This window comes from Mesorhizobium sp. AA23 (genome assembly GCF_001672435.1).
In the GTDB taxonomy this organism is placed as follows: Bacteria; Pseudomonadota; Alphaproteobacteria; order Rhizobiales; family Rhizobiaceae; genus Mesorhizobium.
Genome location: NZ_LYTP01000001.1, coordinates 1 through 57,671, shown reverse-complemented (window position 1 = coordinate 57,671; position 57,671 = coordinate 1). Strand labels below are relative to the sequence as shown.

The following is a 57,671-nucleotide window of genomic DNA, read 5'->3' as shown; positions in this document are numbered from 1 at the left end:
GGATCACCCGTCGGACGCGCTCATATAGGGACGCGGCCGTAGGTAACGCCCCAGTCATCAGCGCCTCCGATTATATTCGATCTGACAATAAGGGGAATATTTCTACCTTGACTATAAGGTATGTCAAGCCCGAGACATTGGCAATTTTGTCCCGGCGAAAGCCCTTTCATCGAGCACGGCACGGCGGAAGCGATAGAGCTTTGCAGGCCGCCCACCCGTATCGACTGAAGTGTCGCCAGTCTCCTCGACCAACTCTTGCTGCTCAACAAGCCTGCGGAAGTTCGGCTTGTCGATCAGTCTGCCAGCCAATGCTTCCACGGTTCGCTGCAGCTGGAGCAGCGTGAAAGTCGGTCTCATGAGTTCGAAAACGACTGGCCGGTATTTGATCTTGGAGCGCAGCCGCGTAACGCCTGTCGCCAGGATGCGGCGATGGTCAGCAACCATCGCCTTGCCTGAGACGGCCGCAGGCGGAGGCGCAGCATTCCCGCCGCTGGCCTCTTCGACCAATCCTGCTTCATAGAGCAACTCATAGCGTTGGAGCGTGAGCTCCTCGTTCCAATGGCGGTCGTCAAAGCCGAAGGCGATCGCCACCCTTTGCCGGCGTTCGCGCTGCCTGGCCGGATCGCCGGCGCCGTCTGCCCATTCAATCAAGCGCGCTCGCAGAATATCCAGGCCCACCGGCGGCGTGCCGGAGCGGTGGTCCTCCCATGGAAAATATTCGTACCAGCTTTGCCAGCCGCACGTGGATGAGGCCGTTGCCTGTTCCTTCCGGGTGAGTGCGAGATAGCTGATCGAGATGACGCGCTGCTGGCGCTCGGGGCCGACACGGTCCCGATCGGCGAACGTGTAGAGTTGCTCGATGTACCCAAGGGAATGGCCGGTTTGCTGTTCGACCCACCCCCGCAAACCGGATTGCGGCGATCGGTGCTCGAGCGCAAATGGTCCGGAGGGCAAGGTGTCCGCCTGACCGATTGTGAGAAGACAGGGCTCGCCGTGATTTACGGCAACGACCACCGCGATCAGGTCCACTTTGGCTTCGTCGGCCCTATCGTCGGCTCTGTCTTTCCCGGTTCGTGTTCGTTGATCTTCCATATTCGCGAACGTGGTCGGCCCCCAGCTCGGCGAGCTCTAATCGATTTAGTTTAAGCGTGACTGCCCGCACGTCAACACCGCACAGCTGGAAGGCATTTTTTATCTCTTCGCACTTGCACAAAAGTATGCCAAACGCGACTCCGGCGGTTGGTGACGCTACGGAAGGAGGCATGGATTGAGCGCAACAGGTGATGCGAAGGCAATTACGCCACCGGATATCCGCTCGCGGAAAGCCCAGGCCCCACTCGTCTGCCTCACTGCCTATACACCCCCGGTCGCCAGGATGGTCGATCGACACTGCGACATTGTTCTCGTCGGGGACAGCGTCGGCATGATAATGCACGGGCTGTCCTCGACGCTGGGGGTCAGCCTCGAGATGATGATCATGCACGGCCAAGCCGTGCGCCGCGGCCTGCAACAGGCGCTGATGGTCGTCGACCTGCCGTTTGGTTCCTACGAAGAGGGGCCGCAGCAGGCCTTGCGCAACGCGGCCCGCTTTATCGCAGAGACCGGATGTGCAGCGGTGAAGCTCGAGGGCGGCCAGACCATGGCCGATACGATTCGCTTTCTCGCCGCCCGCGGCGTGCCTGTAATGGCACCCATGTCGGCTTGTTCGGCGGCTACTGTGTCCAGGGGCGGGGAGACGATGCCGAGCAGATCAGGCGCGACGCTGCTGCGGTCACGGAGGCCGGCGCTTTCTCAGTGGTGTTGGAGAAAGTCCCCGAGCCGCTCGCACGCCACATTAGCGCAGAAATCGCCATCCCCACCATCGGCATCGGCGCCTCGCCAGCCTGCGACGGCCAGATTCTGGTGAGCGACGACATGCTCGGCCTCTTTACCTCTTTCCGGCCGAAATTCGTCAAGCGCTACGCCGAGCTAGGCGACCAGGCCGATGCGGCGATTGCGCCTTATGCCGCCGACGTGAGGGACCGGCGCTTTCCGGCGGCCGAACATCTCTACGCCAACGAGACGAAGGCCGGAGACGTCACATGAGCGTGCCGATCGTTCGAACCGTTGCCGAGCTCCGCGCTGTTGCCGCGGGATGGCGTCGCTCAGGCGCCCGTGTCGCCGTTGTGCCGACCATGGGGGCCTTGCATGAAGGTCATCTGAGCCTCGTGCGTGCCGCGCTTCAGAAGGCTGAGCGGGTGGTCGTGACGCTGTTCGTCAATCCTAAGCAGTTCAACAGTGCCGCCGACCTTGCCGCCTATCCCCGGACGGAAAACGAAGATGCTGCCAAGCTCGCGCCGACAGGCGCACATTTGCTCTATGTGCCGGATGCAGACGAGATGTATCCAGCGGGCTTTGCAACGACCGTTTCGGTGTCCACTCTCAGCGAGGACCTGTGCGGCGCCTTCCGGCCCGGCCATTTCGATGGCGTGGCGACGGTCGTGGCCAAGCTCTTCCTGCAGACCGGCGCTGACTTCGCCTGTTTTGGCGAAAAGGACTTCCAGCAGCTTCAACTTGTCAGGCGCATGGTCCGGGACCTCGATATTCCAATCGCCGTGATCGCATGTCCAACTTTCCGCGAACCCGATGGTCTTGCGCTATCCTCGCGCAACGGCCGGCTCTCGCCAGCAGAACGCGCCATCGCCCCAAAGCTGGCTTCGGTCTTGCTCGATACGGCTGAGCGGCTTGCGCGCGGCGCTCCTGTCCTGCCCATGCTTGATGAAGGGCGTGCAGCAATTCTGGCGGCGGGCTATCGCGAGGTCGAGTACCTGGAACTCCGCGGAGAAACGGACCTACAGCCATTAGCAAGGCTTGACCGACCGGCACGTTTGCTTGTCGCGGCTTGGCTCGGCGACACACGGCTCATCGACAACGTCTCAACATCCCCGGTTGGCAAGTGGCCAGGTTCTCGGTGTTCGCTTCAACCGGAAACAGCAAAGTAATGCCGGCGATGATAGCGAAGTCGTCCCCGTCGCGTCGGTGCGGGGTCGTTTAGAGCCAGGTCTCCGCCTGTCATCGAGCAACATTTGAGGAGGTTGCGCAAAGGGCAGATGTATCGCGTGTTTGAAAACTTCGTCGAGCAACTCTCTGCAAGTGTCGATGCTGTCGATCTCCATGAGGCAATGGCGTCCGCCGCAGCCGGATTCGATTTTCCGCTCTTCGCCTATTTCAGCTACCCGTCCGCCTCCGGCCAGACGCCGCAATTGATTTCAAATTATCCTTCATCCTGGACATCACACTATCTCCAACTGCGCTACCACAGCCACGATCCGGTGATCCTTCGCGGGCTGCAAGGCTGGGATACTTTTGATTGGGGCGTGGATCGACCCCGCCGGTGTCTGCCGGCCTCGCAGCAAGAAATTCTGGAAAAAGCAGCTCACTTTGGCATCCGCGGCGGATTGACGATGTCGCTGCATGACCATCGCGGCCGGTTTGCGGCGCTGACCTTCGCTTCCGACCAGTCCCGTCCGCCTCTTTTGAGGTCACTCACACGTTACGAAAAGGCATTGCAGCTGGTCGCAATCAGCTTTCATATACATGCCCGGCGCAGGCTAGCCGAAGATCGCGTGGTGGATGGCATAACGCTGACGCCGCGGGAGTTTGAATCGCTGAAATGGGCGGCGCGCGGTAAGTCGGCCTGGGATATCAGCCAGATCCTCGGCGTCTCTAAACGCACCGTGACGTTCCATCTGGAAAACGCCAAGGCAAAGCTTGGCGTGCGAACCATCAACCAGGGCGTGGCGCGGCTGACTGCTTCCCGTCAGTGGAGACCCTGACTGCTTCGGATAGCTGTAAAGGTCTACAGGCTGCATCAATGTCGGCTTTGCTCTTCGATGGCGGGAACACATCCTGCGCGGAGGCGACAAATGATGCAGCTGATAACACCTGAACTCTACGGCGAGTTTCCAAACGAGCTCAAAGAAATGCACGGGCTGAGGCATCGGGTCTTCAAGGAAAGGCTGGATTGGGAAGTTGAGACCGAAAGCGAGATGGAAACAGACGCATTTGACAGCCTGAACCCCGTCTATCTGCTTCTCAAGGGATCCGACTGGCGAGTTTGCGGTTGCGTCCGTCTTCTGCCGACTACCGGACCGACAATGTTGCGCGACAGCTTTCCGATGCTGCTGGGTGAGAGTGCCGCGCCCGCGAGTGCCGGCATTTGGGAGAGCAGTCGTTTCGCACTCGATCTCCCTCCATCGGCGCCTAAGGCTGGTGGACTGGCGCAAGCGACCTACGAGCTCTTCGCCGGCATGGTCGAATTTGGCTTGGCGAACAATCTCACTCGGATTGTGACAGTTACCGATACGCGCATGGAACGGATTCTGCGTCTCGCAACGTGGCCGTTGTCGCGCATCGGACAGCCGAAGCCGGTCGGCAACACAGAGGCCGTCGCCGGATTTCTCGAGATTTCCCACGCCAGCCTCTTGCGCATCCGCTGGAAGGGACGTCTGAACGGACCGGTGTTATGGCAACCGGTTCTCGGCCTGTCGGCATAGCACCTAACGATGCTCAGCCTGACCAATGCTCCAGCCCGCGCCTCCCTCAAACCTAGGTCGCGGCCTGCGAACTAACACGGCGGCCGCATCAAATGGATCTTCTCAACTGATCAGGCCCGCCGCAAATTGGCCAAAGCATTTTGACCGGGCCGGAGCGTCGTCGTCGTTGGAGTGAAGCGGATCAGCTTGCTTCTAATGCCCGCCGTTTTGCTTTTCGGGCGTCGCGCCTGATTTCCTTCTAGAAGAGATGCAAGGTGGTTCGATCCGGCACTGACCCTTAAGCGGCGGGCTGGTTTGAGCCGATGGGGATCGGCGCGAACTCGTCGGCAGCCACCGCTTCCAAGGGTACGAGCACCGCGAAATCGGCTTTCGCTCCTATTCCGTGACGACGCGCCGAGTTTCCAGGTGCTCGATACGCTCGTGAACCTCGGGAAGCGGCAGATCACATAGGAAACCACGCTGGATCTCATGCACGGCAACCTGATCTCGCGGGCTTCTATATGGTCGGCGGGGCAGGGGGGCCATCAGGCGCTCCGCGAGGAGGGCAAAGGTCAAGACCTCGTCGCGATTGTGAATGAAATCACTGCGGAGTCGCGGTCCGCCCTCGCAGATGACATCGTCGCGATGGCGGTCGCCACGCCACTGCGCCAGCTTTGCCAGGAGCTGATTACGCTGATGTCCTGGGCCATCAGCACCGGAACGCGGAGACGCCGGGGCAGACATTCTGCCGTTCGATATCATCTACCGGAGATATATGAAACTGATGGAATTCTATCATGAGCGCCGAATTTCCTTTCGCGAATGAAAGAAAGCTCGATTGACTCTCCCGCCCCATTCCGGTCTCGTGAATCAACGTCCGGTTGCGGCGTGCAAAAGTCAGTCGATGGTCGCGATTCATGAAAGGAAGCCCATGCGCCAGACATCGCCCCGCGGTGCACTCGACGACATCACGGCGCCCCGACTTACGGCCATGGCGTTTTTCGCGCTTGCCTGTGACCGGGTGACGACCTCAAAATCCGCAACCAAGCGGTGGATCCGGCCTTCAACGCCGCCGACAAGGACGTGCTCGGGGCGTCCGACAACATGAAAGTGTCGTTCATCGGCGTACCCATTCGCGTCGAGGCGAACGTCGTGGGCACGCTGACCATCGACCGCATCCTGGACAACAAATCAGCTTCCCTCCTCGACTACGACCTCCGCCTCCCTACCACAATCGCCAATCTGGTTGGGCAGATAGTGAAGCTGCATCGCCTGTTCCAGGCAGCGGGAGCGTCAATCGGCAGAAACGACTTTGACTGCTGCCACGAACAGTGTTTCTTCCGCGGCGCCGTGAAAGAGCGGACCGGGCAAAATGGTGCTGCAACTGGGGCCGATGATGCCAGCCAGGCCGGCCACGCCGCCGAATGAGGCTGCTCCCGCCGCTACGGTCCCGTCCGTCGTCAGCGATCAGGCACCGCTGGCGCCTGCCAGCACAGCCTCTTTAAAGGTGCGAGTATGCCAGATCGCGAGCGTGTCATCGCGGCCGTGGAGAGTTGTGGCTCGGGTGCAGGCAAAGGCGGCGCCTGCTTGGACTGACGCCGCGCCAGATTGGATACACGCTGAGGAAATACGGCATCAAATCAAGCGTCCGTGAAAGGACGACCGAGGCAAATATCAGGGACAAATCAAGCTTTGGTGGTTTGGCGGAGCCTTGGCGCGATGACGAGTGGATGCGGAGCGTCGGGCCAATTCGACCCGGGAGGACAGCCCGCCCGACCTCACGGGATCAATGTGCTGACAAAGGCGGTGTGAACGCACCGTCGGTCGGCCATGTGCTCTAGACCATCAGCTCATCCCGAATTCCCTCTACGACTGAAACGGAGAAAAACATGGCCGATGCAAAACTTCAGAGTGTGCTTTCGTCTCTTTCGCAAGTGGCGATACAGTTAGATGCTCTGCCATCCGATAGACCAGCGCCAGATTCAAGTTGGGTAAAACTAAACAAGAATGAGAACCCATTCCCGCTTCCGGCAATCATAATGAAAAGTGCGATTGCAGCTCTCGAAAGTCAGTATTTATATCCAGAAGACGATAACATTAGCTTGAGGCAAGCAGCCGCCAATGCCTACAGTGTCTCCATGGATCAGGTAATCGCCGGCAACGGATCGTCTGAACTGCTTGGACTTGTCTACAGAGCTTTCCTTGCCCCGGGGGATAGCGTGGCGATGATGTCGCCAGGTTTTTCGTTCAACCGCAAACTTGCCACGTTGCAGGGTGCTCAATTTGTCGAAATCGAATTTAGTGAAGACCATTCCTTGCCGATTGAGCAATTGCTCGTCGGTCCTGCAAAGGACGCCAAGTTCATTCTGTTAACCAATCCGAACAATCCGACCGGAACGTTCGTTCCGGTGGCCGATATCGAATGCCTGGTAGCGAAATCGGACCGCTTGATCGTGCTGGATGAGGCCTACGTCGACTTTGCACCCGAGAATGCTCTACGCCTCATCAATCGCTATTCGAACCTTCTGGTCTTAAGAACATTTTCCAAAAGCTATGCTGCCGCCGGCATTCGCGTCGGTTTCGGTTTCGGTCACCCTGAAGTTATTGGCAGGCTACGCAACATCCAGAACGTCTTCAACATGAATGTGGTCGGGCATGCGGTTGGTATCAGCGTCCTTGCGCACCGCGCCGCCTATCTAGACAACCACAGACACATCAAGCAAGAACGACAGCGAGTGACGCGCGCACTGTCGCAACTTGGGTTTTCCGTAATTCCTTCTCACGCAAACTTCTTGCTAGCCCGCGTGCCAACGGGACAGGACGGCTCATGGTGGCAATCAGCCTTTGCAAGGCAAAAAATACTTGTTGCCGTCTTTCCCGATAAAGGTTTGGAAAATGACATCCGCGTCAGCATCGGTACAAAAGAGCAAATGGATGCATTTCTTTGTGCCGCTAGTCGTATTAGTAGAACATTTAATATGTCAAGATCCGCGCGTTAGATAGCATAAGGCTCTGCTTTTAGCATTTCGCAGGCAACAATACGCGCGATTACACAACCGAGAGATTTTTGAATTGCTTGAATACGCAAGCAATTGGACTTTTTGCGTCAAAAATTGGAGACAATATCATGAATAAGGCCTTTCCTTCAGACCTAGCTGTCGGCATCTTCGATCATCTGGACGAGGACGGCCTCGATATCGCCCGACAGTACGAAGATCGCCTGATGTTAGCGGAAGCGTGCGATCACCTTGGGTTCTATGCATATCATCTCGCAGAGCACCACTGTACCCCACATGGGAGAGGTCCATCACCGAATCTGTTCTTGTCGAGCGTAGCCCAGCGAACCCGGCGCCTTCGTGTCGGCCCGTTGGTAATGCTGCTTGCCCTCTATCATCCGCTACGCGCGTTCGAAGAGATCTGTATGCTGGACCAATTGAGCGGTGGCAGGCTCGAACTTGGGATAGGGCGCGGCTCGCTCCCGATCGAATTGGGCTACTTTGGGATTGGCTCGGACGCGGCGCCAGACCACTATGCGGAAGCCAGCGAAATTCTTATCAATGCGCTGAAAGGCGGCACGCTATCCTATCAAGGCCGCCATTTTGAGTTGAACAGCGTTCCGTTGACGCTAAGAACTCATCAGCGTCCACATCCGCCGACTTGGATCGCCACGAATCGACCGGAGTCGGCAGCCTGGGCCGCTGCGAATGGCGTGAACATCGCGTGCGTGGGACCTTCCTCTTCTGTTCGCACAATCACTGATGCCTTCCGCGCCGGTCGAGAGCACACCGGTGAGGCGGACGACCAAGCGCCATTTCTTGGATTGCTCCGAATGGTCGTGATTGGGCGTTCTGAAACAGATGCACGTTTACTCGCCGCACCAGCTTACGAACGGTGGCTCAAGAGCTTTAAATTCCTTTATGATCTCAATGGCATGCCGACTCCACCAAACCTGCCGCTGACCTTCGATGCAGCAATCGAGAAGGAACTGTGCGTAGTAGGAACGGCAGCTTCTGCGGGACAAGCTCTTCTTGATCAGCTGGAAGCGGCAGGTGCAAACTACCTCCTTTGTCAACCGGCGTTTGGGAATCTGTCGTTAGATGCTTCCCTATATACCGCAACTGCGATTCAATCCGCAATTATGGCTCGAGTTGGCTAACCCCGGTGCGGCAGCGCTCTTAACATGCGTCCATCACAGACAGCACCCTAGATAGCCGGCCACACGTCAGGTCTGCGAGCCAGCTTGGACAGGCACCCAGTTCCTCGTCGCGAATGTCCTCGAACGAGGCGTAGTTGAGATCGTAGAGCTCGCAGTGATGTCCACCCGCGGCCAATAGCTGGTCGTGGTTGCTTCAGCGGTCACGTTCGCGTGTCCGCCGAGCAGCCCCGTGTTCAGCGGAGCGGCGAACATGCCGGAGCGTCTCAGGCAGGGCTGCCCAGAGAAAGTTAGTCATATATGAAGGCAATCTGATCGGGAGAGCCTTGGTCGACTTGGACTGACCGGTGGCGGCTTGTGGATGAGGAGAGGGAGCCAATGAGACGTGTGTATCAGTTGAAGCAGCGCCTCGGCAGGAAATTCGAAGAAGAGGTTCAATTCTTCAGAGGCTGGCAAAAGGATAAAAGAAGAGTGGGCGCGCTCATGCCAACCTCTGCTCATGCCAACGTCTGCTCATGCCGCGCGCCGTATGGCAAAGTGTCATTAACGTGGCGTCCGGGATGCCAGTTCTTGAGCTCGATGCAGGAACCGGCGTCATCACCCAGGCGATCCTGGAAAGAGGCATCAAGCCGCAGCAGCTGGTTTCGGTCGAATATTCCAAGGATTTCTATCAGCGCCTACAACCCAAATGATCCAACAACTGGAGAGATGACTCCAACAGGCCACACAGGGTTACGTATCTACCGCTCGCGCAAGTCGGCGAAATTGCTGAGCTGCTCAGCCGCATCGATCTCCTCATATTGTCGCAGTCAAATCCCAAGCTGCGTGACGTCACCAAGGAATCCCAGGCGCTTGGAGAAAGGTATCAACGGGTTATCCGAGTTCCGGCCATCTGGAATAGGTTGATTCGACACCATGATGACGAGAAACCCTTTATCGCACTGACATATCCGACGTGAGTCAATCACTCGCGGTGAATTTCAATTGCATCACCCGAGCCAGCAGGCATAACTCGTCGCGGTGGCCGAGGGCTGAGAGTTCCTGCTCAAGAAGTTCGGCGATGAGCAACCGCCGGGACCGCGCAGCGACTGGTACGGTACAGCGGATTAGGCCATCTTAGGCAGGCAGGTTCTTCGGACTTGATCAGAACCAGTTGAACCGCCATATACCGGTCCGGCCGCCAGTTAGGTTGCCCATGGACGAGACCGAACCGGTCGATGTCATTTATTCGACTTGCTACGAGCGCCAACTCGGGGGGAACTCTCCCGAGCTGTCAGGCGCCTTTGCTCTCCTTCGAGGTGGTATATGAAAGATTCGCGCATTCCCGAGCCAGTCTTGAAGGCTATGTTGGAGGGAACCCACATCATCCGTGCTTATCGTGAGCACCTTGGATATTCCGTCGACGACCTGGCGGTGGCGTGCGGGTTAGCCGCTGAGGAAATCCTGAACATTGAGTCCGGTCTGAGATACAACAAGGGTTATCGAGATCGGATCGCGAAATCGCTGTCCCTACCCGTGGGAATTCTTGAGGCGGACATATTGGACGCGGCCTGATCAGGGAAGACTCGTTGCCGTTGGGTCTGTCGGGGAGCAAGTCGCGTACGAATCAACTCACCGACAAGCGCATGATCCAAGTTATCATTGCTGATCCGTCGATTTTAGACGACGGGGCAGCGACGGCAATGGCGCTTTCGCCGAAGCGCCCGCCTTGCCCCGAGGAGTTGCGCGAGCACTCGATCTCCAGGCTCGATAGTCAACGCGCCGCTCTAAAGCGGCGGCACGCGCGTTGAGGCGTGTCTCTGTGCAGAGTTCCGGGCGGGCGCCGATAGCGCTTTCCGGCTCGCGCGCAACCTAACCGCCAAGCAGTCGCATCGGCGAACAATTTCGCGCCAATCCCTGTAACATGAAGTAGCTCACTGGGCAGCGGCCGTGCGCCGGAACGTGATCGTCGCGCTCTCCCTGGCCGTGACACATCCGCGCACTACAGAGCATGCTGGTCCAGTTCTCCAACGGCGAAATGAAATGTGAGAAAGTGCCATTGACCATGCAAGAGCGGGTGACAAGGCCTTGTCTGTCTAACGCGACTACGCCCGTCTGGTAGCCTCGATATCGGATGCGATCCGCTGGACCTCCGAGTCACCATCGACCCGCACGTCGAAAAGCAGGACACCCCGGCTCCTCGTGGCTATCTCTGCGGTTTTTTGGTTGAAGCTTAGGGGAGTGAGCGGACGCTTTCGACCGCCGTCTGGAAAATCGCCAAATCCAGTTCATCCAACGCCATGTAGGCTATTGCGCGCAATATAGGGTGATTGCAACGACGCACACGGCTTGTTCACAGGTGTCGGCTCACGACCAATCCTTTAGCTGGTTTGGCCGCTCGGCCACCGACGGATTCTTTTCCAGTTCGAACTAATGCTGAAGCGGGCGCGCGCACTGTCCTTGAGCTTGGGCTTTTGCACTACCGCCGTTGACGAACTCCCTTTCCTCCCTTGTTGCTTCGCCAATTCGCGGGTGGCCTATGCAAGCGTCCGCTCTCGAAACCCAGATTTCGAAGGTCAGCTTCTTTCCCAGCCATGCCGCGAGGTCGCTTCCCATCTGTCCTTCTGAGCATGTGCTTGGGCTTGGACATCCACGAACGAGGCTCAGCCCCGCGTCGGGACCCTGCTGCACCACCTTCTGCACCACGACACGTCAGCGCATCAGACTCCCACCGGGTTCACAACGCTGACTCGCTGAGATAGGAGGGGCGCAGAGAAATCTCCGGTCGCAGCCTTACCCGGTCAAAACAAGGATACCACAATGAAGACTCTCGTCATCTGCTCCGGCGGATTGGACTCCGTTGCCCTTGCTCACAGCGTGGCAGCGGAGCACGCACTCGCCGGCCTCCTGTCCTTCGATTACGGCCAACGGCACAGGAAAGAATTGGGCTTCGCCGCTCTGTGCGCGGAGCGACTGAACACTATGCACCAGATCATCAACATCCCCGAAATCGGCCGCGGCCTTTCCGGTTCAGCGCTGACCGATTATGTCGACGTGCCGGACGGACACTACGCCGAAGACACGATGAAGATCACGGTGGTGCCGAACCGGAACGCCATCATGTTGGCAATCGCCTTCGGTCTCGCCGCCGCGCACAAGGCCGAAGCGGTGGCGATGGCCGTACATGGTGGGGACCATTTCATCTATCCAGATTGCCGTCCGGCCTTCATCGAAGCTTTCCAGGTGATGCAAGACCGCGCGCTCGACGGCTACGCGGCGATTCGCCTTTATACCCCGTACGTCAACCTCACGAAGGGCGACATCGTCGGGGATGGAGCAAGACACGGAACCCCATTTGCGGAGACCTGGTCGTGTTACAAGGGCGGCGAGCTTCACTGCGGACGGTGCGGGACCTGCGTGGAGCGGCGCGAGGCGTTTCATCTCGCGAGGCACGCTGATCCAACCGACTACGAAGACGGCGACTTCTGGCTCGAGGCGCTGCGGAGGAGGAGCGCCTGATGTTCCGCATCACCAAGGAATTCCACTTCTCGGCCTCGCATCAACTAACCTCGTTGCCACCCGATCATCAGTGTGCGCGCCTGCACGGGCATAACTACATCGTCGAAGTGGAGCTATCGGCGAAGGACCTGGACGCGCACGGCTTCGTGCGCGACTATCACGATCTGGCGCCGCTCAAACGCTATATAGACGACAGCCTGGACCATCGGCACCTCAACGAAGTGCTGGGACATGAGCAAGTCACGGCGGAATACTTGGCCAGACATTTCTATGAATGGTGCAAGGCACGTCTGCCGGAAACCGCGGCCGTGCGGGTGAGCGAAACCCCGAAAACCTGGGCGGAATACCGGCCGTGACGGAGACGCGTCCTGCAATTCGTGTGAGCGAGATATTTGGGCCCACGGTCCAGGGCGAGGGAGTGCTCATTGGTTTGCCTACAGTCTTCATCAGAACCGGCGGGTGTGACTACCGGTGTTCCTGGTGCGACAGCCTCCATGCGGTGGACAACCAATTCCGCCGCGAATGGGAGATGATGCCGATCGATATGGTGTGGCAAAGCGTCGTTGGGCTTTCCGGTGGCCGGCCAGTGATGGTGTCGCTGTCGGGCGGCAATCCGGCGATTCAGCCGTTCGGTACGCTGATCAAGCTTGGCCATGGTGAAGGCTACCGTTTTGCGCTGGAAACCCAAGGTTCGGTGGCCAGGGACTGGTTTGCGGATCTTGACGTGCTGGTTCTCAGCCCAAAGCCGCCGTCAAGCGAGATGAGGACGGATTGGGCTGCATTCGAAGCGTGCATAGAAGCGGCGCAGGAGAAGCCACAAATCGTGCTCAAGCTCGTTGTTTTCGACGAGAATGACTACGCCTACGCCAAAGACGTCGCCTCGCGATTTCCGTGCCTTCCGGTCTATCTGCAACCCGGCAATCACACGCCACCGCGCCCTGGCAATGAAGACGCATCTGTCGACCTGGACGGAATAATCAAACGCATGGAGTGGCTTGTGGAAAAGGTGACACGCGACAGGTGGTTCGAAGCGCGCGTGTTGCCGCAGCTGCACGTTATGCTCTGGGGAAACAAGAGAGGCGTCTAGTGTCGCCTGTGCGGGAAATGCACCTGCGGATCTTCGGTTCGGCGGGTTGGCCCCATCTGGCGGCGCTGCCGGGTACTTGAGGCCGAGATGGTGTCGGACGCTTCGAAAGTGAGGGCACACCGGAGCGGCTAGGCTGCCGCTCCGGTGTATGGTGGCCGCCATGGGGTGGATACGCTGCATCGAAACAAACGATTTTATCAACTGCCCGGTATCTCGCATTGATCCTGCACCGGACCGCATCGACCATCCGCTGCCTCTGTCGCGTAAAAAAGGGGCCCGGAAGGGGAAAATCTTCCGCATGAGCTCAGACGCGCGCTGGAAACTGTCCTAGGGAGGAGTTGCAGCAGGCCGAGAATGTCAGACTCAACGCCGCTTCGGGAAGGGTGTTCGCTACCACGAACGGAACAATGCTTTGGGCCGAACGATCCGCGATGCGCGCGAGCCTGATGACGCCATGGTTTTCGACCGTCTCGACCGCTCCACCGATCCATATCTTGTTGGCTGTGCTGCTGTCGGGCCACCGCTCTCCAGCGCGTCCGCCTTGCGCCGATACGGGATGGCTGACTTGTCCACGTAGCTTCGCCCAATCCGCCCCCCGGCCAAGAAGGATGCAGTGGCGAAAGTAGTTCATGGCGCTGAACATCTTCCTTGGGCGATCACGATGTCCTGGCGATGCAGGCCTGAAAACGTTCGAGCGGATCGATGGTGTTCGCAAGCCCGACCCACAGGATGAACCGCCCTGCGGATCGGTGACCTTTGTGCCTTGTGCTATCCGCCCGCGCTTCGTCGAAACCCGAGAGCGAGTGGGAGGCGGTGAGCATGTAGCAGCGCCCGAGACGTGCCGAGCTTTTGCGTGGAGTGCCCATGCGGATGCATCTGTAGCATTATCTCCCGCAACCAGAGGGCTTACCGGATCCTTGAAATGTATCCACGGCGTAGATGCGTCTCATCGAAACAAACGATTTTATCAATCCTCCGAAATCTCGCATCTGACGACAGCACCTCACACACCACTATCGTGAGACGACTGCGAAAAAAGGGCCGGAAAGGACAATCTATCCATGAGCTCAGACGTGCGACGAAAGTTGTGCTGGGAAAATGAGTTGTAGCTGGCCGCCGTTTCGAACTCTCCGACTTCTTGCGGAGAACCTATGGACTGACTGGGGTATTCACCCAGACCCATTCGAAGGCGGCCGAGCCGTTTGAAGACGGTCCACTTTGCACATCCGAGATGCTCGGCGTGCCGGCGCTAAATCGGGTGGCGGCAACGCTCTTCGTCATCGACCCCTACCCCGCAGACCATCTCTATAATCAATTGGTACTCGTGAGTGGCACAAGCCTAGTCAGGGACGATTTTCGCGACGCGGCTGGCAGAGGCATGGCGCCGCGCCCCACGTCAAAATAGCTGAAATGGAAAGGAACGGAAATGACTGATCAACTCACAACGGAAATCATTGCCATAATAAAGAAACGCGTCGAGTCAGAGAATGGTGAGGGGACCAAGCTATCCGTCGGCGAAATAACGACTACGACGGAACTGACTGGCCTCGGCATCGATTCACTGGGGTTAGCGGACGTGCTCTGGGACCTGGAGCAGGCGTATGGCATCAAGATCGAAATGAACTCGGCCGAGGCTTGGTCGGGTGTCCAGAATGTCGGCGGCATCGTGGAAGCTATCCGCAGCTTGCTTGCCAAGGCCGCTTGAATGGACAGACGCGTTGTCATCACCGGTATAGGCGGGCTGTGCGGGCTAGGCACCGATGCCGCCTCGATTTGGACAGGCATGCGCGAAGGCCGCTCGGCCATCGGCCCGATTGTCAATTCAGAACTTCATGGTCTGGAGGGCATAATCGGCGCCGAGATCAAAGCATTGCCTGAGCACGACATTGACCCCAGGCAACTCGTCTCCATGGCCCGCTGCAGCCTGCTTGCCGTACTTGCGGCGCACGAAGCCATGCGCCAGGCCGGACTTTCCTGCGATGAAGGAAATGCCCATCGCTTCGGCGCTACAGTGGGCGTCGGCTTCGGTGACTGGGAGGCGACCGAAAAGGCCTACCGCGCCCTCCTTCTGGACGGCGCGGCGCGCGTGGGTCTCTTGACTGGAGTAAAGGGGATGCCGAGCGCAGCTGCCTGCCATGTCAGCATGAGCCTCGGCTTGCGTGGGCCGGTCTTCGCCACCACCTCCGCCTGCGCCTCGGCCAACCATGCGATCGCATCGGCCGTCGACCAGATCAGGTACGGGCGAGCCGACGTGATGCTTGCCGGAGGCAGCGACGCGCCCTTCGTATTTATTGTGGTGAAGGCATGGGACGCCATGCGCGTACTCGCTCCGGATACTTGCCGGCCCTTCTCCGCCGACAGAAGGGGCGTAGTGCTGGGCGAGGGTGCGGGCATGGCCGTGCTGGAAAGCTATGAGCATGCCACGGCGCGCGGCGCCACGATCCTTGCCGAGATCGCAGGCATCGGCCTTTCCGCCGATGCCTTCCACATCGCCGCGCCGGCTGTCCATGGACCGGAAGCGGCGATGCGCGCCTGTCTTGCCGATGCCGGGCTGAATGCCGAGGATGTGGAGTACCTAAACGCGCATGGCACCGGCACCAAGGCCAACGACGAAATCGAAACGGCGGCGATCAGGCGCGTCTTCGGTGACCATGCTAACTCGCTGTCCGTCTCCTCCACTAAGTCCACACACGGCCACTGCCTCGGGGGAGCGAGCGCGCTCGAAATGATCGCCTGTGTGATGGCGATCCAAGAGGGTGTTGTTCCGCCGAGCGCGAATTATCGCGAGCGGGATCCCAAATGCGATCTCGATGTCACCCCCAATGTTGCCCGCGAGCGCAAGGTGCACGTGGCCATGAGCAACGCTTTCTCCATGGGTGGCTTGAACGCAGTGCTGGCATTCAAGCAGGTGTAGAACCCATGCGAAATGTCTCCCGTAACTCTATCTCTCGTATCCAAATGCTTGCCGGATCACAGTTGTGAAGGTCTGCCTTTGGACCGTTTCGGTGAATGCGCCAAGTGGCAGCGGAAGCTCGACGAGCCTGGGCCCCGTTTTTGCAGATTTCTCAACTGAAGCGATTTGGACGTACCGCGGAAGGTTAAGCGACGCCTTCGGTTCGGCTCGAGGGCTTGTCCAAAGCTTTACCCGACAATGTCTGGAGGCACGCAGGGCCGCCAGTGACCGCTTCCGTGCGAAGCCGGTCCTTAGAAAGGGAATCGATAAATGTTCGATCTGACCGGCCGCAAGGCGCTCGTCACCGGAGCAAGCGGTGGAATCGGCGAGGCCGTGGCGCGGGCGCTGCACGCGCACGGCGCAACCGTCGGCCTGCACGGCACGCGTGTCGAAAAGCTCGAGGCGTTGGCTGCCGAACTTGGCGGGCGGACAAAACTGTTTCCGGCGAACCTTTCGAACCGCGACGAGGTCAAGGCCCTGGGCGCAAACGCGGAAGCCCAACTCGAAGGCGTCGACATACTGGTCAACAATGCCGGCATCACCAAGGACGGGCTTTTTGTCCGCATGTCGGACGCGGACTGGGACGCGGTACTCGAGGTCAACCTGACCGCCGTGTTCCGGCTCACACGCGAACTGACCCATCCGATGATGCGCCGCCGCAACGGCCGCATCATCAACATCACCTCCGTGTCCGGCGTAGCCGGCAATCCCGGCCAGGCGAACTATTGCGCCTCAAAGGCTGGCATGATCGGCATGTCGAAATCGCTGGCGCAGGAGATCGCGACACGCGGCGTGACGGTGAACTGCGTAGCGCCGGGCTTCATCGAATCGGCCATGACCGACAAGCTGAACGACAGGCAGAAAGAAGCGATCATGGCCGCCATTCCGGCCAGGCGCATGGGCACCGGCTTGGAAGTCGCCTCGGCTGTGGTCTACCTAGCCTCGAACGAGGCCGCCTACATCACCGGCCAAACCATTAATGTCAACGGCGGCATGGCAATGATTTAGCCTAAAAAGTTCAGTGCGCCCCGATGACGCGTATCAACAGTGCAGGAAGGTTCCCACCCAGATAGCGGTCGGTTGGTCTGGCAACTGACGAGCCGGTCGGTCGGGCAACTGGCGAGGTCGAGGGTCGTGATCAAGGCCGCCTTCGGCGGAGGCTTAGATCAAGTTCTTTGAAGCGCATGCTTTCCTATCCATAGCGTGGATGCATTCATTCGAAACAAACGATTTTGCCAATTCTGCAGAACGTCGCATAGCAAGATTTCAAAGAATGCAAGCCAAAGGGCAATTATCCATGTTGTATTGGCTCCGAGCAGTTTTTTCCGGCGTACGCCTGACGGTGTGCTCGCAACACAACGGAGTCCCTTGGTCATTGCGGCTAGTTTCTTCGGTGACCTGCGCAAGCTGCATCGAGCCGGCTCGATGCGACAAGCATCCCCCTGCTAGGCGCTTCCCCAACAAAACAGCAACAAAGATGAGGTGTTTCCATGTGCTCTGACGTGCGGTGGAGGTTGTGCTGGGAAAATGACTTGCAACAGACCGACCACGTCGAACTCTCCGAGTTCTTCCAAAAAACCTACGGACCGACTGGGGCCTTCAACTCAAAGCCATTCGAAGGCGGCCGTAGCTGGGCCGGTGCGAGGCCGGAGCTCCGCGCAATCAGCTACGACGCCCACGGCGTAGCGGCTCATATCGGCATACTCCGCCGTTTCATCAAAGTTGACGAGGTCGAGCTCCTGGTGGCCGACCTGGGGCTGTACGGGGTGCGTCCGGATCTTGAGGGACAAGGGATCGGTCATTCAATGCGCGTTCTATATCCGGTATTGCGGCAGCTTGGGGTTCCATTCGCTTTCGGCACCGTTCGGCGCGCGATGCGGAACCATATGGAGAGGTTCTGCAGAGACGGCATGGCGGCGATTGTGTCGGGCGTTCGCGTGCGGTCCACTCTCCCAGATGTGTATCTGGACCTGCCGCCCACGCGCGTCGAGGACGTGCTCGTCCTGGTTGTGCCGATTGGACGCTCGATGAGCGAGTGGCCATCCGGCACCCTGATTGTTCGGAACGGTCCGGAGCTATGAAACATCTTGAAGTGCCGGGTGATCGCACTGAAGGCACCGCAGCGGCGGGTTTTTGCAGAGCTGCTCGGACTGAATACGCGATCCCATTCACGTTAGCTGTGGGTAATCAAGGCTGAATTAACATGCAAAATCTGCGCATCTAAATCGTCCGGACGCGGGGTTCCGCGCGCACAGACGTTCCGGACCCTCTTCGCCGTCACCAGATGCGAGACATAGCGCCATCCCACGAAGGCCTGCCGTGCCGAAAGCGCTGTGGGTCGGCCTTTCGAAGCTGAGCGTCAGCCACTTCGTCGAAGACGCTCTTCGGCGCCGAGCAAGTTGCAACGAGGCGAAGAAGCTCGCACATCTGCGGAGCGCGGCTCACGCCCCGGAGACGAGGGGCAGGAATGATCAAAGGCTCATTCGCCTCGTCAAGAATGGAGAAACTGTACCGGCCATCTGTGTCAAGATCGACGGAGTAGCTCAGGCGGTCGAGTATGTAGTTATCCTGGTCGAACGTGACGATCCGCGGCTTCAGCGAGGTGATATGCGCTTCGTCCAGGTAGATGGAGTTGCAGACAATAATCGGGTCGTCGGGCTGACAGGTACGAGCCGCCGCTCCGTTGAGGATGCAACAGCGTGAACCGCGCTCGCCGAGGATGACATAGGTCGAAATCCGCGCACCGGAATTTCTATTCCATATCTCCACGAATTCCATCGGCAGGATGCCGGCTGCCTCGCAGTGGTCGGGGTCGAGCGTTATCGAACCGTGGTAGTTGAGGTTCGCTTCGGTGACGTGGATGCCGTGCAGCTTGCCGGCCACTATTTTTCGCATTGTTGTCCTCATCAGCATACAAGGTGAATCTTGGCAACGCCCGGCTAAATCACAACGGCCAGCGCACCGCCGCTACCCGCACCCGCCGCCCCCAAAGAATTTTATCGCCCGGCCAAAATGGCTGCGCCCGATTGGCGAGCGAGAGCAAGATCGGATCGTCGCGGCGGAAGAGTTGCCATAGTGACGATTGCGCGATCGGCTATGCCGAGGTTCCTCCCGACCACGACGAAAAATTGAACATTGGCCTGATGCTGCACGAACCAATCGAGGTAAGCGGTGCAGGTGAAGTCATATCAACAGCGCCGTTCGGATGTTTGCCAACTGATCGTGACGGCATTCTCAAAGGCTGTGCAGAGCGTCAGTCGTGAGGGGAGGGCGGCAGCATCGCGCCCAGGGAAATCGGATCGGTAATGTGAACCGCGGCTCTCCTCGCGTCGAAGGGCTGCGATAGCCATCAACAGTGTCACCAGGGCCGGATCGGCCGCGTCCGTCTCGCCGACAGAGATCGGCAGCAGTGTCGCGACCGTGTCGCGCATTGATTTGCCATTCCGAACAATGCCAAGCGCTTTCGACACGAGCGGGCGTATGGGTGAAGGGTCGGGCCGGACTGGAATGGTTGCGGGAAGCCTGGGCCACTGCCAACCCGCGCAAGATCCAGCCACGCTTTCCGCGACCCAGACTGCTGTCGCAACAGCTTCCGCGAGAGAGTTGCTGGCAAGCCGGTTGGCGCCATGCAGTCCCGTGCATGCGACTTCGCCGCAGGCCCACAGGCCGCTAACGGAACTGCGCCCTTCGGCATCAACGGCCACTCCGCCCATGTGATAGTGAGCAGCGGGACGCACGGGAATAGGCCCCACAGCCGGATCGATGCCGGCCTGCTTGCAAATAGCGTCGATCGCCGGAAAGCGTCTTGCGAATTTCTGCCCGAGGCAATGTCGGGCATCGAGATAGACCCGATGCCCGACAGCGAGCTGATCCGAGATCGCCCTCGCAACCACGTCGCGCGATGCGAGTTCTGCTCCGGGTGTGTCGGCCAGGAAGCGATGGCCGTCTTCATCGATCAGCACCGCGCCTTCGCCTCGTACCGCTTCGCTGACAAGCGGCATTGGCCGGCGCGGACCATCGAGCGCGGTAGGGTGGAACTGCACAAATTCGAGATCGGCGAGCTCCGCTCCAGCACAGGCGGCAAGCGCAAGACCATGCCCGAATGAGGAGAGCGGGTTCGTTGTGTCGCAAAACAGCCCGCCTATCCCACCGGTCGCCAGCACTACGCGGCGTGTGGGCAATGCGAACACGCCGCCGTGCAAGACTGCCACCAAGCCCACAATACAGCCCTCCGACACAACCAAGCGAAGCGCTGTCATGCCTTCCATGATCGTGATCGAATGGGTTCGCCGCGCCACGCCGAGCAGCGCCCGAAACAACTCGCGGCCGGTTGCGTCGCCGGCGGCGTGGACGATGCGGCGACGCGAATGCGCCGCTTCCAGGCCGAGCCGCAGCCTCCCGTCGAGTGAGCGGTCGAAGGGAACGCCGAGACGGATGAGATTCTCGATGGCTTTAGGTGCGGCCTCAATCACCCGCCTGGCCATCTGTTCGTCGCAGTGTCCGTCGCCGGCAGCAAGCGTATCGGTGAGGTGGAGTTCCGGGGTATCGTCCTCGCCGAGGCTGGCTGCGAGCCCACCCTGTGCAAGCGTGCTCGAGGCTTCGGTTCCGAGCGGGGTTCTGGAGAGCAGAACGACCGGTTGGGGCGCCAGATGAAGCGCCGTCAGCAGGCCGGCGAGGCCAGCGCCGATGATGACCGGCGCCCCGCCAATGTCATGGATGTCGGGCGTCATACGAAGAGCATGCGTTCCACAGCCCAGCGGGCCCGTTCAGTGACGTGCGGATCGATGGTGATGACGTGACGGTTCTCCTCGAGCGCGGTGCGGATGTTGGCGAGCGTGATGCGTTTCATGTGCGGGCACAGATTGCATGGACGCACGAAATCCACGTCCGGATGCTCGACCGCGACATTGTCGCTCATCGAACATTCCGTCATCAGCACCACACGCGCCGGCCTATGCCGCGCGACATAGTCGGACATCGCCGCCGTCGAGCCGGCGAAGTCGGCTTCGGCCACGACCGCGGGCGGACATTCGGGATGGGCAAGTACGCTGATGCCGGGATGCGCCTCACGCAGCTCGCGGATGTCGGCCGCTTCAAAGCGTTCATGCACCTCGCAGTGCCCCTTCCAGGCGATAATCTCAACCTTCGTCTGTCGCGCGATGTTCTTCGCCAGATATTCGTCGGGCAGCATGATCACGCGCGGCACCCGGAGCGACTTCACCACTGCCAGCGCGTTGCCTGAGGTGCAGCAGATGTCTGACTCAGCTTTCACCGCGGCGGAGGTGTTGACGTAGGTGACGACCGGAACACCGGGATAACGCTGCCGCATCAGGCGCACCTCTTCGGCCGTGATCGAGTCGGCCAGCGAGCAGCCGGCGGCGAGATCCGGGATGAGCACGGTCTTGTCGGGATTGAGGAGCTTGGCTGTTTCAGCCATAAAATGCACGCCGGCTAGTACGATCACATCGGCGTCGACTGTCATCGCCTTGCGGGCCAGCTCCAGGCTGTCGCCGACGATGTCAGCCACGCAGTGAAAAATCTCCGGCGTCTGGTAGTTATGCGCCAGGATGACCGCGTTGCGCTGCCGTTTCAGTTTCAGTATGGCGTCGATGTCGTCAACGAAGACCGGCCACTCGATCGGTGGGATAACGCGCCGAACGCGTTCGTATAGTGAGGCGCTCGAAGGCAGGACGGCGCTCATCGAGCCTCCAGTTATAGTCAATGCGATTATAAGGCCTATAATCGTTGTGACTATAAGTGGTGTCAAGCCCGTGCGAGCGGCAATTTTGTGCCGGCCACAGGCCTCTCGTCTAGAATAGCATGGTGGAAGCGGTAGAGCTGCGCCGGCCGGCCGCCGGTCTCGGCGGTCGTCGCTCCGGTCTTCTCAACCAGCTCCTGCTGCCCTATAAGCCGGCGAAAGTTCGGCTTGTTGATGAGCCTGCCGGAGAGCGCCTCCACGGTTCGCTGTAGCCGTAAAAGCGTGAAGAGCGGCGGCATCAGTTCGAACACAACAGGCCGGTATTTGATCTTGGAGCGCAGCCGCGCAATAGCCGTTGCCAGAATGCGGCGATGATCGGCCCTCATCGATCTCCCCGGCACCGGCGCGAGGATGGCAGAATCTCCGCCGCGCTTTGCTTCCTCCACCAGGGTGGCTTCGTAGAGCAGCTCGTAGCGCTGCAGCGCGAGCTCTTCGTTCCATGCCCGGTCGTCCATGGCAAAGGCGACCGCCGCTCGCCGCCGGCGATCGAACCGCGTCGCGCCGTCGTCCGCGCCTTGCGCCCATTCGATAAGGCGGGGCCACAATTGTTCCAGCATCGGGGGCCTGCCGTAGCGATGGTCCTCCCAGGGGAAATAGTCGTACCAGCTCGCCCAGCTGGCGCCCGCATCTTCTTGGCGGGTGAGTGCGAGATAGCTGATCGAGATCACGCGCTCGTCGCCGCCGGTCCGATCGCGATCGGCGAAGGTGTAGAGCTGCTCGATGTAACCGAGAGGCTGGCCGGTCTGCAGTTCCACCCATGCCCTGAGGCTCGACTGGAGCGAACGATGAGCGAGCTCAAACGGGCCCGAGGGGAGTGCGGCCCCTTGTTCGATGGTCAGAACACATGGTCCAGCGTCGTTCACGGCGACGACGACTGCGATCAGGTCCGCGTTGACGTCGTTGGTCTTGCCTATAGCTCTGCCTTTCCTCGGTCCCTTTGCCTGGTCCATGGTTCCTGGCCTACTTGGCAGAGCTCCGCCCGTCTAAACCGATTTAGCTATCATACCACTCGTCGCGTCAACACCACGCGCTCTGGCGATTTTATCTCTTCGCACCCGGACAAAAATATGCCAAACGCGACAGTCGCCGTGGGTAACGCTGGGTGAGGAGAGACGTGGATTGAGCGATCTCAGCCTGTCGGCCGAGCGGCGCGTGGGGGCACCAAAGCTCGCCGAAAGCGGGCCGTTCTTGATAGCAGCCGGCGCCGACAGGAAGGCTGCACCGCCTCACCGAGTCGGAGCTGAACCAACCAATCCTTGATTTGTCCCAGCTATTCGCCTCGCTCGGTATGTTGCGGCCCCGACATGTCGGAAGTCCGACGGCCGGCTCAGAGACACTTGATCTCGATACCGTATTTCCTCAGCGCGTAACCAATCTGGCGCGGCGTCAGTCCAAGCAGGCGCGCTGCCTTTGCCTGTACCCAGCCGGATCTTTCCATGGCCGCGATGAGACGCTCGCGATCGGTCATCTTCGCGTCGCTTACGAGGGCCACCCGAACAGGCGCTGGCAGTGCCTGATCACTGTAAACAGGCGGGGCCCCGAAGGCGGCCGAAGCAACAGCACTAGGCGATTGCATGGCCGGGTTCAGTGGCGATGGTGCGATCGGCTCCGATTTCGTCGCAGTCTCCGTCAATGCGTGCTTCCAGAGCATCGCGGAAAGGCATTGGCCGTGGCAGCAATCAAAGTCGCTTCTGACGATTGACGCTCCCGCTGACAGGGTCGCTGTCCGCTGCACGCAATTTTCAAGCTCGCGGACATTTCCGGGAAAAGCACAGTTCATCAGCACTTCAGTCCCACTCGCATCGAAGACCAGGCTACGGCCGTTCTCGCTATTGAACTTCTTGAGAAACTCAGCGGCAAGGAGCGGAATATCACTGCGCCGTTCGCGCAATGGCGGCACCAGCAAGGGAACAACGCTGATGCGATAATAAAGGTCGGCGCGAAACTCGTTCCTTGCAACAGCGTCTTCCAGGTTCCTGTTCGTGGCAGCAATCACGCGAACGTCGACCTTAATCGTCTGGTTGCTGCCGACGCGTTCGAACTCCTGCTCCTGCAGCACGCGCAGCAGCTTTGCCTGGAACGAGGCCGAAATCTCGCCGATCTCATCCAGAAACAACGTTCCCTTGTCGGCGAGCTCAAAGCGCCCCTTGCGCGAGTTGAATGCACTGGTAAAGGCACCCTTTTCGTGACCGAACAGTTCGGATTCCAGGACGGTCTCAGGGAGTGCTGCGCAATTGAGCTTGATGAACGGCCGCTTGGCGCGCCCCGACAACTCGTGAACGGCCTTGGCGACCAGCTCCTTGCCGGTCCCGGATTCCCCGCGCAGCAAAACGGTACTGTTGGACCTGGCTACTAACGCGACCTTCTCAAGTAGCCCGCGCAGCGCCGGGCTGTCGCCAATGATCCCCTTGACATGAGCCCTTTTGCCCTCGTGCCCAGGCTGCTTGAGCTCGCCGAATTGCTTTTGCATCCGGATTTTCTCGGCCATCGGTCGCTCGCGGTCGGACGCGAACAGGCGATGCAGCTTCACTGTCTGCCCAACCAGATTGGCGATCGTGGTGAGGAGGCGGAGGTCGTAATCGAGGAGGGAGGCTGATTTGTTGTCTAGGATGCGATCGATGGTCAGCGTGCCCACGACGTTCGCATCGACGCGAATGGGGACGCCGATGAACGACACTTTCACGTGGTCGGACGCCCCGAGCACGTCCCTGTCGGCGGCGTTGAAGGCCGGATCCACCGCTATGTTCTCGGCGACGAGCGCCATGCCCGTCGTTATGATCTGGTCGATCGCCGCCCGTGGCAGATGCTTTCGGTGGCGATCATCGCTGCCTTCGCTCGAGCCGGCGCCGATGATCATGTCCGGTATGCCGGCACCGTTGAAGAGCGAGATGATGCCGTGCCGCACCTGCACCAACGATGGCAGGAGATCGACGACGTTGGCCAACGTGGCTTCGAGCGCAGCGGGCGCGGTGAGTGCTTTCGATGTTTCGAAGATATCTGGCGCCCTCTCGCGCAGCGGCACAAGAGACGCCACGTGATTCGTCTCGGACTTTGAATTAGGCGTTTTCATTTCTGGAAGCGATATGCAGCGTGACGAGATCTGCCTGGCACTTTGCTCGCAGCTGCGAGCATCGTGCTGCATGTGATCATCCATCTCGCGCCGTGAAATCGATGCTCGAGGCAAGTGCGCCTATTGTCCGGCGCGCGGATATTCTTGGCCAATCGCATTCGCGGGCGTCTTCGCTCTGCAGGCCACTGCACAATCGACGAGTTTGCTCGCCTCGGCCTGGTACGCGGGAATTCATTTAAGCAGGAAAAGGCGTTGATGAAGACAGTCTTGACGATTGATCGGCCAGGGAGTCGGACGTCTACAGCCGGCTTTTCGTGACCAACTAGGTGGCCGCCGAGATGATAGTCAATGTCGATGCCAGTCAGGCCCGGGCCGCGGGCAAGTGCGGCCCTGGCAAATTGGGGCGGGGTCATGCGGTCGATCGCAAAGCGGAGCGACGCTTGACGCATGGCTTTCCTTTCTCTTCCATGAAGTGCGGGTCGTCGTTCTCGGATGACTTGCTTGCGCCGCGCAGCAATCATTCGTTGTTAAACGAGACCGGAATGACGGAGGTGAGTCAACCAAACTCCCGCCGCTTTTCTTTCATCGATGAAAGGAAATCAGGTTCTCATGATAGTATTTTATCAGCCTTTCAGACGTTTTCCGGCAGATAGATCTCAAATGGTAGAAAAGTCTGCCCAAGGGTCTCCGAAGTGCCGACCTTGATGGCCTGGGCCATCAGCGTCATCAATTCCTGGCAAAGCAGGCGCTGGGGCGTGCCGACCGACATCGTGATCGTGCCATCTGCGAGTGCTGCCCGCGACTCCGGCGTGATCTCGTTGACGATCGCGACGAGGCCCCGGCTTTCGCCTTCTTCACGGAGCGCGGAGATCGCTCCCTCCATACCTCCGCCGGCCACATAGAAGCCGGTGAGTTCGGGTTCCCGTTGCATGAGATCCAGCGTTGCCTCGTAGGTGATCTGCCGTGCCTCAAGGTTGACGAGCGGATCGAGCAGCTCGAATGTCGGTGCATTCTCACGGAAATAGGAGCGAAAGCCGACCTCCCGCAGCTCCTGCCCCTGAAAACGCTGGCTGCCGACAAAAATCGCCACCTTGCCCGGCCGTCTTGCAACCTTTGAAAGCATCCACGCTGTCGTCCGCCCGACCTTGCGGTTGTCGAGGCCGATATAGCCCTCACGAACACCTTCGGCGAAATCGGAAAGCAGCGAGAAAACCGGTATGCCTTTTGCCTTGAGCTCTTGGACGGCTGCCGTGATCGCGGGATGGTCCGGCGCCACCATGGCGATCGCGTGGCAGCGCGCGCCGAATTCCTTGAGCAGTGGAACAAGGTCGCACGGCATGTGCGACGGCGCGAATTCGATGAGCGAAGTGCCGTGGAAGCACTTCGCCGCGTTGACCGCCGCTTCAACCTCACGCGCGAGGCGCTGGTAGAAGTGGTGAGTCGGTTTTCTCAGGATGAAGCCAAGCCGATATTGCGGCAGGTGCCGCTGCAGGCGCTGCTTGATAAGACCTGCGGCGTGATATCCGATGGCCTGTGACGCCGCTAAGACCCGCTGCGCAGTCTCCTCCCGCACCGGATGACGGGCATTCAGAACTCGATCAACGGTGGCAACACTGAGCCCGGCTTCCCGGGCGATATCAGCAATTGTGGGTCGCTTCGCCATGGTCCTAGTCTGATTAAAACGACATCAGGAAGAAACCCGGTAAAGGTGAGATTCACCAAAATCTGTCATTCCTGCATTGATCCTGTTCGCTACCGGGAATTCTTGTCGTGGCGTGGTGGGAGGCAGAAGCCGAAACGTGACCCACGCCGCCTCGACCGTCTTCGACATCATCGATGCCCATAGATGATTGATCCCTCCATGCCAAGGTCGCTTTGGTTGCCTAGAGCGTGGGCGAATTGTTCAGCCGTGCCTCGACGAGAGCTGACCGCGGGGCTCCGATCGAGCTCCGCGCCCGGTTCCACGAACCGTCGCAATCTTCGCAAGCATTAAGCGCATCGTCGATGGCTTGTGTCGTGACCAGTGCGGGACCTTGGCAAGGCGCACATGATTTTGCATTCACTGCATTTCGGGATTCTTGATTTCATTGGCCCGCGCGAGGCTGTTTGGAACCCGCGGCTCGATTGTCGGGCGTTTGCGACCAGCCAGGCGATTCAACCGGTGGCGATGCTGCCGCCTTGCACGGTGCAGGCGCCGTCAGTGGCTGGCCGGTTGATGTCTCGGTGGGCTGGTGGCCGCAGAAGGCAGCTTGCAGTTGCGCCTGATCCAATTCGCCTTCCCAGCGGGCGACGACAAGCGATGCCACCGCGTTACCGATCAAATTGGTGAGTGCCCTGCATTCCGACATGAAGCGGTCGACGCCAAGGATCAGCGCCATTCCAGCAACGGGAACAGACGGCACTACGGACAGCGTAGCGGCCAACGTGACGAAGCCGGCACCTGTGACACCTGCTGCACCCTTAGAGGAAAGCATCGCGACGAGCAGCAGGAGGACCTGATCGCTAACTGACAAATCCGTATTCGTCGCCTGCGCGATGAAAAGGGCCGCCAGGGTCATATAGATATTGGTGCCATCCAGATTGAAGGAATATCCAGTCGGGATAACCAGGCCCACGACCGAGCGCTTGGCCCCGGCCTTTTCCATTTTCTCCATGAGAGAGGGCAGCGCGGCTTCGGAGGAGGACGTTCCGAGAACCAGCAGCAACTCTTCCTTGATGTAGCGGAGAAGAGAAAAGATCGAGAAGCCGTTGTAACGGCAGACTGCACCGACAACCCCGAACACGAAGAGAAAGGCCGTGAGATAGAAGGTCCCGACCAGCATCGCAAGGTTGGCCACCGAACCGATGCCGTATTTGCCAATCGTGAAGGCCATTGCTCCGAAAGCGCCGAACGGTGCGGCTTTCATGAGGATGCTGACCAATTTGAAAACGGGTGCAGTAAGGTCCTGAAGGAAGGAAAGAACCGATTTGGCCGATTCTCCGACCATCGCCAGCGCGATGCCGAAGAGGACAGAGAAGAACAACACCTGGAGAATGTCGCCTTCCACGAAGGCGCCGACAATCGTGGTCGGGATCATGTTCATCAGGAAACCGGTCACGGACTGCTCATGGGCCTTTGCGGCATAGCCAGTGACGGCCTGGACGTCGAGCGAGGCCGGATCGATGTTGAGGCCGGCGCCAGGCTGAATGACATTGCCGACGATGAGGCCGACGAGAAGAGCGAGCGTCGAGAAGGTGACGAAATAGACCATCGCCTTGCCGGCAACACGACCGACCTTCTGAAGATCGCTCATGCCGGCAATTCCGGTCGCAACGGTCAGAAAAATAACGGGCGCGATGATCATCTTGACGAGCTTGATGAAGGCATCGCCGAGCGGCTTCAGGTGTTCTCCGATTTGCGGATAAAAATGGCCAACTGCAACTCCGAGGATGATTGCGACAAGCACCTGCACGTAAGGCTTGGCACAAAGAGTCTTGCGGGATGCGCGGTTTGCGCCGGGGGCCAGTGGGGTCAACATGTTATTCTCTCCCTGACCGGTTTGGGGCGGGCTCTTCCTCCCTTCCCGCGCTTCTCCCATCGCGGCGCTCCGGTCGAACGCTGCTTCAGTGCCGGTCGCAACAGTCGTGCCAAGCCAAGAAATCGCCGGGTCTCAGGTATTTGCAACAATTGCAGAGCAAGATTGTGTGGTTTTCTGCACTGATCGCTGGCGGGAGACCAAAAGTTCCGAACCAGCCCGCTTGCAATCGATTAATTCCAGCAACGCAAAGTTCCGACTTTGAGGGACCCAAAGTTCCGAACCTGACGCGTGCACATGCTTCTGCCAGGCGCACAACAGGTCGTCCTTAGACGGTGGTTCGCCACCGTGGGAATGCTCCGGCGTAGAGGCGGGCGAAACTCCGAGCGAGCGCTTCCTCGCTATGCTCGAGAGGAGCAGCCGTCAGGTGTTAGCAGTGAGTACGCAGTTGACCGTCCTTCCGCCGCTACTAGCGCACTCCGTTACTTCCAAGCGACAACCAAGATCGACAACTCCGTCGGAAACCTGGCCTTGCCGCCGTGGATTTGGGCCGCTTGTCCGGCGGCGAACCCTTTTTGGAAACAGACGCAGGGTCCGCGTGGATCATTCTTTGGTTTTTGGGGAGCCTGGACGGCCGTTCTCTACGGGAGATGAGAGCGGCCGATCGCTTCAAAGAGTTCTGGATCGCCATCGCGGCAAGGTCGAACCGGTGCACTGAAGATACGGTGCACTTGCGCCTTGAAGATCGCGCTTGTGGCAAGGGTTCGTTGGCACGGGCGCCTGCCGCCGGATTGAAGCCCATTTGACCGGCTTCAATCCGGCGGCTCCGGACAGCACGGCGACGAGATGTGGCGACGGTGGGGTTACTCCATCTGCTACGTGGCTGGAGCATCGCCCCAACGGCCGACATTAGACGAGGAAAGCCCAAGACGAATTACGGAAATGCTGTAACCAACCTGCGGATAAGAGCTGAATCAACCGTCGTCTCGAGGCCCATCCCGTCCCCGTGCTGTCCCCCACCAACGGCAACAAACCTGTGGCAAGGATATGGGGGCTGAAAAACAACCGTGCACCACCTTGACCATAATCATAAGAGGTACCAAAGACCGCCAGATTGTAATTTAGAAGCGCTGACGGCGACTATATTCAGATTGGTCGATACATCAGAACCCGACCCGTCGGGATCAGCTGCAGTAAATAGTCGAAATCGCTGATGTTGCCCGTTAGAACGGTAAATCCCAATTTCTGCGCATGCAGGAACAGCACGCAGTCCTGAAGTGCCCGAAGCCTTGAATCATGCTTGTAGCCTTGGAGGCGACACAGCATTCCTGACAGAAGGGCGGCTCGGCCCAAGACATCGGGATCTGGGGCAAAAACCCGATGGGGCGGCATATCCTTGATCATGGTCCCGATCTGCTTGATAGCCTTGCCCGTGCCCGAATGTTTCGGGTCAAGGACACCGACTGTGTGCATCAGCTCTTGGATCGCTACGGTGGAATGGTTGATCTGCCTGACATCGAGGAGGTCGGCAACTGCTTCAGGCGCCCGGCCTTGTAAACCGTCGATGTAGACGCAGGTGTCCAGCAGCAGTTCTTGCCCCGCCCCGACGAGGTTGCCGATGATCGGCAGCTCCATGTCGGGGCGGCGGCTTAAGGTTTTTTGGGGATCAAATCGCGACCATCTTACGGCCACACTAAAGTCGAAATCGGCCAATTCAGAATCCGAGCTTCAGCGTCGGATCCACAGTTCCCCGTGTTTTCCTGAAGGTCTCGGCGAAGTTGTCTTCCAGAGCCACATTAGCCAACGCAAATTCGACGAGTTCGGTATCAGACATCAATCCGGTTCGAGCTTTGGCCTTCTTGATTAGATCAGCACTCACCCGCCCCGCAATCCTGCCGTCCTTCTCAGCGCGCAGGCCGGATTCTTCCGCCCTCTGCAGGACGGCCTTAATCCTGGCCAAGCGACGGACCTGCAATTTCTCAGCCAGTTTGGGAAGGGTTCTCGTCCGCTTGCCCACTGCCCCTCGGCCGCGACGCATACGTACAGCAGTCTTCGTCATCGGGGCTCCTCGCAGGTCCGTTTAACAAAATTCGATTTTAGACAACATAGCAGGCAGGGTGAATTTTTCAAATCGAAAGGTGCGAAGACATCCCGATCCTCTCGCCGGCCGACCCGAGGCAAGGCCCGCCGACTGATGCCATCAACAACGCCTCCGGGACCGCCAATGGCGAGCGCGCCGGGGCATCTCATGGGGAACGCACACGGGAGCAGCTGGGCTATCTCTCGGGTTATTATGGCCGCACCCCCGTCACCCGTGTCGGCAAGCTTGAGCTGCGGGTTCCGCAGGATCGCGCCGGCCGCTTCTCCACCGAGTGTTCGAAGCGCCTTGGTGGCCACCCTAGCGGAGATGTATGTGCAGGGCCATGGCGGAACTCGTCAAGGCGGCGGTCGGCTGGGAGGGCAATTTGGTATTCGACACGACGAAGCCAGACGGTACTCCGCGCAAGTTACTGGACGTAACGCGCATGCGTAACCTTGGCTGGAAAGCCAAAACGTTCCTTGGTGCCGGGTTGCGAGCGATGTATGAGGATTTTCTCCGCGTTCATGCGGCTTGATGTTGATGCGCGCATCCTGGTCGGACTGCGTGCCCGACCGGGTGCAAGCTTGTTCAGTCAGGCCAAATAGAAGAGAGGGACGCATACATGCCTAGGCGGCCACAATATTGGCCTGCGCTAACGGTGCAAACCGGACCTCTTTGCGACCGGCGATGCAGGGGATCAGTCGGAAGCTTGCCCAAACCAATGGGGAGGCCGCATTACCGGCCGCACCTGAAGGCTGTGCGTGAGCGCCGTCGACTCAAGCCGCCGGTTAGACTGCTCGACTTCACGGGAGCCGCTGCTTAGGAACCTGCCATCGCTACGAACGCAACCGGGGCCCGCCATGCCTCGGGCAGGGCTTATCCCAAGGCGGTGCGGTAATGGCGGACGTGGATTTATGCTATTCGCAGCCGCAGGCGGGATCGTGTCCCCCTAGGTGGTGTAGCTGACGGCATTGGTCGCCGTGTTCTCCGTCTGGGAATGGATCAAGCGATTGCACTTTTGCTTTCATGCAATGTCTTGCCCAGTCCGACCAGACGGGCCGCCGCTTGACCCGTCGGCATGTCAATGACCGTAATTGCCCTTTCTGCAAGGAAGCGCCGCTCATTCCTGGTCAGCGTTGCTGTATCGATTGCCGCAAAATGTGGGCCATGGGAGCGCTTCATGATCTGTCGGGCATAGGTGCGCAGCATCTGATCGTTGAAGCGGCAGCCGAGGAAGAAAAGACCACGGCTGGCTCGCCGTTCCTTCACCAGGTCAGGGATCGGCGTTTGGATGTCGATTTCGCTCAGCACTTCAACGTAGTCGGAATCTGCGACGAGGAAGTTTGCGGCCGGCCTGGCGCCGCCGTGAGGGGCGTAGAGAACCGTCTTCGCCGCTGGTGCGGATTCGAGTAATATCCCGGCCAAATCGTAGGCTTTCGTCCAAATGTCACCGATCTCGTGCGCCCGTGTCACGCCCTGTATTTCGACGACGTCCGTTCGGCGGGTCTGTATTAGAGCCGCGCGCATGGCACCGTCGTACCAGCTGTCGACGATCAGTGAGAGCGGCAGCGTTGCAAGCCAGGCATGCAAGATGGTCGGAACCACAGGGGCCGCGAATATTTCGGCCATCCAAACTTGAAGGGTCCGGCGGTGCCGGCGCTGTTCGATATACTGCGCTACCGACCACATGTTGGTGCGAATCTTCGAAGGGGCTGGTGTGCGCTTGTTGAGCGCTGCGGCAACGGCTTCGGGGGTATGCGGTACGGGCGGCCCCGCGGAGCGGATCTCAAGCAGACCTGGGCCGAGATAGGGGATGACCTCGTCGGCCGCGAGCGCTTTCTTCAAAAGGTCAAGCTGCCTTTCGGCAAAACTGTCCCGAACGACCACGAGGTGGCCCGAGGTCATTGTGTTCATGCTCGTATCCCTTTGCCGCTCTCTTTGTGTCAACCCGGAGTCAGTCCTCGTCGGAAATCTTTCTTGCCTCCACGGTAATCGGCAAAGCCGTATCCCGCGGAAGGTCGGGCAAGACTAACCGCCAGCCGTTCTTCAGCGTCACAGCCCCACCCCACAAGTGTTCGTTGTCGACCTTGATGATCGGCTCTTCGAGATCCTTTTTGGGAATATATGCCGACAAGCCAGCACCGGTCCTGCGGATCATTACCCTCATCGGGTCGCTCCTTCGTCAAAACCAGCATCGATTTCGGCAGTGCAAGAAATCCCAGCCGTCTCGAGGCTCATGAGTTCACGCGCACGCATGCCGACGATGGTGCCGCGATCGACCCATTCGACCGCATAGATGTAGAATTGCTGGAGAAAGGTGCCGATGTCGCGCACATAGCCCTCGTCGCCTTTGCGCACCAGGTTTTCACCGATCTCCTTGCCAGGATAGGTGCCGTCATTTTTTATGTGGCGTGTGGCGCGGACCCGCTCACCCGGCACGAATCGCGGGGGTGCACGGATTTCGATGTCCTGTTCGCGTCCGAGGCTCATGGCCGTTCCTTTCTCTCGGCTGCAGCTTTCCAACAGGAGGTCGACGGTCCTTCGGAGGCGCCTGACCCGGTCGGTAGCCGAAATGGAGGGTCAGGCGGGGACGCAAGTCTTCGACACCGGACATACCGAGGCGCATTGCTGCGTTTCGAAGGCCCCCTCGCATTCGGTGCACTTTTTTGGATCGATCACGTAGGTCTCGCCCTTGAACTTGATCGCGCCCGAAGGGCATTCGAACTCGCAGGAGCCGCACTGGGTACATTGGGAAGCGATGATCTTATAGGCCATTTTCAACTCCGGTTCGGTTTGAATGAGACGGCTCAGGCCGTCGCAGCCAGTGGCTCACCCCCAAACTCGGCTGCGTAAAGCGCGCCGATGGCGGTCTCGATGTAGTCATACCCGTAAGCATCCGTTGCTCGGATACCGCCTTCTCTGAGTCGATCCTCGGGGCAATTTCCAATTCTCGCGCACAGCACGATGTCTACGCCCTCGAGCGTAGAAATGACGCCGTCGAGGCTCGTGTCCTCGGCCCGGCCGCCCAGGCAATACTGCTCAACCTTGCGATGACCGACGAAGCTGATCCCTTTCGGCGAGGCCTCGTAAACCTGGAATTCCTTCGCATGGCCGAAATGCTCGTTGATGCGGCCGCCACCTTTGGTCGCTACCGCGACCAGAAGCGACTTGCCGGAGCCCGCGGTCTTGACCATCCCGAGCGCCTCGCTCTTGGCCGCCATGCGATCGCCCCGCTCGCGCGCGACCACCGTCCGATAGGCCTCGCGCTTGCTGGCGTCGTAGGTGACCTTGTCGGGAAGCCGGTCGAGCGTGAATTCCTGGCCACGATCCTCGCCCAGCATGCCGACAGCATCGGCCCGGCACTGCCGGCAGTGGCGCATGAGCTTGGCGCCGCCTTCGAGACGATCCTGAAGGGTCTTCAGCTCCATTGCCGTGGGGCCGCACTGCCCGCTCAAGCCGTAGTGCGTACCGTGTGCCGGGTCAGAAATCAGCGGCATGACATTGTGCAGGAATGCGCCGCGCTCCTTGACCCATTTATTCACCTCGATCAGGTGCTCGTCGTTAATGCCGGGGATCATGACCGAATTGATCTTGGTGAGGATGCCGCGCGCCGTCAGCATCTCCAGCCCCGACATCTGTCGTTCGTGCAGGATCGTGGCTGCCTCGACGCCGGCATAACGGCGGTGATCATAAAAAATCCATGGGTAGATCTTGGCACCGATCTGCGGGTCGACCATGTTGATGGTGATCGTCACGTGATCGACATTCATTTCGGCAAGCTCGGCGACGTGGTCTGGAAGCGCGAGTCCGTTGGTGGAGATGCACAGCTTGATGTCGGGGATTGCCTTGGCGACCAGTTCAATTGTCGCCTTCGTGTTCTTCCAGTCGTAACAGGCATCGCCCGGTCCGGCGATGCCAAGTACGGAAAGCTGCGGCACTTCGTTGGCGACCTCGATCACCCTGCGCAGCGCCTGGTCGGGCGTCAGCCTCTCCGACACGACCCCGGGCCGGCTTTCGTTGGCGCAGTCATATTTGCGATTGCAGTAGTTGCACTGGATATTGCAGGCCGGGGCGACCGCCACATGCATGCGCGCGAAATAGTGGTGCGCTTCCTCTGAAAAGCAGGGATGATCCTTGATCTTCTCCCAGACAGCTGTGTCCATCTCGTGCGGCTTTGCGGAGGAGCCGCAGGATGAAGATGCGCAGCCAGCGGACCTCGCTCTCGCCGGCAACTGATCGAAGGATGTCGTGCCGGAATGGCCCTTCAGCGAAATCATCGGTGCGGACATTGAAGGGCTCCGTGCGTGGTGAACTTCGCACGTCAGAGCGCAAGAGATATGCCAACTCCAAAAGCGGGTTTTGTCCGTCAATGTTGGCTTTACGTCCGCCTTTGTGCCCCACTGTGTCCGTTTCGCTGCGACACGGTTGTGTCAGGTCCCCGACGACGGACAAAACGTGGTCGCGAAACGTACCCGTGTTTGTCTCAGTTTTGCCTATTGCGGGGAGCAGCCGTGCCCCAAATGTGGTGCCATCAATGACGTTTAGAACTTCTTCACGCCGATACGATGCCTGCGCAAAGCATAGCCGACCTGCCGCGGCGTGAGACCGAGGAAACGAGCCGCCTTGGCCTGAACCCAGCCGGCTTTTTCCATAGCCTCGATTAGTCGGTCACGTTCCGTCAGACGCGGGTTCATTGCAGGGCAAGCGGGATGGTTGTCGCAGGTCTTGCCGGGCGATGCCTCATTCTGGGAAGCGCCGCCTCGCATGGCAGGCAGCGGTGACCCAACCGGCATCATATTGCCACGTGCGAACTCGTCGACGGCATAGCCGCCTTGCGAACCGCCGACTCCTTTCCACAGAAGCGAAGAAAGGCACTGGCTGTTCTGGCAGGCGAAATCTGCCGGACTTATTGTCTTTGAACGCGCAAGTGTGGCCGTCCGTCGCACACAATTCTCCAACTCACGCACGTTGCCAGGGAAATAGCATTGCGAGATCAGGTCAAGCGCCGACGGCATGAAGGCAAGATCGCGATGGTTCTCCTTGTTGAATCGGTCGAGGAGAGATTTCGCAAGGCGTGGAATATCGCCCGGGCGTTCTCTGAGGGGAGGCAGGACTATTGGCACCACGTTGATGCGGTAATAGAGGTCGGCTCTGAACTCTCCATTCCGGACAGCCGTCTCGAGGTCCTTATTGGTGGCGCATATGAGCCGCACGTCAACCTTTAGGGTCCTGGTGCCGCCCACTCGCTCCAGTTCTCCTTCCTGCAAGACGCGCAACAGCTTGGCTTGAAAGGCAGGCGAAATCTCGCCGATTTCATCAAGCAGCAGGGTTCCGCCATTAGCCAATTCGAACCGGCCGGCGCGCTGCAGGATAGCCCCGGTGAAGGCGCCCTTCTCGTGGCCAAAGAGCTCCGATTCCAAAACGCTTTCGGGCAGTGCGGCGCAGTTCAATTTGACGAAGGATTTCTCCCTCCTATGCGAAAGCTTATGGATGGCCTGTGCAAAGAACTCCTTTCCGGTACCGCTTTCGCCTCGCAGAAGCACGGTGGAATTGGTCCTGGCCACGACCGAGACGATCTCGAGCACTTGCTTGAGCGCGGGACTTTCTCCGATGATTCCGTCTATCTTGACATGCGGATGCCGGGCCGGATGGGTCCCGTCCTCGTCGAGCGACTGCTCTGGTCTCGGTTGCTTTTCGATAAGTGACTGACGAGCCGTGCTCAAAGTGCGATGGAGGCGGATGGTCCGAGCGACCAGATTGGCGACCATGGCCAGGAAGCGTAGGTCCTCCTCGCAGCCGAACATGGCAGTACCGTTCTTGACGCGGTCGATCGACAGTGTCCCGAAGATCCTTTCCTCAGCCTTTAGCGGGACACCGATAAAGGCAGTTGCGATCGTACCGCTGCTGGATTGAGGATCAGCCTGGAATAGCTCAGACGTGCTTGTGTCTTGTATGACAATCGGCACTCCAGTAGCGACGATTTTGTCTATTACGGCCTGGGGTACGACGCTGCCGGCGCCTGATTGAGTGACAGTGCCGCCGCTAGTTGCGCTAATCTGCGGCTGTCCTTCAGTGCCCAGGACGACGATTGCACCATGACGCATATGCATAAACGAGGAGAGGACATTCGCGACATTGGCAAGCGTAATCTCCAGCCGGGCCGGGGCAGTCAGAACCTTCGATATCTCGTAGATTCCCCTGAGCAAGCTGTCCGCGTCGCGCACCGCTTCGACCGCAGGTGCAGGCGGAGTGTTTCGTGATCCAATTTCACCGACCTGATCTGAAGGCATGTGAGCCATGCGAACACCTCAAGCGTTGTCTAAGGTGTCCCTCCCGAGCCCTTTTTGTATTTTGCGTTCGAGAAACATAGTCGGTAATTGCGACCAATATTGACGGTCTTGACCGCAATTTGCGAACCTCTCGTTCTCGCACTTTGCGCCGGTCATCCGAACTTGAAGAGAACGCCGAAGCCGCCGCGCGGGTAATTCCACACGATCTCACCGCTGGCCTCGCACAGCACGCGACACGTGCCGCATTCCATGCAGCCGTCGGAAGTGGTCTCCACCTGGCCCTTGTCGTTCAGCTCATAGCACTTGGCCGGGCAGATGTGTGTCAGCGCCAGCAGGTTCGCGCTCGGCCTCTCGTGCGGTTGCACTTTGATATGCGGGCGGCCCGGATCGACTAGATAGCGATTCTGATAAAGCTTCTCCTCGACGCGTAACTTTGTCACAGCGATCGTCATCCTGTTTCTCCTTCAGCGCCATGCGAGTGCCAGGCGGACCACATCGCTGATCAGCCCCCAGCGCGAACGCGCCTTGATGAAGGCAGCAGTGGTCGCCTTTTCCTTCTCGATTTTCGGAGTGCCGTCGACGCGCATGAAGTTCTGCGCGGCCTGCGACATCAACTGCGGGTAAGTCATGAAGAAATTTCGGGAGTTGGTGTGTATCAGGGCCGGCATGTCCTTATATTTCCGCAGGTCTTTGACTACGAAGGACTTGTCCAGCATGGTCTTGTAGAGGGCCAGGTTCTTCCTGATCATCGGCTGGTTGCGGCCCTTGATCTCAATGATCGCCTCGCCCGCGATGCGACCGGAAGTCATGGCAAGGTTCGAACCCTCGCGGTGAATAGCGTTGTTCAGTTGGGCGGCATCGCCGACCGCGACCCAACCGTCGCCGAAGAGCTGCGGAATTGCCTTGTAGCCACCTTCCGGAATGAGATGCGCGGAATACTCCTTGACTTCCGAGCCCGCAATGAGCGGCCGGATCGAAGGATGGTTTTTAAAGGCATCGAGGAGGACGTATGGGCTCTCCATTGTCTTGGCGAAATCGGAGACGAGGCAGCCGATGCCCAGAGAGATCGACTCCTTATTGGTGTAGAGGAACGCAAGTCCAGCCATGCTGCGGGAGATCGTGCCCGCCGCTTCGATCACGCAGCCTTCGTCCCCTTGGAGGCCGAACCGCTGCTCAATGACCTCATCGGGTAGGAAATGCATCTCCTTGACAGCGAGCGCCACGCTTTGTGGCTTCAGCATCTTGCGCAGGCCGGCCCGTGTACCGAGCAGTCCGTTGACACCTTCTGCGAGCACGACGACGTCCGCGTAGATCGGCCCGCCAGCCCGGTCGGTGCGCACGCCGATCACCTTACCTTTGGCATTGCGGACGAGGTCGGTCACTGTCGTCTCGCACAGAACCGTCGCGCCGGCCTCGCGCACCTTGCGCGAAAACCACTTGTCGAACTGGGCGCGGATGATTGTGTAGCGATTAGGCTTCGCCTCGTTGAAATCATCCGATCGATACTGCATCCCGGTGTGGGAGGTGTCGTCCATCACCCAAAGTCGCTGCTCGACCAGATGCCGCTCGAGAGGCGCATCATTCCGGAAATCCGGGATGATTTGCTCCAACATGTCGGCGTACATGATGGCGCCCTGGACATTCTTGGAGCCCGCATACTCGCCGCGCTCCAACTGCAGCACCGTCAGACCCTGTCTTGCCATAGTGTAGGCGGCCGCGTTTCCGGACATACCGGCGCCGACGACGATGGCGTCGAATTCTTCTTCGATCATGGCCGTCTCCCTTAGCTCGCAAGCTTGTCGTGACTGTGTGGCGACAGCCGCCGGGTGAAAGCTTCCGTCAATGCCGGCAGGAAACGGATCGCATCGGTGACGATGCCGAGGTGGGCAAAGTCGAAGATCGGGGCGTTCGGGTCGGTGTTGATGGCTACGATCAAATCAGCCCCCTCCACGCCAACCCGATGCTGAATGGCGCCCGAAATCCCGGCCGCTATGTAAAGCTTTGGCCGGATGGTCTTGCCCGTTTGGCCAATCTGCCGATCGGCCGGCATCCAGCCCTTCTGGACCAGCGGGCGCGAACAGCCATATTCGGCGCCGATTGCGCGCGCTAAATTCGTCACAAGCTGCAAATTCTCCGCTGAGCCGAGGCCGAGGCCTCCGGCAACCACGATGTCGGCGTAGGCGAGATTTGCCTTTGCCGATTGGCGATCGAGCTTGAAGCCAAGGACTTTGGTAATGATCTCTTCCTCGGTCATCGACAGCTTGTGGCGGATGACACGCCCAACCGGCTTATCCGTTCGCGGTGGCATGGCCATGACCCTCGGTCGTACGGTGGCCATTTGCGGCCGGTAGTTGAGCGTATAGATCGTGCATAGCAAGGAACCGCCGAAAGTCGGACGGGTCGCGGCGAGCGAACCGTCGACATCCACATCGAGTTCGGTACAGTCGGCAGTGAGCCCTGTCAGCAAGGTCGTCGCTACTGAGCCGGCGAGATCCCTGCCGAGCGTGGTCGCACCGAGAAGCAGAATTTCCGGTTTGTGGGTATTGACCAGATCCGTCATCGCCTTGGTGAAAGGCTCGTTGCGATAGTCAGCAAGCAGCGGTGCCTCGACGAGGTAGACAAGGTCGGCGCCGTAAGCGAAGGCCTCGGCAACGGCATGCTGGGTGGCCTCACCCGGCGGTCCGAGCACGATTCCCGCAAGCTGAATGCCAAGCTTGTCGGCGAGCTTGCGGCCTTCGCCAAGCAGTTCGAAGGAGACGGGATGGACCTCGCCGCGTTCCAGTTCGATGAAAACCCAGACATGCCGATAGTCCCTAAAGTGCTCAGGCAATTCCTTCTTGATTCCGGCACGGCCGGCGGACGGAGGGGCTTCGCGTTTCGCGTTCGACATCGTCTCTCCTTGCCGTCTCGTCACTGGCCGCCGTCGAAGGCGAGTTCGTGTTCCAGCGCTGGCTGGCGTGTGAAGATTGCGGCGATCAGTTCGTCTGCGACGCCATGCTGCGTCTTGTCGGTCATGTCGATCTGCGTCGCCTTTTCCGCCCGCGTGGTAGGGGCGAAAACGCGCTTGACGACCGTCGGCGAACCGCGCAGGCCGCATTTGGTGAGGTCCTCAATGCCAGCTTCGGCCGCGCTCCACTTCACGATCTGGCTGCGTGCGGCGCGCATGGCGTCGTCGAGCGAGCCCCTGCGGATTTCGTTGGTGCCTTCCAGCATTGTGATGAGGCATGGCAGCCTGCTTTTCAGCATCTGCGTACCGCCTTCCGAACGGCGCTTGACGGTGATCTCGCGCGCGTCGAGATCGATAGAGGCGATCTTCGCCACATAGGTGAACTGCAGGAGGCCGAGGCGCTTGGCGATGCCGGGCCCGACTTGGGCGGTATCGCCGTCAATCGTCTGCTTGCCGGCGAAGACGATGTCCGGCGCGCCGAAGGTCTCGCCAATTCTCACGATTGCCCGAGAAAGCGCAAAGGATGTCGCCAGCGTGTCGGAGCCGGCAAAGCAGCGGTCGGTCAACAGTACCGCGCGATCGGCGCCATAGGTGAGCGCCTTGCGCAGCGCATCGTCTGCCATCGGCGGACCCATGGTAAGCACGGTGACCTCGCCGCCATGGGCGCCGCGCAATCTCAGTGCCTCTTCGAGGGCGAACAGGTCGTAAGGGTTGATGATGGTTGGCACGCCCTGGCGCATGATCGTGTTCGTCACAGGGTGGACACGTATCTGCGCGGAATCCGGCACCTGCTTGATACAGACTACAATGTGCATTGCTTCCCTCTCGGCTCTAGTCCGCAAGCCGCCCTGGCGTTCATCTCCTAGGCAGCATCATTCGTGCCAACCGTTCTGCGCTGCTCTGTTCTCTTTGAGATCGGGGTCGTTTTGTTCCGAAGGTGCCGTCGTGATGACCGGTTTTGTCGGCTTTTCGTCATTGTCGCGTCGCAACTTTGTCGCGCTCATTCTGTCCCGAACCGCCTCAGGATCGAATCGAACGGGACAAAGGCGCGGTCCCGAGTGCCGGGTATGTCCGGATCGTGCTCTTTGAGCACCTTGAAGACCCGTTGCGTGAGTGGCGAGGATGTCGCGAAATCCTCATAAGCGCGTTCCAACGTCGCACGCGCCCGCGCGGCGATCACCCCGTCGGGAAGACCGGCGAAATCCTCTTCAGCGAGGTACTGGCCCATGCGCTTCATGATATGGAGCCGCGAAACATTGAGCACCTTCGGATCATAAGAGATGCCAAGGACTTCGAAGAACTCCTCCGCAGCCGACAGGCTCTTCAGCTGGGCGAGGATGTCGGTGACATCGATGGCACGGCTTTCAGCAAAACAGCTGCGCATTGCATTTTCCTTGGCCGGAGAGGGCGGTCGGGGTTGCGTCGTCGCTGGCGAAGACGGGGAAAGGTCACGCAGCTTCTTAACGATCCCGGGCATGACCTCGAGCACCCGGTCGACGTCCTCCTCGCCGTTGTTGCGCGAAAAGGAGAAACGGATTGCGCCGTGTGCCGCGCTATCTGGGACATTCATCGCCACCAAGACATGGCTCGGCTCCAGCGAGCCGGAGGCGCATGCAGAGCCAGAGGAGCAGGCGATGCCCTCGCGATTGAGGAAATGCAGTATGCCCTCACCTTCGATGTGTCCAAAGGCGATATTTGCAGTGTTCGACAACCGCGCTCGTAAATCGCCGGCCACGAAGGCGTCTGGAATGCGCTGGAGAAGTTCTTTCTCGAGGCGGTCTCGCAATGCCTTTACCCGTGTGTTCGCGTCGTCCATGAATTTCAAGGCAAGATCGGCTGCCACGCCGAGGCCGACGATGCCTGGCGTATTCTGGGTGCCCGCGCGGCGGTTGCCCTCCTGGCGTCCCCCCTTGATCAGCGGACAGAAGCGCACGCCGCGCTTTACATAGAGTGCGCCGACCCCTTTCGGTCCGTGTAATTTGTGACCGGAGAGAGACAGCATATCGATTGCGGTCGATTTCAAGTCGATCGCAAGCTTGCCGACCGCTTGCACCGCGTCGGTATGGAAAAGGGCGCCGACGTCCTTGGCCAACTCAGCAAGCTCGACCACCGGGAAGATCGTTCCGGTCTCGTTGTTCGCCGACATGATCGAGACGATCGCAACGCGCGGGGTGAGGGCGGCCTTATAGGTGTCGAGGTCGAGCCGGCCGTGGCGATCCACCGGAATCCTATGCACCTTGATGCCGCGCGTCTTCTCAAGGTGAGCGCAAAGCGTCAGCACGGCCGAATGCTCGACTGCGGAAGTCACGATCTCAGTGCGCTCAGGCATAACCTCGAGCGCCGAAAGGATCGCCGCGTTGTCGCTTTCCGTCCCGCCCGAGGTGAACGTGATCTCGTCGTCGAACTCCGCGCCGATCAGCGTTTGCACCTGCAGGCGCGCCTTTCTCACCGCCGCCCCGGCGGAAGCGCCAAAATCGTGGCTCGACGAAGGGTTGCCGAATTGCTCGGTAAAAAACGGCAGCATTGCTTGAACGACGTCAGGATCGACCCGTGTCGTTGCGTTGTTGTCCAGATAAACAGGCCTCATGGATGTGATCCTTCTCCTGGGGGCAATTACGCAAAGCGCACGCCCGACTGTCATGATGATGGCTAGCCGAAGGAGTTGCCGCGGCCATGTTCGGCCCGCGCTTCTTAGGGTCGGCGCGGCCGCTCGCCTCGACATAGTGCGCCAGCCCTGCACCGGCCTGCGAAGGCCCGGTCTTTAGGCCACGGCGTTTTCGGTGCGCTGGGCGTGGACTGTTTCTCCTTCAGGCCGGGACGCGTTCACGAACAGCTACGCATAGACCGTGCCAAACAAGGAGATCATTTCGAAACAATAAGATGGCTCCAACACTGCTATGTCGCATGTCCGACATCGGCGGGCATTGTTCGACGGTGAACGCCGTTGAATTGGGCGTGAATTCCGCTTCGCGTGAGGAGCAATCCGTCGGCCGTCCGCCAAGGATGTCCGCGTCACCGATGCGTCCTGTCGGTTTGTTGAGTGCGCGACGCGGCGCTGTTCGGCCGCCGCTGGCTTCTGAGATCTCGTTGTCATTGAAAAATATAAAGAAAATTCTTCTGGGTTTCCTTCTGAGCCTTTGGCACGGCTATTGCGGTTCTCTCCTCGTAAGGCAGCGCGCCGAGATTCATCTCGCGGTGACATCGCGATCGATGGAAGGAAGAAAGCAACATGTCAGGTCCGGATCGGCAACCCGCGTTCCGAGCGACGTTTTCGTCCTCACTCAGATCTTCCATTTCAGGTTTCTTGAGGCCGGGCGTCCTGGTGCGCTCATACAAAGCCACGCGTCGTTTTCACATCGATCTGCGCGGCGCCGCCTTTCGCGACGTTTTCGCCTTCACGATACGCCACTGCAGTAGGCAGCCGGTCCGGCTCGCGATCATTATGATCGCGGTGCTTGGCGCAACGCTCCTTGACGTTCTGACGCCGCTCTATTCCGGAAGGCTCGTAGATGCGGTCGCCCAAGGAGCGGCAGCAGACGCGGTCGTGTGGGATGCGGCACTTGCGGCCTTTTCGATGTTGATTGCGCTCGCACTCGGCGCCGTCGTCATGCGCAACATCGCCTTCATTGCATACAATGACTTCATTCTGAAGATGATGTCCGACATCGCCAGCGACGCGTTCCATCGCGTCCAGCGCTTTTCGGCCGATTGGCATGCGAGAACCTTCGCCGGCTCGACGGTGCGCAAGATCACGCGCGGCATGTGGGCGCTCTGCGCCCTCAACGACACGATCCTTTTCGCGTTGTTTCCCTCGCTCATCATGCTCACAGGGTCGAGCGTTCTACTCGGCTGGTATTGGCCGACGATGGGGCTGATCATCGCCTGCGGCTCGGTTGTCTATGTGGCGCTGATCGTTGTGCTGTCGCTCGGCTACGTGGCGCCAGCGGCGAGCCTTGCCAATAACTGGGATACGAAGCTTGGCGGCTCGCTTGCCGACGCGATCAGCTGTAACGCGGTGGTCAAAGGCTTCGGCGCCGAGGTGCGGGAAGATCATCGCCTCGCGAAAGTCATCTCCAAGTGGCGGCACCGCACCCGCCGGACGTGGGTGCGCGGCACGATCAGTGCTGCATTCCAGGGCATCATGCTTCTTGCGATGAGAGCGGCTTTGATCGGCTATGCCTTATTTTTGTGGGCGCGCGGCCAGGCTACCCCAGGCGACATCGCCTTTGTGCTCGCGTCTTTCACCGTCCTGTATGGCTACTTGCGTGATGTTTCCATGCACGTGCGCAACATCCAGCGCTCTGTAAATGAGATGGAGGAACTGGTCAAAACCTGTAGCCAGCCGCCCGACGTGGCCGATGTTCCGGGCGCCAAGCCGATCCGGATCACGAAGGGTCACATCGATTTTGAGAGCGTCCATTTCCACTACGGCAATCATTGGTCGCCGTTCTACAGCGACTTGTCGATTTCGATTGAGGCCGGCGCACGGGTCGGTCTTGTCGGCCCCTCTGGCTCCGGCAAGACCACCTTCGTCAAGCTCATCCAGCGGCTCTACGACCTAGATGCTGGACGAATCTTGATCGATGGGCAGGACATTTCGCGGGTGACGCAGAGCTCGCTGCGCTCGCAGATCGCGATCGTGCAGCAGGAGCCTCTCCTGTTCCACCGCTCGCTAGCCGAGAACATAGCCTATGGACGGCCGGGTGCATCTCGGTCCGACGTTGAGCAGGCGGCGCGACTCGCCAGCGCGCATGACTTCATCGCGCGTCTGCCGAACGGCTACGGTACGCTGGTCGGCGAACGCGGCGTGAAGCTTTCAGGCGGCGAACGCCAGCGTGTGGCGATAGCGCGCGCCTTCCTCGCCGATGCCCCGATCCTGATTCTGGACGAGGCGACATCGAGCCTCGACTCGGAATCGGAGGTGCTGATCCAGAAGGCGATGGAGCGGCTCATGGTCGGGCGCACCACGCTCGTCATTGCGCACCGGCTCTCCACGGTGCGCGAACTCGACCGGCTGCTTGTCTTCGACCGTGGTTGCATCAGCGAGCAGGGCGACCATGCCGCACTGATCCGTCGCGACGGCATCTATCGCCGCCTGTTCGAGCGGCAGGCCTTGGAGCTGACAAAGGGGTGGGATGAGCCCAACGTGCAACGCGGTTGAAGGCGGCGTGACTTCAGCTTGCCTCCCCAGCAATCCTGTCGGGCCGTTCCTGAAAGGCGGCCGCCACTGTCGTCGGATCTCTCGATTCCACGACACGCCTGGGGCCGACCTTTCTCCTGCCGCGCTCTCGAGTAAACCGATGAATGGGATGCAGACAATTTCTTATGAGCTTCGTCCTGCGTTTCCGTCACGGCACTTGAGTCTTCCTCCTGAGGCGGCAGACGCGCGATCATTTAAATTCTGGTTGATGCGATCAATGGAGCGAAGGAAAGCAACGCGCCGCGTCCGCGCCAGATACGCGTTCTGTGGCATAGAGGCTGTCGCCAAAATCGACGCCCTCCCAGCGATCGCTCACCGCCCGCGTCGACATCGGGCACAAGATCTTGAATGTCGGCCGCGCCCCACCGCTCTTATGCCGAACTCGAGACGTTCCGGAAAATCGCCGAAGCCGGCACGCCGGCGATGCGGTCGCTGCCATCGAAGCGCGTCCCGAGATGGCGCGGGCGTAAGAAAACCGGCTTGCGAGGAGAATTCACAATGACGGGCGTCACCCGCGACGGCTCTCCCTGGACGCCGCACTATCTGACGGCGATCGATGGCGCGACCTGCATCGGCTGCGGCCGCTGCTTCAAGGTCTGCTCGCGCGAGGTCATGCACCTTCATGGCGTCGATGACGCAGGCGAAATCCTCGGCATCTGCGCAGGCGAGGATGACGACTTCGACGGCGAGCTCAACCGCATGGTCATGGTTGTCGACCATCCCGGCCGCTGCATCGGCTGCGGCGCCTGCGGCCGCGTCTGCCCGAAGAACTGCCAGACCCACCTTGCGGCCGACAAGCTTGCTGCATGAGGTGGGGACAAGACCAGGAGAACGGCGCCACATTCGCCGATCACCGTGGTTGTTTCAGCACCAGCCAATGGCCGCCGACAGACGTGGGGGCGGCGTTCGACCGGCATGCGCTTGCCTGTGTTGCCTACCTCGCGTTCGAGGAGGTCGAGGCCGGCAAGGCGACCGCGACCGAAGCAACCGGCCTTTCGCGTGCCGACCTGCGAGATGTCATGACACGCTATTTCCCGGCTGTGCCCGTCAACAGCTTCGCGCTGGAAAAGCTGGCCGATCCTGAGCCGGATATGGAGGAAGAGCTTCTGCGCGGCCTGCTCATTGGGCATGCCAAGCCGGGCGATCCGGCGAGCACCCTCTTCGCCAAGATCATCGCCAGGCGTAGTTTGCGCAATGACCATCTGTGGCAGGACCTTGGCCTTTTCAATCGGGCCGAACTCAGCCGCTTGATCGCCAGGCATTTCCCGGCGCTGGCGGCCGGTAACACCAAAAATATGAAATGGAAGAAATATTTCTATCGTAAGCTCTGCGAGGCAGAAGGCTTTTCGCTATGCACCGCGCCCAGTTGTCAGGAATGCCGCGATTTCGAAAGCTGTTTTGGCCCGGAGGAAGGCGAAAGCCACTTGGCACGGATCAAGAACGGGTTCGCTTTGGATTAAGAGCCGCCTCCGTCGCCGCCTCCGCCTGGGCTTGATTGGCATCGAAGCCGCACGCGCTTCTCCCGGCGACGTCGCGCGGAGGACGGGATGTTCAGCGCCTCACGATATTTCGCAACGGTGCGGCGAGCAATGTCGATCCCGGTGTCCTTGAGCCGGGTGGCGATGTCGTCGTCGGAAAGCACCTCGTCGGACGATTCCGCGGCAACCATCGCCTTGATTTGATGGCGGACAGCTTCGGCGGAGTACGCGTCGCCGCTTTCGCAGGAGCCGATCGCGACGGTGAAAAAATACTTCAGTTCGAACATGCCGCGCGGGGTCAGCATATACTTGTTGGACGTCACCCGGCTTACCGTCGATTGGTGCACGTTGATCGCATCCGCGACAGTCCTGAGATTGAGAGGCCGCAGGTGGGCGACCCCATGTTCAAAAAAGGCGTCCTGCTGGCGGATGATTTCAGCCGTTACCTTGAGGATCGTCTTGGCGCGCTGATCAAGGCTGCGGATTAGCCAGTTCGCGTTTTGGAGGCATTCGTTGAGAAATGACTGGTCTTTGGAATTTTGGGCGCTAAGCCGGGAGACTTCGGCAAAATAGTTCTGGTTCATCAGCAGCTTGGGCAGCGTGTCTGGATTGAGTTCGATTTGCCACCCACCTCCGGGCGAGGGCAGGACCAAGACGTCGGCTATGATCGATTCAGGCCCCCCGGATTGGAATCGGTTTCCAGGCTTGGGATCGAGCGCGCGGATTTCGTGCAACATGTCGAGAAGGTCGTCTTCATCAACACCGCAGTGGCGCTTCAATGTTTGAAAATCGCGTCGCGCTAGCGCTTCAAGATTGGCGACCAGCGCTGCCATCGCCGGGTCGAACCTGTCTAGCTGCCGCAATTGTATCTCAAGGCATTCGCTGAGAGTTCGCGCAAAAATCCCCGGTGGATCGAACTGCTGCAAAGTTCCGAGAACCCGTTCCACGTCAGCCTCCCGGACATTCAGGCTGCTGGCCAGTTCCGAAAGGTTCACCTGAATGTATCCGGTGTCTTCCAGATGAACGGCAAGCTCGCCAGCTATTCGCCGCTCCAGCGGCGCAAATGCGCTGAGAGCGATCTGGCGAGCGACATGGTCGTGCAGTGTTTCGGTGGACGCGCAGTAGTCTTCGAGAGCATTGTTTCCCCCGGGTGCGACATTGTTTTTGCCTCGGATTGATTTCCACTGCGAGGCCCGATCCGATACTCCGCCCATCGTTGGCCCGATGTGCGGGGTTCCGGCCGAAATCGAAGGAATATCCTTCGGCGCCTGGTTTGATGCCCGTTCCAGAAAGGGGTTCTTCTCGATTTCCTGCTCGACGAACTGATGCAGTTCGGGATGCGCCAGTTGCAACAGGCGAATGGACTCCATCATTTGCGGCGTTAAAACCAACGATTGCTTCTGACGCTGAAGCAGGCTTGCTGAGGACTGCATGGTTAGCGTGAAACTCCTACCGAGCGACCCTTGGCCTTGTGCAATGGGATTTTCGAGACGTAGATCATGCAGCCGTCACGGCTTTGGCGGCTTTCAGCGTTTCAAGAATGTTCTGGGGGGAGGAGACGCCATAGGGGTCGGTCTCGCAGTTGTCAGAAAAACCTTCCTCTTCGAACCACCGCTCCACCAAGCCATTGTTGATCAGAGCGGCGTAGCGCCAGGAGCGCATACCGAAGCCGAGATTATCCTTGGCGACCAGCATGCCCATCTTGCGCGTGAACTCGCCTGAGCCGTCCGGAAGGAGCACGACCTTCTGCAGCCCCAAGGCCTTCCCCCACGCATTCATGACGAAGGCATCGTTGACGGAGACGCAGTAGATCGCTTCAATTCCCAGCTTCTCAAATTCGTCATAGAGGTCTTCGAAGTTGGGCAGTTGGTAGGTCGAGCAGGTCGGGGTGAAGGCGCCTGGCAGCGAGAAAAGTATGACGCGCTTGCCGACAAAGTAGTCGTCGGATGTCTTTTCTTCCCAACGGTATGGATTTGGACCTTGGACTGAATCATCGCGAACACGCGTTGAAAAGGTGACGAAAGGAACCTTTTTTTTGACGGTCATCAATGTTGCTCCTGGAGTAAAAAATGAGGCGCTGCTTTTTCGCTTGAAACTGCATCGATCTCGGCCGGCAATTCGGCCGAGCGCCGCGCGTTTGAGTGTCGGCCTTGGATCAGCCATGGCAAAACCGCTCGCGAGCACGGGCGGCTGAAGAAAACGAAGTCTCGATTTGCGGCGGCAACGAGAACGGTCTCACTACGCCCTTGTACGGGGTGTCGCGATGTCAGCAATGGTCTTACTCCTGGCCACCTTGTGATGGTTCTGCCGAGTAATACGCAAGCGCCATGCCATTCGATTTTAAGGCTGGGGTCACACTGGTTTTTGCAGCGACACTCTTTGCCTTGAGCGGCCAGGACCGTGCCTTCGCCAAGACCGAATGCCCCCACAATCACCTGATCGTGAGCTCTGGCTAGAGCGCAGCCTCAAACCTTTTTTGTCCGTAGCTGGACAAAAATGTCGGAAGTCGGACAGGGGGCCTCGGCGCGGAGAACAGGTGGCTCAAATTAGAACCGGATAAATCTGGGGCTGATTACAGGAGTCGATCGGGGTTAACCCGACGAGGGTCCCTGTGGCCTTCGTTCTCAGGTTTGAGACGGCTGACGGAGCTTACGCGTTTCGCCCTGTCGACGCTCTCCGATCGTGTCCCGCGGGGTGGTGTAGCTGGCGGCATTGGTCGCCGTGCTCTCCCGGCAAGGGCCGGGCTGATCAGCGCGCCACGGCTGGCAGGCTGATCAGGGGGTCATCGCTCATCTGGCTGATCGTTTCCAGGGTCATATATCTGGCCCGCTGCACTGCCCATTCATCGTTCTGTTCGAGCAGGATTGCGCCGACGAGGCGCACGATCGCATCGTCGTTCGGGAAGATTCCGACGACCTCGGTGCGCCGCTTGATCTCGCCGTTGAGACGCTCGATCGGATGCGTCGAGTGCGGCTTCATAACCGCCGAGCTACACCACCTGATGGGACACGACCCGCTCTCCACAGAGCTTCGAAATTGACAATGATTACAAAAAGCCCAACACGTCCGTTGGCAAGGTGCCATGTGCATCTTCCTGAACGGCGCCCGCGTGATGCGGGCACGGTCCCGAGGTGACGGGAAACCGCCTTGCACTCGCGGAGCATTTTGAATCTGCCGCGACTTTGCTGTCGGCTTTGTCATGTCCGCGACACGGCTGTGCTCCGCCAAGCTTGCGGCTGCGCATTCGTTCAAGCGTTGAAGGATATGTGGAAAATCTCCTGCAGGGCTCTTTCCGCGCCGCTGGCACGACTTTTGAAGCTCTCTCGTGAGACGGCGGCAGCTACCGCCTAGTGTTCATGTTGTGGGTGACATCGCGATCAATGCAGCCAAGGAAGACAACATGTCGGGTCCGCGTCGAGCGACTCCAAAGGCACTGCCTGTGAAAGCCCGACCGGCGTGACTGGCGTGGACACCCGCAGTTCGCCTGGCACCGGCCAACGGCCATCGATCGAAGAGGAGATGAGATTCGACCCGCATGTTTGCTCATGCCCTCATCGCGTGCGCTCGTGGAAATCGAGGAAAGCGATGTCGACGGGTACCGCCTCTCGCGTGCCGCGCTACGGACATCCTGAAGAGATGACGGCCTGAATCCGTTGTGGGGAAGAGCTTCATTTCCGGCTCGCCGGTCGAAGCTGGAAAATGCCGCGTCTCCGACGATTTCGCTCGTCGCTCTTTGGCGGGCAGGCAGCGGTCTGGCCAAGAGGGTTACAAGCTTGCCGGATGGCCAAGATGCCATGCCGCGCGGCCTTACTTAGTGTTTAGACGGCAGGAGAAATCCAATGGCGATCAACCCGGTTCCAGATCATGTCCCGCCCGAAATGGTGAGGGACTTCAGCCTGTTCACATCGCCGGGCATGCCACCAACGCCCAACGGGGATCCACACGCAGCGGTCGCTTGCGCACATGACGGGCCTCCGATCTTCTATTCCCCCTACAACACGCAAGATGGCCGGGGCACCTGGGTCATCACCCGCGCCGCAGACCAGCGTAAGGTGCTCCAGGACGCTGATACCTTCTCCAGCCATCGCAGCATCTTCTCCTCCATACTGGGCGAAACCTGGCCGACGATCCCGCTTGAGCTCGATCCACCGGCCCATGGCGTCTTTCGCTCGCTACTTAATCCGCTGCTTTCGCCCAAGCGGGTGACGGCACTGGAACCTGCTGTCCGTGAGCTAGCGATCGCCCTGATCGACGGGATCACCGCATCAGGCACGAGCTGCGACGTCATGAAGGATTTTGCCTTTCCGTTCACTGTCGGCATCTTCCTCCGCTTTCTGGGGTTGCCGGATCAGGGACTCGATACATTTGTCGGCTGGGCGAAAGATCTGCTCCACGGCGACGAAGTGGAACGACCTGCGGCTGCCCGCAAGATTGTGGCCTTCATCGATGAACTTGCAACCAATCGCCGCAAGGATCCGGCCGACGATCTCATGACGTTCATCGTGCACGCACGGGTCGAGGGCCGCCGGCTAACCGAGGAGGAAATCCGTGGCATCGGCGTGCTTGTCTTCGTCGCGGGACTTGACACCGTCGCAGCAGCTATAGGCTTTGATCTGGCTTATCTAGCGCGCAACCTCAAGGATCAGGAACTGCTGCGCAGCGAACCAGATCGCATCCTGCTCGCAACCGAAGAATTGCTGCGGGCCTATCCGGCCATTCAGTTGATCCGCGTGGCTACGAAAGATGTCGACTTCGAAGGCGCGCCGATCCGAAAGGGGGACTATGTTTCCTGCGCCACGATGATTGCAAATCGCGATCCGGAAGAATTCGAATCCCCCAACACGGTCGATCTGGCGCGAGAGCACAACCGCCACGCCGCCTTTGGCTATGGTCCCCATCGTTGCCTTGGCTCACATCTTGCCCGGCGCGAGATTGTAATTGGCCTGGAGGAGTGGTTGGCGCGCATTCCGGCCTTCCGGATCAAGCAAGGTACAGCGCCCATCACCTGTGGCGGTCATGTGTTCGGAATCGAAAATTTGATCCTGGACTGGTCGTGACCATGGTCTTCCTGAGCCATCGCAAGACAATGGAGGCAGCGCCATGCGCATTATCGTCCACAGTGCCAAATGCCAGGGTCATGCGCGATGCTCGGCGCAAGCGCCAAGCATTTTCACGCTTGATGATGAGGGATACGTCCTGCCTGGCGATATCAATGTGGCGCAAGGGGACGAACTGCTCGCGTCACGCGCCGTGCGATCCTGCCCCGAACATGCGCTAGAACTCGACCGCACAACCGCCGCGCGGTTCGTCCGGGCACCATTCAACCAAAAGCTGGCGAAGCTTAGGTGGAATCGACGAGACGTGGCCTCACACCCTCAAGCAAGGCGTCCGGCCGCTTCCCTGCCTACATTCTCTCCGGCGTCAGACCTCCATGACACGCGCGACACATGAAGTTGCCTCCTTTCTGGCTCTTCAATTGCCGATCGGATCGTCCTTGCACGGCCCCGAGAGGCACAAACGCCCCTCCCAATCTCAGAATTTGCGACAGAGCGATGGACCAGGCAAAAATCACCCGACTGCACGACCGCGAGGCGATCCGCGACTGCCTTTATCGGTACTGCCGCGGCATGGACCGCGCGGATGCGGCTGCGCTGCGCAGTGCGTATTGGCCCGATGCGCATGACAGTCACGGCGCCTATTGTGGCCCAGCCGGGGGCTTCATTGAGTTTGCAGTCGATGTCTTCAAGACTGGACCGCGCTTAATCCACCAGATCACGAACGTATTGATCGAATTCATCGATCCGGCGGAGGCCGTGGTCGAAAGCTATTTCACCGCGCTGCAACGCGGACCAGATAACGACGGAGAAGTACGCCAGGTACTCCTCTGCGGCCGTTACTGCGATCTGTTTCAGAAGAGGGAAGGGGCGTGGCGCATTGCCGAACGGACCGTGGTTTACGATTGGGTCGAAGAGCAGACCCCAGCAGCGGTCCCCGAAGCAGAACGGTTCGGCTTGCGGCAACCGATCGGAACAGCGCATCCCAATGATCCGGTTTACGCGCTCAGGAAGCGCCGCAGCTTGTCATCAAAATGAAAATGCAATGCATGTCACCACAATGCTTTCCAAGGCTCCCAACTGGCGAAACGCATCGCGGGAGCGGTCCCGGAACGCAGTACGTCTATCAGGTGGTCGGAAAGCGCGGCCGACCAATCCAAGCAGCGCATATGGAACGAGTTTTGCGTGGCTAGTTCAGCTGAATGACATCGGCGGAGAGGATATGCTGGAAAAATTCGAGCGTTACCCGCTCACCTTTGGACCCACACCCATCGAGAAGCTCGACCGGCTGGGCTAAGCATCTGGGCGGTAACGTGGAGATCTATGCCAAACGCGAGGACTGCAACTCCGGTCTGACGTTCGGCGGAAACGAACTCCGCAAGCTCGAATACCGTCATGAATGGCTTCAGGCCCTCAAGCAACAGGTGGCCGCAATCCATTGAATCGAGCCTGCTCAGGCCGGGCGCGAAGTGCTCGAGGATAAGATTTGATGCATGGGGCTAGCCTTCGAAGCGGCCGGCGCCTGCCACGTCAGACAATCGACTGGATTGTAGCTAAGGAGCCAAAGAGTCAAAGTGATGGAGACCATTACGTTTGCTCAACAGGAGATCCTCATCGGCCTTCGTAGGATACAACCCGCCGATGAGGATGCCTTGTTCCCTTCCGAAATTGCTGCCCTGGGGCGAGCTGTTGCGAAGGTCCGTCGCCGAAGTGGTTCCGCCAGGATCATCGCTCGAACGCTGCTTGGCGAACTGGGGTTTTCGCCAAAGCCGATCCTGAAGACCCGGCTTGGTGTTCCGATCTGGCCAGATGGCGTGATTGGATCTTTAGCCCATCACGACACGGTGGCCGCCGCCGCCGTCGCAGACAGGAAACATATTGCTGCACTCGGTATCGATATTGAACCAAATGAGCCTCTTCCGGACGGTCTGATCGATTTGATCGCAACGCCCAAAGAGCGAAGCATGTACGGCCTGCGCCTGCTTCGGCGGCGGGACCTTTTCGTCCTGAAGGAGGCGGTTTACAAAGCGTATTGCCCAACGCACAATGAAATACTCGAATTTCAAGACGTTGAAATCGACATTGGCGCCGGATCAGGTGCCGTGCCCAAGGCAAATTGTTCCTTCTCAGTTAAACTCGTTCCATCAAGGAATGTCCTGGGTTTGGCCTATCTGAGCGCTCGTGCGTCGTCTGAAAGTGGCCTCCGTTCAAGCGATTGTGTGTGAAGTTCGCGAGACTACCGGCCCCCCGGCGGGACCTGCGGGAATGAAGCCCTTCGACGGCCAGTCTGCTTTCTCAAGAGCCTCACCTGTGAGCCCGAACCACTCGATCGGGCGATACCACAGACGTGCGCCACAAAAACCGACGTCCGGTTTCCGTCGAATCGAAGGCGTCCTTCCGAAAGCACCAAACCCCCACCATTCCACAGTAACGTTTAGGCGTGTCTCCCATCACGGGCATCGGCGGCCGCCGGTCTTATCCAAGCCGTCATCAACTCCCCGCACACGGGTGAGCGCTTTCGTTCTTCCGCTCTTTCAACCCAGCTTTGCACCGTTTGTGGCACGCTGATTGCTATGAGACACGAGCATCCGCAGGACTATGGCGGTCCTCGGCCGCGCCGCCCAACACAGACACATAAAGCTTGTTCAACTTATGCCATTCACTGCCATAGATACTGCACTATTAGGTGCGGTTCCCCCAAAACACTTCGCGTCCATCGAGACGCCGCTGTCGTTCATAGCGCAAGGCTACCAGCTCAACTCAATCGGCATTCAGCACGGAACTTTCGAGCAGCTTCTGACCGGTGGCGTAGGCCGGACGGGGCGCCTTCGATGGAAGCAGATCATGCGCTTCGATGGATTGGCGGAGGGATGAAAATGGTACGTCGACCTCCTCCGATGCGCACAGATGCTGGCAAGCCAAGCGGGTATGGTAGACTGCAAGCTACAACGCGGCCAATTTGTTCTAGCGTTATTGTCGGCGGCGGCACGCTGGCGATCAGCTGTGCGCAGCTGGCTATGGAGATGGGCCACGATATTCGCGCGGTGCTATGTGCCGATGCGACATTCGCTAACTGGGTGGATCGCGCCAATCTCCCATGCCTGTCAAGCGTTGAAGAGCTGTCGAGCTTCCTCAAGACCGAGCCGGTGAAGTGGCTCTTTTCCGTTGCCAATCCGTTCATCTTGCCGGCCGATGTGTTGGGACGGATCAGTCAAGGTGCTTTCAACTATCATGATGGTCCCTTGCCGCTCTACGCCGGAACTCACGTGACATCTTGGGCGCTGCTGGCCCAAGAGAGCGAGCATGCCATCACCTGGCATTGCATCAATGATGGGTTTAATCCAGGTGATATAGCGGTTCAGCGCAAAGTGCTGGTTGCGCCTACCGAAACGGCGCTGACCCTGAACCTCAAATGTCATGAAGCCGCCGTCGAGGGCTTCCGCGAGCTGCTGGGTGGCTTGGCGGGGGGCAAGCTCACTACCCGTCCACAGGCGCGGGAATACAGAAGCTATTTTCCCAGGCGCCAGCGGCCACATGCGGCGGGTATTCTGCGCTGGGATCGATCCGCGCAAGATCTGTCGGCGATGGCGCGGGCCTTGGATTTTGGGCCGTTTTACCCCAATCCAATGTGTTTGTGCAAGGCGCTGGCAGGGCAAGAGGTTGTCGCCGTCAGGCGATTGGAGATGCTGCCTCGCCGCTCCGGCCTTGCGGCAGGCCGCCTGCTTGAAATCCATCCGGGCCACTGGCGTGTGGCGACGGGTACGCACGATGTAGAGGTCTGGTTTGGCAGTTTGGACGGTGAGCCGCTGGAGGCACAAGCACTCGCCAGCCGCAATGATCTGGCTGAAGGCGATGCCCTTCCTGTCCTCGGCGACGATCAGGCGCGACGCCTGACAGCCATCCACGAAGAAATAGCGCCTTCGGAGGCTTTTTGGGCACGACGGCTTGAGCAGTTCAAAACTGTGCAGCTGCCTTACCTGTCCTCCGGCACGGCAAAAGCGCCGCCGGCCTGGCAGTCGAGTTCCTGGCAAGTGTCGAATGCCGTGGGGGAGCTTCCCCCTGCCGATCGGGTGGAATACCTGCTTACGGCATGGCTGATCTATCTGGCCCTCGTTTCGGGCCAGATAGATCTTCAACTGGGATGGAGGCCAGCGCCGAAACCGGCGCGAGCCAGGGTGAAGGCGGCGGGGGCCGTTATCGCTTCCGCCGTGCCAATGGAAGTCACCCTCGATCTCGCATGGGACTTCAAGCAAACACGCAAGGCAGTCGCGGCCGAGATCGCTGATCTCAGCAAGCACGAAAGCTTTGCGCGCGATCTTATCGGTCGGTCTCCGCCATTGCGCCATATCGAGGCGCTGCGGTCGCAAAGGCCCTGGCCGGTTGGTGTGGCGATTGCGGGACAAAACAGTTCAGTCGGTCCCAACTCTTCGACCGGCAGATTCGAGGCAGCGCTGCCGGGCGAGCTGGTGACATTCGAGGTTTGCGCCATCGACAGCCGCTTTCGGTGGCATTTCGATGCCAATCGATTGGCCCCGGAGCAGATCGATCGCATGGCCCGGCATTTGGAGACCTTGTTGGCTGATGTGGTTGCCGATGCCGGGCAGCCGGTGGGCCGCATCGAGCTGCTGTCGCGCGAGGAGCGGACCTACCTTTTGGAGGAGCTGAACCGGACGGAAGCGGACTATCCGTCGCACAAGTGCATCCACGAGCTGTTCGAGGCGCAGGTGCGTCAGGGACCCGACAGGGTGGCGCTGGTGCATGAGGCCGAAGCGCTGAGCTATGGCGAGCTCAATGCTCGCGCCAACCGGCTGGCGCACCATCTGATCGGGCTTGGGGTGAAGCCTGGGGATCGCATTGCGACACTACTGGACCGCTCCGTCACGCTTGTGGTGGCGCAGTTGGCCATTCTGAAGACGGGCGCGGTTTATGTGCCGATCGATCGCGCTGTTCCACTCGCGCGACAAGAATGGCTGATGGCTGATTGTGCTGCACGCCTGGTTCTTAGCGAGAGTAAGCGGGTTGATCTCGCCGAGGTGACGATCCCTGTTGTGCCTATTGAGCCGTTAGCGGCCGATACAGAACTGAGCACCGATCTTGGGCTGAGATTGAGCGCCGAAGATGCCGCTTACGTGATGTACACTTCCGGCTCGACCGGCCTTCCTAAGGGAGTTGTTGTTCCTCACCGTGCTGTCAACCGGCTCGCGATCAATAATGAATATTTGAAAATCGATGCCGGCGACCGTGTAGCCTGGGCGGGCAATCCCGCCTTCGACGCCAGCACATTTGAAGTGTGGGCGCCGCTGCTTAACGGGGGCTGCGTGGTTGTAATGAATGCCACCACCGTCTTAGATGCATCGAGTTTTTCCAAGGCGCTCGAACGTCAGAAAGTGACATCCCTGTTTCTGACAACAGCGTTATTCAACCAGTATACGTCATCGATTGCCCCGACGTTATCACAACTCAAATACCTCCTTTGTGGAGGCGAGCGGAATGACCCTTCCGCCTTCCTAAGGTTGCTGAGAGAAGAAGGCCCTGTACGTCTCATTCACTGCTATGGTCCGACCGAGACGACGACATTTGCGGCTACCTATACTGTGGATCCAATGCAGGAGAAGGCTCTAAATGTCCCGATCGGCCGCCCAATCGCGAACACGCGGCTCTATCTACTGGATGCTCATGGCACGCCGGTTCCGTTCGGGGCGGTGGGCGAGCTCTATATCGGCGGGGCGGGCGTGGCGCGCGGCTATCTCAACCGGCCCGAGCTGACGGCCGAGCGCTTCATTGCCAGCCCGTTTGTGGCTGGCGACCGTCTGTACCGCACCGGCGATCTGGCGCGCTATCTGCCGGACGGCAATCTGGAGTTCTTGGGCCGCAACGACGAGCAGGTGAAGATCCGCGGCTTCCGCATCGAGCCGGACGAGATTGCGGCGCGGCTTGTCGAGCATGAATGGGTGCGCGATGCGGTGGTGGTGGCGCGCGAGGATCGCACCGGTGAGATGCGGCTCGTCGCCTATGTGGTGTGCGCGCAGCAAGAGGCGGACGAAGCGGGAGCGCCGGATAAGGCCGGAGCCGGG

Annotated in this window: 45 protein-coding genes and 11 pseudogenes; 28 read left to right on the top strand and 28 right to left on the bottom strand. The window is 59.5% G+C overall.

Going from position 1 to position 57,671, the window contains the following annotated elements:
- Positions 1-123 precede the first annotated feature (123 nt).
- Positions 124-1,092, bottom strand: a complete 969-nt coding sequence (locus A9K66_RS00260; RefSeq protein ID WP_067318722.1) for a hypothetical protein — start codon at positions 1,090-1,092, stop codon at positions 124-126.
- 175 nt (positions 1,093-1,267) lie between these two features.
- Between A9K66_RS00260 and panB the strand changes: the two are divergent.
- The 13 genes and pseudogenes from panB (at position 1,268) to queE (ending at position 13,252) form a co-directional block, all read left to right on the top strand.
- Positions 1,268-2,085: pseudogene (gene panB, locus A9K66_RS00255) on the top strand (3-methyl-2-oxobutanoate hydroxymethyltransferase).
- Positions 2,082-2,981 carry a pantoate--beta-alanine ligase gene (gene panC / locus A9K66_RS00250; RefSeq protein WP_067318720.1) on the top strand — a complete coding sequence of 300 codons (900 nt, stop codon included), beginning with the start codon at positions 2,082-2,084 and terminating at the stop codon, positions 2,979-2,981. Before panB ends, panC begins: the two are co-directional and overlap by 4 nt.
- Before the next feature lie 108 nt (positions 2,982-3,089).
- Complete coding sequence (locus A9K66_RS00245) at positions 3,090-3,815, top strand: LuxR family transcriptional regulator (protein ID WP_067318717.1); 726 nt, start codon at positions 3,090-3,092, stop codon at positions 3,813-3,815.
- A 90-nt stretch (positions 3,816-3,905) separates the two neighbouring features.
- On the top strand, positions 3,906-4,535 hold the full coding sequence (locus tag A9K66_RS00240; RefSeq protein ID WP_067318715.1) for an acyl-homoserine-lactone synthase: 630 nt from the start codon (positions 3,906-3,908) through the stop codon (positions 4,533-4,535).
- A 322-nt stretch (positions 4,536-4,857) separates the two neighbouring features.
- A pseudogene (locus tag A9K66_RS30945) lies at positions 4,858-5,315 on the top strand (hypothetical protein); the annotation flags it as partial.
- A gap of 246 nt (positions 5,316-5,561) precedes the next feature.
- Positions 5,562-5,792, top strand: a pseudogene (locus A9K66_RS28950) (GAF domain-containing protein); the annotation flags it as partial.
- Positions 5,793-6,403: 611 nt separating this feature from the next.
- Positions 6,404-7,513: a histidinol-phosphate transaminase gene (gene hisC / locus A9K66_RS00225; protein ID WP_067318708.1), complete on the top strand. Its 1,110-nt coding sequence runs from the start codon at positions 6,404-6,406 to the stop codon at positions 7,511-7,513.
- A gap of 128 nt (positions 7,514-7,641) precedes the next feature.
- The gene (locus tag A9K66_RS00220; protein ID WP_067318705.1) at positions 7,642-8,670 is read left to right on the top strand and encodes an LLM class flavin-dependent oxidoreductase; all 1,029 of its coding nucleotides are present in this window, start codon (positions 7,642-7,644) and stop codon (positions 8,668-8,670) included.
- A 557-nt stretch (positions 8,671-9,227) separates the two neighbouring features.
- Positions 9,228-9,359 (top strand): hypothetical protein, encoded by a 132-nt coding sequence (locus tag A9K66_RS30940; protein WP_245307330.1) that lies wholly within the window; start codon positions 9,228-9,230, stop codon positions 9,357-9,359.
- Positions 9,360-9,972: 613 nt separating this feature from the next.
- Positions 9,973-10,221, top strand: a complete 249-nt coding sequence (locus A9K66_RS00215; protein WP_067003779.1) for a helix-turn-helix transcriptional regulator — start codon at positions 9,973-9,975, stop codon at positions 10,219-10,221.
- A 1,245-nt stretch (positions 10,222-11,466) separates the two neighbouring features.
- Positions 11,467-12,165, top strand: coding sequence for a 7-cyano-7-deazaguanine synthase QueC (queC, locus tag A9K66_RS00210; RefSeq protein ID WP_067318703.1), 699 nt, complete (start codon positions 11,467-11,469; stop codon positions 12,163-12,165).
- Entirely contained in the window at positions 12,165-12,521 is a 357-nt protein-coding gene (gene queD, locus A9K66_RS00205; protein ID WP_067318701.1) for a 6-carboxytetrahydropterin synthase QueD, read from the top strand. The genes queC and queD overlap by 1 nt, the downstream gene beginning before the upstream one ends.
- Complete coding sequence (queE, locus tag A9K66_RS00200) at positions 12,518-13,252, top strand: 7-carboxy-7-deazaguanine synthase QueE (RefSeq protein ID WP_067318699.1); 735 nt, start codon at positions 12,518-12,520, stop codon at positions 13,250-13,252. The genes queD and queE overlap by 4 nt, the downstream gene beginning before the upstream one ends.
- Positions 13,253-13,556: 304 nt before the next feature.
- On the opposite strand, the gene A9K66_RS00195 is transcribed toward queE, so the two are convergent.
- Entirely contained in the window at positions 13,557-13,883 is a 327-nt protein-coding gene (locus A9K66_RS00195; protein WP_156315229.1) for a hypothetical protein, read from the bottom strand.
- Positions 13,884-14,678: 795 nt separating this feature from the next.
- Here A9K66_RS00195 and A9K66_RS00190 point away from each other — a divergent pair.
- The gene (locus A9K66_RS00190) at positions 14,679-14,957 is read left to right on the top strand and encodes an acyl carrier protein (RefSeq protein ID WP_067318693.1); all 279 of its coding nucleotides are present in this window, start codon (positions 14,679-14,681) and stop codon (positions 14,955-14,957) included.
- A complete protein-coding gene (locus A9K66_RS00185; protein WP_067318691.1) occupies positions 14,958-16,166 on the top strand; it encodes a beta-ketoacyl-[acyl-carrier-protein] synthase family protein in 1,209 nt (402 codons plus the stop codon).
- Here the strand turns inward: A9K66_RS00185 and A9K66_RS31565 are convergent.
- Positions 16,153-16,307, bottom strand: a pseudogene (locus A9K66_RS31565) (LysR family transcriptional regulator); the annotation flags it as partial. The gene A9K66_RS00185 and the pseudogene A9K66_RS31565 sit on opposite strands and share 14 nt — an antisense overlap.
- 168 nt (positions 16,308-16,475) lie before the next feature.
- On the opposite strand from A9K66_RS31565, the gene fabG reads away from it, so the two are divergent.
- Both fabG and A9K66_RS00175 read left to right on the top strand, forming a co-directional pair.
- A complete protein-coding gene (gene fabG, locus A9K66_RS00180; RefSeq protein WP_067318688.1) occupies positions 16,476-17,213 on the top strand; it encodes a 3-oxoacyl-[acyl-carrier-protein] reductase in 738 nt (245 codons plus the stop codon).
- 482 nt (positions 17,214-17,695) lie between these two features.
- Positions 17,696-18,286, top strand: coding sequence for a NodA family N-acyltransferase (locus A9K66_RS00175; RefSeq protein WP_067318686.1), 591 nt, complete (start codon positions 17,696-17,698; stop codon positions 18,284-18,286).
- A 400-nt stretch (positions 18,287-18,686) separates the two neighbouring features.
- Here the strand turns inward: A9K66_RS00175 and panD are convergent.
- The 10 genes and pseudogenes from panD to A9K66_RS00125 all read right to left on the bottom strand — a co-directional run.
- A pseudogene (gene panD, locus A9K66_RS00170) lies at positions 18,687-19,100 on the bottom strand (aspartate 1-decarboxylase); the annotation flags it as partial.
- Between the two features lie 44 nt (positions 19,101-19,144).
- A pseudogene (locus tag A9K66_RS30935) lies at positions 19,145-19,369 on the bottom strand (3-oxoacyl-[acyl-carrier-protein] synthase III C-terminal domain-containing protein); the annotation flags it as partial.
- Between the two features lie 24 nt (positions 19,370-19,393).
- Positions 19,394-20,935 carry an L-aspartate oxidase gene (locus A9K66_RS00165; protein WP_067318684.1) on the bottom strand — a complete coding sequence of 514 codons (1,542 nt, stop codon included), beginning with the start codon at positions 20,933-20,935 and terminating at the stop codon, positions 19,394-19,396.
- Complete coding sequence (nadA, locus tag A9K66_RS00160; protein WP_067318682.1) at positions 20,932-21,906, bottom strand: quinolinate synthase NadA; 975 nt, start codon at positions 21,904-21,906, stop codon at positions 20,932-20,934. Before nadA ends, A9K66_RS00165 begins: the two co-directional genes overlap by 4 nt.
- A gap of 62 nt (positions 21,907-21,968) precedes the next feature.
- Positions 21,969-22,913 carry a hypothetical protein gene (locus A9K66_RS00155; protein WP_067318681.1) on the bottom strand — a complete coding sequence of 315 codons (945 nt, stop codon included), beginning with the start codon at positions 22,911-22,913 and terminating at the stop codon, positions 21,969-21,971.
- Positions 22,914-23,290: 377 nt separating this feature from the next.
- On the bottom strand, positions 23,291-25,105 hold the full coding sequence (nifA, locus tag A9K66_RS00150; protein WP_245307329.1) for a nif-specific transcriptional activator NifA: 1,815 nt from the start codon (positions 25,103-25,105) through the stop codon (positions 23,291-23,293).
- A 559-nt stretch (positions 25,106-25,664) separates the two neighbouring features.
- On the bottom strand, positions 25,665-26,696 hold the full coding sequence (locus A9K66_RS00145) for a LacI family DNA-binding transcriptional regulator (RefSeq protein WP_067318677.1): 1,032 nt from the start codon (positions 26,694-26,696) through the stop codon (positions 25,665-25,667).
- 421 nt (positions 26,697-27,117) lie between these two features.
- Positions 27,118-28,551 carry a dicarboxylate/amino acid:cation symporter gene (locus tag A9K66_RS00140; RefSeq protein ID WP_067318675.1) on the bottom strand — a complete coding sequence of 478 codons (1,434 nt, stop codon included), beginning with the start codon at positions 28,549-28,551 and terminating at the stop codon, positions 27,118-27,120.
- 1,143 nt (positions 28,552-29,694) lie between these two features.
- Positions 29,695-30,261 (bottom strand): DNA-binding protein, encoded by a 567-nt coding sequence (locus A9K66_RS00130; protein ID WP_067318671.1) that lies wholly within the window; start codon positions 30,259-30,261, stop codon positions 29,695-29,697.
- A 1-nt stretch (position 30,262) separates the two neighbouring features.
- Positions 30,263-30,607: a hypothetical protein gene (locus tag A9K66_RS00125; RefSeq protein ID WP_067318669.1), complete on the bottom strand. Its 345-nt coding sequence runs from the start codon at positions 30,605-30,607 to the stop codon at positions 30,263-30,265.
- A gap of 179 nt (positions 30,608-30,786) precedes the next feature.
- Between A9K66_RS00125 and A9K66_RS28930 the strand changes: the two are divergent.
- Together A9K66_RS28930 and A9K66_RS00120 are read left to right on the top strand one after the other, a co-directional pair.
- Positions 30,787-30,967 (top strand): annotated as a pseudogene (locus A9K66_RS28930) (transposase); the annotation flags it as partial.
- A gap of 4 nt (positions 30,968-30,971) precedes the next feature.
- Positions 30,972-31,163, top strand: coding sequence for a hypothetical protein (locus A9K66_RS00120; RefSeq protein WP_245307328.1), 192 nt, complete (start codon positions 30,972-30,974; stop codon positions 31,161-31,163).
- A 467-nt stretch (positions 31,164-31,630) separates the two neighbouring features.
- Here A9K66_RS00120 and A9K66_RS00115 read toward each other — a convergent pair whose 3' ends face one another.
- The 12 genes and pseudogenes from A9K66_RS00115 to nifS all read right to left on the bottom strand — a co-directional run.
- Positions 31,631-32,542 (bottom strand): SIR2 family protein, encoded by a 912-nt coding sequence (locus A9K66_RS00115; protein ID WP_067319592.1) that lies wholly within the window; start codon positions 32,540-32,542, stop codon positions 31,631-31,633.
- Positions 32,543-32,582: 40 nt separating this feature from the next.
- Complete coding sequence (gene nifT / locus A9K66_RS00110) at positions 32,583-32,795, bottom strand: putative nitrogen fixation protein NifT (RefSeq protein WP_067318665.1); 213 nt, start codon at positions 32,793-32,795, stop codon at positions 32,583-32,585.
- On the bottom strand, positions 32,792-33,118 hold the full coding sequence (locus A9K66_RS00105; RefSeq protein ID WP_067318663.1) for a nitrogen fixation protein NifZ: 327 nt from the start codon (positions 33,116-33,118) through the stop codon (positions 32,792-32,794). The genes nifT and A9K66_RS00105 overlap by 4 nt, the downstream gene beginning before the upstream one ends.
- Positions 33,119-33,208: 90 nt before the next feature.
- A complete protein-coding gene (locus A9K66_RS00100; RefSeq protein WP_067318660.1) occupies positions 33,209-33,403 on the bottom strand; it encodes a 4Fe-4S binding protein in 195 nt (64 codons plus the stop codon).
- Between the two features lie 32 nt (positions 33,404-33,435).
- Positions 33,436-34,917, bottom strand: coding sequence for a nitrogenase cofactor biosynthesis protein NifB (gene nifB, locus A9K66_RS00095; RefSeq protein ID WP_067318658.1), 1,482 nt, complete (start codon positions 34,915-34,917; stop codon positions 33,436-33,438).
- 252 nt (positions 34,918-35,169) lie between these two features.
- Entirely contained in the window at positions 35,170-36,927 is a 1,758-nt protein-coding gene (nifA, locus tag A9K66_RS00090) for a nif-specific transcriptional activator NifA (RefSeq protein ID WP_067318656.1), read from the bottom strand.
- A 143-nt stretch (positions 36,928-37,070) separates the two neighbouring features.
- Entirely contained in the window at positions 37,071-37,370 is a 300-nt protein-coding gene (locus A9K66_RS00085; RefSeq protein ID WP_067318654.1) for a ferredoxin family protein, read from the bottom strand.
- A 12-nt stretch (positions 37,371-37,382) separates the two neighbouring features.
- The gene (locus A9K66_RS00080) at positions 37,383-38,690 is read right to left on the bottom strand and encodes an FAD-dependent oxidoreductase (protein WP_067318652.1); all 1,308 of its coding nucleotides are present in this window, start codon (positions 38,688-38,690) and stop codon (positions 37,383-37,385) included.
- An 11-nt stretch (positions 38,691-38,701) separates the two neighbouring features.
- Positions 38,702-39,808, bottom strand: coding sequence for an electron transfer flavoprotein subunit alpha/FixB family protein (locus A9K66_RS00075; RefSeq protein WP_067318650.1), 1,107 nt, complete (start codon positions 39,806-39,808; stop codon positions 38,702-38,704).
- A gap of 20 nt (positions 39,809-39,828) precedes the next feature.
- On the bottom strand, positions 39,829-40,680 hold the full coding sequence (locus A9K66_RS00070; protein WP_067318647.1) for an electron transfer flavoprotein subunit beta/FixA family protein: 852 nt from the start codon (positions 40,678-40,680) through the stop codon (positions 39,829-39,831).
- A gap of 185 nt (positions 40,681-40,865) precedes the next feature.
- A complete protein-coding gene (gene nifW, locus A9K66_RS30930; protein WP_245307368.1) occupies positions 40,866-41,249 on the bottom strand; it encodes a nitrogenase stabilizing/protective protein NifW in 384 nt (127 codons plus the stop codon).
- Positions 41,250-41,315: 66 nt separating this feature from the next.
- Positions 41,316-42,452, bottom strand: a pseudogene (nifS, locus tag A9K66_RS00065) (cysteine desulfurase NifS); the annotation flags it as partial.
- 717 nt (positions 42,453-43,169) lie between these two features.
- Here nifS and A9K66_RS00060 point away from each other — a divergent pair.
- The 3 genes from A9K66_RS00060 (at position 43,170) to A9K66_RS00050 (ending at position 46,525) form a co-directional block, all read left to right on the top strand.
- Positions 43,170-45,026: an ABC transporter ATP-binding protein gene (locus A9K66_RS00060; protein WP_067318646.1), complete on the top strand. Its 1,857-nt coding sequence runs from the start codon at positions 43,170-43,172 to the stop codon at positions 45,024-45,026.
- A gap of 537 nt (positions 45,027-45,563) precedes the next feature.
- Positions 45,564-45,875 carry a ferredoxin III, nif-specific gene (gene fdxB, locus A9K66_RS00055; protein ID WP_067319590.1) on the top strand — a complete coding sequence of 104 codons (312 nt, stop codon included), beginning with the start codon at positions 45,564-45,566 and terminating at the stop codon, positions 45,873-45,875.
- Positions 45,872-46,525 (top strand): nitrogen fixation protein NifQ, encoded by a 654-nt coding sequence (locus A9K66_RS00050; protein ID WP_067318644.1) that lies wholly within the window; start codon positions 45,872-45,874, stop codon positions 46,523-46,525. Before fdxB ends, A9K66_RS00050 begins: the two co-directional genes overlap by 4 nt.
- Here the strand turns inward: A9K66_RS00050 and rpoN are convergent.
- The 3 genes and pseudogenes from rpoN to A9K66_RS00035 all read right to left on the bottom strand — a co-directional run.
- Positions 46,522-47,976: an RNA polymerase factor sigma-54 gene (gene rpoN, locus A9K66_RS00045; RefSeq protein ID WP_067318642.1), complete on the bottom strand. Its 1,455-nt coding sequence runs from the start codon at positions 47,974-47,976 to the stop codon at positions 46,522-46,524. The two genes, A9K66_RS00050 and rpoN, sit on opposite strands and share 4 nt — an antisense overlap.
- Positions 47,977-48,040: 64 nt before the next feature.
- Complete coding sequence (locus tag A9K66_RS00040) at positions 48,041-48,589, bottom strand: peroxiredoxin (RefSeq protein ID WP_067318640.1); 549 nt, start codon at positions 48,587-48,589, stop codon at positions 48,041-48,043.
- A gap of 702 nt (positions 48,590-49,291) precedes the next feature.
- Positions 49,292-49,513: pseudogene (locus tag A9K66_RS00035) on the bottom strand (transposase); the annotation flags it as partial.
- An 869-nt stretch (positions 49,514-50,382) separates the two neighbouring features.
- Here A9K66_RS00035 and A9K66_RS00030 point away from each other — a divergent pair.
- The 6 genes and pseudogenes from A9K66_RS00030 to A9K66_RS29975 form a co-directional block, all read left to right on the top strand.
- A complete protein-coding gene (locus tag A9K66_RS00030) occupies positions 50,383-51,600 on the top strand; it encodes a cytochrome P450 (protein ID WP_067318636.1) in 1,218 nt (405 codons plus the stop codon).
- A gap of 43 nt (positions 51,601-51,643) precedes the next feature.
- Positions 51,644-51,829 (top strand): annotated as a pseudogene (locus A9K66_RS31560) (ferredoxin); the annotation flags it as partial.
- Between the two features lie 266 nt (positions 51,830-52,095).
- Positions 52,096-52,635, top strand: coding sequence for a nuclear transport factor 2 family protein (locus A9K66_RS00025; protein ID WP_067318634.1), 540 nt, complete (start codon positions 52,096-52,098; stop codon positions 52,633-52,635).
- Positions 52,636-52,819: 184 nt separating this feature from the next.
- Positions 52,820-52,988: pseudogene (locus tag A9K66_RS29980) on the top strand (aminocyclopropane-1-carboxylate deaminase/D-cysteine desulfhydrase family protein); the annotation flags it as partial.
- A 186-nt stretch (positions 52,989-53,174) separates the two neighbouring features.
- Positions 53,175-53,822: a 4'-phosphopantetheinyl transferase superfamily protein gene (locus A9K66_RS28920; protein WP_082953612.1), complete on the top strand. Its 648-nt coding sequence runs from the start codon at positions 53,175-53,177 to the stop codon at positions 53,820-53,822.
- A gap of 798 nt (positions 53,823-54,620) precedes the next feature.
- Positions 54,621-57,671, top strand: a 3,051-nt coding sequence (locus A9K66_RS29975; RefSeq protein WP_197507426.1) for an amino acid adenylation domain-containing protein, incomplete at its 3' end; no start/stop codon positions are given.

Bases quoted from the DNA above. Each gene is read 5' to 3' on its own strand.
- A9K66_RS00260 (WP_067318722.1), bottom strand. From the start codon at position 1,092: ATGGAAGATCAACGAACACGAACCGGGAAAGACAGAGCCGACGATAGG.
- panC (WP_067318720.1), top strand. From the start codon at position 2,082: ATGAGCGTGCCGATCGTTCGAACCGTTGCCGAGCTCCGCGCTGTTGCC.
- A9K66_RS00245 (WP_067318717.1), top strand. From the start codon at position 3,090: ATGTATCGCGTGTTTGAAAACTTCGTCGAGCAACTCTCTGCAAGTGTC.
- A9K66_RS00240 (WP_067318715.1), top strand. From the start codon at position 3,906: ATGATGCAGCTGATAACACCTGAACTCTACGGCGAGTTTCCAAACGAG.
- hisC (WP_067318708.1), top strand. From the start codon at position 6,404: ATGGCCGATGCAAAACTTCAGAGTGTGCTTTCGTCTCTTTCGCAAGTG.
- A9K66_RS00220 (WP_067318705.1), top strand. From the start codon at position 7,642: ATGAATAAGGCCTTTCCTTCAGACCTAGCTGTCGGCATCTTCGATCAT.
- A9K66_RS30940 (WP_245307330.1), top strand. From the start codon at position 9,228: ATGCCAGTTCTTGAGCTCGATGCAGGAACCGGCGTCATCACCCAGGCG.
- A9K66_RS00215 (WP_067003779.1), top strand. From the start codon at position 9,973: ATGAAAGATTCGCGCATTCCCGAGCCAGTCTTGAAGGCTATGTTGGAG.
- queC (WP_067318703.1), top strand. From the start codon at position 11,467: ATGAAGACTCTCGTCATCTGCTCCGGCGGATTGGACTCCGTTGCCCTT.
- queD (WP_067318701.1), top strand. From the start codon at position 12,165: ATGTTCCGCATCACCAAGGAATTCCACTTCTCGGCCTCGCATCAACTA.
- A9K66_RS00195 (WP_156315229.1), bottom strand. From the start codon at position 13,883: ATGAACTACTTTCGCCACTGCATCCTTCTTGGCCGGGGGGCGGATTGG.
- A9K66_RS00190 (WP_067318693.1), top strand. From the start codon at position 14,679: ATGACTGATCAACTCACAACGGAAATCATTGCCATAATAAAGAAACGC.
- A9K66_RS00185 (WP_067318691.1), top strand. From the start codon at position 14,958: ATGGACAGACGCGTTGTCATCACCGGTATAGGCGGGCTGTGCGGGCTA.
- fabG (WP_067318688.1), top strand. From the start codon at position 16,476: ATGTTCGATCTGACCGGCCGCAAGGCGCTCGTCACCGGAGCAAGCGGT.
- A9K66_RS00175 (WP_067318686.1), top strand. From the start codon at position 17,696: ATGTGCTCTGACGTGCGGTGGAGGTTGTGCTGGGAAAATGACTTGCAA.
- A9K66_RS00165 (WP_067318684.1), bottom strand. From the start codon at position 20,935: ATGACGCCCGACATCCATGACATTGGCGGGGCGCCGGTCATCATCGGC.
- nadA (WP_067318682.1), bottom strand. From the start codon at position 21,906: ATGAGCGCCGTCCTGCCTTCGAGCGCCTCACTATACGAACGCGTTCGG.
- A9K66_RS00155 (WP_067318681.1), bottom strand. From the start codon at position 22,913: ATGGACCAGGCAAAGGGACCGAGGAAAGGCAGAGCTATAGGCAAGACC.
- nifA (WP_245307329.1), bottom strand. From the start codon at position 25,105: ATGCAGCACGATGCTCGCAGCTGCGAGCAAAGTGCCAGGCAGATCTCG.
- A9K66_RS00145 (WP_067318677.1), bottom strand. From the start codon at position 26,696: ATGGCGAAGCGACCCACAATTGCTGATATCGCCCGGGAAGCCGGGCTC.
- A9K66_RS00140 (WP_067318675.1), bottom strand. From the start codon at position 28,551: ATGTTGACCCCACTGGCCCCCGGCGCAAACCGCGCATCCCGCAAGACT.
- A9K66_RS00125 (WP_067318669.1), bottom strand. From the start codon at position 30,607: ATGACGAAGACTGCTGTACGTATGCGTCGCGGCCGAGGGGCAGTGGGC.
- A9K66_RS00120 (WP_245307328.1), top strand. From the start codon at position 30,972: ATGGCGGAACTCGTCAAGGCGGCGGTCGGCTGGGAGGGCAATTTGGTA.
- A9K66_RS00115 (WP_067319592.1), bottom strand. From the start codon at position 32,542: ATGAACACAATGACCTCGGGCCACCTCGTGGTCGTTCGGGACAGTTTT.
- nifT (WP_067318665.1), bottom strand. From the start codon at position 32,795: ATGAGGGTAATGATCCGCAGGACCGGTGCTGGCTTGTCGGCATATATT.
- A9K66_RS00105 (WP_067318663.1), bottom strand. From the start codon at position 33,118: ATGAGCCTCGGACGCGAACAGGACATCGAAATCCGTGCACCCCCGCGA.
- A9K66_RS00100 (WP_067318660.1), bottom strand. From the start codon at position 33,403: ATGGCCTATAAGATCATCGCTTCCCAATGTACCCAGTGCGGCTCCTGC.
- nifB (WP_067318658.1), bottom strand. From the start codon at position 34,917: ATGTCCGCACCGATGATTTCGCTGAAGGGCCATTCCGGCACGACATCC.
- nifA (WP_067318656.1), bottom strand. From the start codon at position 36,927: ATGGCTCACATGCCTTCAGATCAGGTCGGTGAAATTGGATCACGAAAC.
- A9K66_RS00085 (WP_067318654.1), bottom strand. From the start codon at position 37,370: ATGACGATCGCTGTGACAAAGTTACGCGTCGAGGAGAAGCTTTATCAG.
- A9K66_RS00080 (WP_067318652.1), bottom strand. From the start codon at position 38,690: ATGATCGAAGAAGAATTCGACGCCATCGTCGTCGGCGCCGGTATGTCC.
- A9K66_RS00075 (WP_067318650.1), bottom strand. From the start codon at position 39,808: ATGTCGAACGCGAAACGCGAAGCCCCTCCGTCCGCCGGCCGTGCCGGA.
- A9K66_RS00070 (WP_067318647.1), bottom strand. From the start codon at position 40,680: ATGCACATTGTAGTCTGTATCAAGCAGGTGCCGGATTCCGCGCAGATA.
- nifW (WP_245307368.1), bottom strand. From the start codon at position 41,249: ATGCGCAGCTGTTTTGCTGAAAGCCGTGCCATCGATGTCACCGACATC.
- fdxB (WP_067319590.1), top strand. From the start codon at position 45,564: ATGACGGGCGTCACCCGCGACGGCTCTCCCTGGACGCCGCACTATCTG.
- A9K66_RS00050 (WP_067318644.1), top strand. From the start codon at position 45,872: ATGAGGTGGGGACAAGACCAGGAGAACGGCGCCACATTCGCCGATCAC.
- rpoN (WP_067318642.1), bottom strand. From the start codon at position 47,976: ATGCAGTCCTCAGCAAGCCTGCTTCAGCGTCAGAAGCAATCGTTGGTT.
- A9K66_RS00040 (WP_067318640.1), bottom strand. From the start codon at position 48,589: ATGACCGTCAAAAAAAAGGTTCCTTTCGTCACCTTTTCAACGCGTGTT.
- A9K66_RS00030 (WP_067318636.1), top strand. From the start codon at position 50,383: ATGGCGATCAACCCGGTTCCAGATCATGTCCCGCCCGAAATGGTGAGG.
- A9K66_RS00025 (WP_067318634.1), top strand. From the start codon at position 52,096: ATGGACCAGGCAAAAATCACCCGACTGCACGACCGCGAGGCGATCCGC.
- A9K66_RS28920 (WP_082953612.1), top strand. From the start codon at position 53,175: ATGGAGACCATTACGTTTGCTCAACAGGAGATCCTCATCGGCCTTCGT.